The 56413-nt window shown below is 64.4% G+C and carries 57 protein-coding genes, 1 tRNA gene and 1 pseudogene (1 of these 59 running past the window's edge); 34 read left to right on the top strand and 25 right to left on the bottom strand.

The features are described from left to right. Nucleotides 1-242: 242 nt before the first annotated feature. Nucleotides 243-815: an energy transducer TonB gene (locus QP609_RS13220; RefSeq protein ID WP_197621704.1), complete on the bottom strand. Its 573-nt coding sequence runs from the start codon at nt 813-815 to the stop codon at nt 243-245. 119 nt (nt 816-934) lie between these two features. Further along, complete coding sequence (locus QP609_RS13215; protein ID WP_111207052.1) at nt 935-1573, bottom strand: energy transducer TonB; 639 nt, start codon at nt 1571-1573, stop codon at nt 935-937. A 113-nt stretch (nt 1574-1686) separates the two neighbouring features. On the opposite strand from QP609_RS13215, the gene serS reads away from it, so the two are divergent. Further along, a complete protein-coding gene (serS, locus tag QP609_RS13210; RefSeq protein ID WP_014647612.1) occupies nt 1687-2967 on the top strand; it encodes a serine--tRNA ligase in 1281 nt (426 codons plus the stop codon). A gap of 66 nt (nt 2968-3033) precedes the next feature. Here the strand turns inward: serS and QP609_RS13205 are convergent, their stop codons facing one another. Together QP609_RS13205 and QP609_RS13200 are read right to left on the bottom strand one after the other, a co-directional pair. Further along, nucleotides 3034-3396, bottom strand: coding sequence for a ligand-binding protein SH3 (locus QP609_RS13205; RefSeq protein ID WP_126411113.1), 363 nt, complete (start codon nt 3394-3396; stop codon nt 3034-3036). Nucleotides 3397-3532: 136 nt separating this feature from the next. Next, entirely contained in the window at nt 3533-4120 is a 588-nt protein-coding gene (locus QP609_RS13200) for an NAD(P)H-dependent oxidoreductase (RefSeq protein ID WP_126411112.1), read from the bottom strand. 127 nt (nt 4121-4247) lie between these two features. Here QP609_RS13200 and QP609_RS13195 point away from each other — a divergent pair, with 127 nt between their 5' ends. Then, complete coding sequence (locus tag QP609_RS13195; protein ID WP_005410175.1) at nt 4248-5240, top strand: LysR family transcriptional regulator; 993 nt, start codon at nt 4248-4250, stop codon at nt 5238-5240. 55 nt (nt 5241-5295) lie between these two features. Here QP609_RS13195 and QP609_RS13190 read toward each other — a convergent pair whose 3' ends face one another. Next, the gene (locus QP609_RS13190; RefSeq protein ID WP_053495991.1) at nt 5296-6369 is read right to left on the bottom strand and encodes a DUF4241 domain-containing protein; all 1074 of its coding nucleotides are present in this window, start codon (nt 6367-6369) and stop codon (nt 5296-5298) included. A gap of 124 nt (nt 6370-6493) precedes the next feature. Here QP609_RS13190 and QP609_RS13185 point away from each other — a divergent pair. Further along, nucleotides 6494-6583, top strand: a tRNA-Ser gene (locus QP609_RS13185). Between the two features lie 638 nt (nt 6584-7221). Here QP609_RS13185 and QP609_RS13180 read toward each other — a convergent pair. After that, on the bottom strand, nt 7222-9975 hold the full coding sequence (locus QP609_RS13180; RefSeq protein ID WP_197621179.1) for a UvrD-helicase domain-containing protein: 2754 nt from the start codon (nt 9973-9975) through the stop codon (nt 7222-7224). A 150-nt stretch (nt 9976-10125) separates the two neighbouring features. Next, a complete protein-coding gene (locus QP609_RS13175; protein ID WP_032957399.1) occupies nt 10126-11115 on the bottom strand; it encodes an MDR family oxidoreductase in 990 nt (329 codons plus the stop codon). A 103-nt stretch (nt 11116-11218) separates the two neighbouring features. Between QP609_RS13175 and QP609_RS13170 the strand changes: the two genes are divergently transcribed. The 6 genes from QP609_RS13170 (at nt 11219) to QP609_RS13145 (ending at nt 17099) form a co-directional block, all read left to right on the top strand. After that, a complete protein-coding gene (locus QP609_RS13170) occupies nt 11219-11566 on the top strand; it encodes a helix-turn-helix domain-containing protein (protein WP_014037677.1) in 348 nt (115 codons plus the stop codon). A 487-nt stretch (nt 11567-12053) separates the two neighbouring features. Then, the gene (locus QP609_RS13165; RefSeq protein ID WP_014647606.1) at nt 12054-12461 is read left to right on the top strand and encodes a hypothetical protein; all 408 of its coding nucleotides are present in this window, start codon (nt 12054-12056) and stop codon (nt 12459-12461) included. Nucleotides 12462-12537: 76 nt separating this feature from the next. Next, nucleotides 12538-13401: a hypothetical protein gene (locus tag QP609_RS13160; protein ID WP_041863587.1), complete on the top strand. Its 864-nt coding sequence runs from the start codon at nt 12538-12540 to the stop codon at nt 13399-13401. A gap of 24 nt (nt 13402-13425) precedes the next feature. Next, nucleotides 13426-14751 (top strand): XVIPCD domain-containing protein, encoded by a 1326-nt coding sequence (locus QP609_RS13155; protein ID WP_197621178.1) that lies wholly within the window; start codon nt 13426-13428, stop codon nt 14749-14751. Nucleotides 14752-14890: 139 nt separating this feature from the next. Continuing rightward, nucleotides 14891-15757: a hypothetical protein gene (locus QP609_RS13150; protein ID WP_197621177.1), complete on the top strand. Its 867-nt coding sequence runs from the start codon at nt 14891-14893 to the stop codon at nt 15755-15757. Between the two features lie 19 nt (nt 15758-15776). Next, nucleotides 15777-17099, top strand: a complete 1323-nt coding sequence (locus QP609_RS13145) for an XVIPCD domain-containing protein (RefSeq protein ID WP_169411817.1) — start codon at nt 15777-15779, stop codon at nt 17097-17099. 245 nt (nt 17100-17344) lie between these two features. Here QP609_RS13145 and QP609_RS13140 read toward each other — a convergent pair whose 3' ends face one another. The 7 genes from QP609_RS13140 to QP609_RS13110 form a co-directional block, all read right to left on the bottom strand. Beyond that, nucleotides 17345-17722, bottom strand: a complete 378-nt coding sequence (locus tag QP609_RS13140; RefSeq protein ID WP_014647601.1) for an EF-hand domain-containing protein — start codon at nt 17720-17722, stop codon at nt 17345-17347. Nucleotides 17723-17749: 27 nt separating this feature from the next. Then, entirely contained in the window at nt 17750-18148 is a 399-nt protein-coding gene (locus QP609_RS13135; RefSeq protein ID WP_197621176.1) for a hypothetical protein, read from the bottom strand. A gap of 90 nt (nt 18149-18238) precedes the next feature. Continuing rightward, nucleotides 18239-20203 (bottom strand): MacB family efflux pump subunit, encoded by a 1965-nt coding sequence (locus QP609_RS13130; protein WP_197621175.1) that lies wholly within the window; start codon nt 20201-20203, stop codon nt 18239-18241. After that, complete coding sequence (locus tag QP609_RS13125; protein ID WP_014647598.1) at nt 20200-21276, bottom strand: efflux RND transporter periplasmic adaptor subunit; 1077 nt, start codon at nt 21274-21276, stop codon at nt 20200-20202. Before QP609_RS13125 ends, QP609_RS13130 begins: the two co-directional genes overlap by 4 nt. A gap of 249 nt (nt 21277-21525) precedes the next feature. Next, nucleotides 21526-22002: a hypothetical protein gene (locus QP609_RS13120; RefSeq protein ID WP_014647597.1), complete on the bottom strand. Its 477-nt coding sequence runs from the start codon at nt 22000-22002 to the stop codon at nt 21526-21528. A gap of 276 nt (nt 22003-22278) precedes the next feature. Then, nucleotides 22279-23628 (bottom strand): HAMP domain-containing sensor histidine kinase, encoded by a 1350-nt coding sequence (locus QP609_RS13115; RefSeq protein WP_014647596.1) that lies wholly within the window; start codon nt 23626-23628, stop codon nt 22279-22281. Beyond that, complete coding sequence (locus QP609_RS13110) at nt 23628-24302, bottom strand: response regulator transcription factor (protein WP_014647595.1); 675 nt, start codon at nt 24300-24302, stop codon at nt 23628-23630. The genes QP609_RS13115 and QP609_RS13110 overlap by 1 nt, the downstream gene beginning before the upstream one ends. A gap of 210 nt (nt 24303-24512) precedes the next feature. On the opposite strand from QP609_RS13110, the gene QP609_RS13105 reads away from it, so the two are divergent. Beyond that, a complete protein-coding gene (locus tag QP609_RS13105) occupies nt 24513-24794 on the top strand; it encodes a hypothetical protein (RefSeq protein ID WP_032957412.1) in 282 nt (93 codons plus the stop codon). A gap of 54 nt (nt 24795-24848) precedes the next feature. Here QP609_RS13105 and QP609_RS13100 read toward each other — a convergent pair whose 3' ends face one another. Together QP609_RS13100 and QP609_RS13095 are read right to left on the bottom strand one after the other, a co-directional pair. Continuing rightward, a complete protein-coding gene (locus tag QP609_RS13100; protein ID WP_310762662.1) occupies nt 24849-26948 on the bottom strand; it encodes a TonB-dependent receptor in 2100 nt (699 codons plus the stop codon). 115 nt (nt 26949-27063) lie between these two features. Next, nucleotides 27064-27708, bottom strand: coding sequence for a TetR/AcrR family transcriptional regulator (locus tag QP609_RS13095; RefSeq protein WP_046431363.1), 645 nt, complete (start codon nt 27706-27708; stop codon nt 27064-27066). A gap of 82 nt (nt 27709-27790) precedes the next feature. On the opposite strand from QP609_RS13095, the gene QP609_RS13090 reads away from it, so the two are divergent. Next, nucleotides 27791-29314, top strand: a complete 1524-nt coding sequence (locus QP609_RS13090) for an FAD-dependent monooxygenase (protein WP_197621173.1) — start codon at nt 27791-27793, stop codon at nt 29312-29314. Nucleotides 29315-29321: 7 nt separating this feature from the next. Here the strand turns inward: QP609_RS13090 and QP609_RS13085 are convergent, their stop codons facing one another. From QP609_RS13085 to QP609_RS13055, 7 genes are all read right to left on the bottom strand, one after another. Beyond that, entirely contained in the window at nt 29322-31025 is a 1704-nt protein-coding gene (locus QP609_RS13085; protein WP_049442514.1) for a PAS domain-containing sensor histidine kinase, read from the bottom strand. A gap of 185 nt (nt 31026-31210) precedes the next feature. Beyond that, nucleotides 31211-31393 carry a hypothetical protein gene (locus tag QP609_RS13080; protein WP_046431358.1) on the bottom strand — a complete coding sequence of 61 codons (183 nt, stop codon included), beginning with the start codon at nt 31391-31393 and terminating at the stop codon, nt 31211-31213. Between the two features lie 10 nt (nt 31394-31403). Next, the gene (locus QP609_RS13075; RefSeq protein ID WP_014647589.1) at nt 31404-31652 is read right to left on the bottom strand and encodes a hypothetical protein; all 249 of its coding nucleotides are present in this window, start codon (nt 31650-31652) and stop codon (nt 31404-31406) included. A 114-nt stretch (nt 31653-31766) separates the two neighbouring features. Further along, nucleotides 31767-32012, bottom strand: coding sequence for a hypothetical protein (locus QP609_RS13070; RefSeq protein ID WP_032957423.1), 246 nt, complete (start codon nt 32010-32012; stop codon nt 31767-31769). Nucleotides 32013-32137: 125 nt separating this feature from the next. Further along, nucleotides 32138-32407 carry a hypothetical protein gene (locus tag QP609_RS13065; RefSeq protein ID WP_197621172.1) on the bottom strand — a complete coding sequence of 90 codons (270 nt, stop codon included), beginning with the start codon at nt 32405-32407 and terminating at the stop codon, nt 32138-32140. Nucleotides 32408-32510: 103 nt separating this feature from the next. Continuing rightward, nucleotides 32511-32987 (bottom strand): hypothetical protein, encoded by a 477-nt coding sequence (locus tag QP609_RS13060; protein WP_046431353.1) that lies wholly within the window; start codon nt 32985-32987, stop codon nt 32511-32513. 93 nt (nt 32988-33080) lie between these two features. Next, nucleotides 33081-34319: an NADH:flavin oxidoreductase/NADH oxidase family protein gene (locus QP609_RS13055; protein WP_197621171.1), complete on the bottom strand. Its 1239-nt coding sequence runs from the start codon at nt 34317-34319 to the stop codon at nt 33081-33083. Nucleotides 34320-34408: 89 nt separating this feature from the next. On the opposite strand from QP609_RS13055, the gene QP609_RS13050 reads away from it, so the two are divergent. Continuing rightward, the gene (locus tag QP609_RS13050; protein ID WP_046431348.1) at nt 34409-34888 is read left to right on the top strand and encodes a MerR family transcriptional regulator; all 480 of its coding nucleotides are present in this window, start codon (nt 34409-34411) and stop codon (nt 34886-34888) included. Between the two features lie 16 nt (nt 34889-34904). Here QP609_RS13050 and QP609_RS13045 read toward each other — a convergent pair whose 3' ends face one another. Next, a complete protein-coding gene (locus QP609_RS13045) occupies nt 34905-36116 on the bottom strand; it encodes an MFS transporter (RefSeq protein WP_014647583.1) in 1212 nt (403 codons plus the stop codon). A 127-nt stretch (nt 36117-36243) separates the two neighbouring features. Beyond that, entirely contained in the window at nt 36244-36663 is a 420-nt protein-coding gene (locus QP609_RS13040) for an HD domain-containing protein (RefSeq protein WP_032957003.1), read from the bottom strand. Between the two features lie 130 nt (nt 36664-36793). On the opposite strand from QP609_RS13040, the gene QP609_RS13035 reads away from it, so the two are divergent. The 22 genes and pseudogenes from QP609_RS13035 to QP609_RS12935 all read left to right on the top strand — a co-directional run. Further along, on the top strand, nt 36794-37051 hold the full coding sequence (locus QP609_RS13035; protein WP_014647581.1) for a hypothetical protein: 258 nt from the start codon (nt 36794-36796) through the stop codon (nt 37049-37051). Nucleotides 37052-37086: 35 nt separating this feature from the next. Next, a complete protein-coding gene (locus QP609_RS13030; RefSeq protein WP_014647580.1) occupies nt 37087-38766 on the top strand; it encodes a type IV secretory system conjugative DNA transfer family protein in 1680 nt (559 codons plus the stop codon). Between the two features lie 424 nt (nt 38767-39190). Continuing rightward, entirely contained in the window at nt 39191-39637 is a 447-nt protein-coding gene (locus QP609_RS13025; RefSeq protein WP_032957008.1) for a hypothetical protein, read from the top strand. 89 nt (nt 39638-39726) lie between these two features. Further along, nucleotides 39727-40782, top strand: coding sequence for a type IV secretion system protein (locus QP609_RS13020; RefSeq protein WP_049408147.1), 1056 nt, complete (start codon nt 39727-39729; stop codon nt 40780-40782). Further along, complete coding sequence (locus QP609_RS13015; RefSeq protein WP_014037652.1) at nt 40779-41558, top strand: TrbG/VirB9 family P-type conjugative transfer protein; 780 nt, start codon at nt 40779-40781, stop codon at nt 41556-41558. Before QP609_RS13020 ends, QP609_RS13015 begins: the two co-directional genes overlap by 4 nt. After that, entirely contained in the window at nt 41555-42826 is a 1272-nt protein-coding gene (locus tag QP609_RS13010) for a TrbI/VirB10 family protein (protein WP_049442499.1), read from the top strand. The genes QP609_RS13015 and QP609_RS13010 overlap by 4 nt, the downstream gene beginning before the upstream one ends. 14 nt (nt 42827-42840) lie before the next feature. Then, on the top strand, nt 42841-43884 hold the full coding sequence (virB11, locus tag QP609_RS13005; protein ID WP_197621169.1) for a P-type DNA transfer ATPase VirB11: 1044 nt from the start codon (nt 42841-42843) through the stop codon (nt 43882-43884). A 15-nt stretch (nt 43885-43899) separates the two neighbouring features. After that, a pseudogene (locus tag QP609_RS20910) lies at nt 43900-44364 on the top strand (lytic transglycosylase domain-containing protein); the annotation flags it as partial. Between the two features lie 637 nt (nt 44365-45001). Beyond that, entirely contained in the window at nt 45002-45352 is a 351-nt protein-coding gene (locus QP609_RS12995; protein WP_229653778.1) for a TrbC/VirB2 family protein, read from the top strand. Continuing rightward, entirely contained in the window at nt 45345-45653 is a 309-nt protein-coding gene (locus QP609_RS12990; RefSeq protein WP_019660289.1) for a VirB3 family type IV secretion system protein, read from the top strand. The genes QP609_RS12995 and QP609_RS12990 overlap by 8 nt, the downstream gene beginning before the upstream one ends. Nucleotides 45654-45734: 81 nt before the next feature. Beyond that, complete coding sequence (locus tag QP609_RS12985; RefSeq protein WP_069118278.1) at nt 45735-48182, top strand: VirB4 family type IV secretion/conjugal transfer ATPase; 2448 nt, start codon at nt 45735-45737, stop codon at nt 48180-48182. 52 nt (nt 48183-48234) lie between these two features. Continuing rightward, the gene (locus tag QP609_RS12980; RefSeq protein ID WP_053495377.1) at nt 48235-49050 is read left to right on the top strand and encodes a hypothetical protein; all 816 of its coding nucleotides are present in this window, start codon (nt 48235-48237) and stop codon (nt 49048-49050) included. An 83-nt stretch (nt 49051-49133) separates the two neighbouring features. Next, on the top strand, nt 49134-50285 hold the full coding sequence (locus QP609_RS12975; RefSeq protein WP_230548534.1) for a type IV secretion system protein: 1152 nt from the start codon (nt 49134-49136) through the stop codon (nt 50283-50285). 39 nt (nt 50286-50324) lie between these two features. After that, nucleotides 50325-50849 (top strand): DUF4189 domain-containing protein, encoded by a 525-nt coding sequence (locus tag QP609_RS12970; RefSeq protein ID WP_080342795.1) that lies wholly within the window; start codon nt 50325-50327, stop codon nt 50847-50849. Further along, on the top strand, nt 50803-51336 hold the full coding sequence (locus tag QP609_RS12965) for a hypothetical protein (RefSeq protein ID WP_289213792.1): 534 nt from the start codon (nt 50803-50805) through the stop codon (nt 51334-51336). Before QP609_RS12970 ends, QP609_RS12965 begins: the two co-directional genes overlap by 47 nt. Before the next feature lie 45 nt (nt 51337-51381). Continuing rightward, entirely contained in the window at nt 51382-51924 is a 543-nt protein-coding gene (locus tag QP609_RS20905; protein WP_310760807.1) for a DUF4189 domain-containing protein, read from the top strand. Nucleotides 51925-52035: 111 nt separating this feature from the next. Further along, nucleotides 52036-53115: a type IV secretion system protein gene (locus QP609_RS12955; RefSeq protein ID WP_289214017.1), complete on the top strand. Its 1080-nt coding sequence runs from the start codon at nt 52036-52038 to the stop codon at nt 53113-53115. A 9-nt stretch (nt 53116-53124) separates the two neighbouring features. After that, a complete protein-coding gene (locus QP609_RS12950; protein ID WP_310760805.1) occupies nt 53125-53658 on the top strand; it encodes a DUF4189 domain-containing protein in 534 nt (177 codons plus the stop codon). A 278-nt stretch (nt 53659-53936) separates the two neighbouring features. Next, nucleotides 53937-54095 carry a hypothetical protein gene (locus QP609_RS20900; protein WP_345783021.1) on the top strand — a complete coding sequence of 53 codons (159 nt, stop codon included), beginning with the start codon at nt 53937-53939 and terminating at the stop codon, nt 54093-54095. Beyond that, nucleotides 54092-55090 carry a hypothetical protein gene (locus QP609_RS20895; protein ID WP_310760800.1) on the top strand — a complete coding sequence of 333 codons (999 nt, stop codon included), beginning with the start codon at nt 54092-54094 and terminating at the stop codon, nt 55088-55090. The genes QP609_RS20900 and QP609_RS20895 overlap by 4 nt, the downstream gene beginning before the upstream one ends. A gap of 490 nt (nt 55091-55580) precedes the next feature. After that, nucleotides 55581-56117, top strand: a complete 537-nt coding sequence (locus QP609_RS12940; protein WP_014647568.1) for a hypothetical protein — start codon at nt 55581-55583, stop codon at nt 56115-56117. Nucleotides 56118-56174: 57 nt separating this feature from the next. Then, nucleotides 56175-56413 carry the start of an XVIPCD domain-containing protein gene (locus QP609_RS12935; protein WP_014647567.1) on the top strand. The gene runs 769 nt beyond the window's last position, so 239 of the gene's 1008 nt are visible here — the first part of the coding sequence; it begins with the start codon at nt 56175-56177; its stop codon lies off the right edge, out of view.

Here is a 56413-nt window from a genome sequence, read left to right as displayed (position 1 = left end):
GTAGGTGCCAACCCTGGTTGGCATGCTCACATCGCCCGGTAGGTGCCAACCTTGGTTGGCACGCTCACATCACCCGGTAGGTGCCAACCTTGGTTGGCACGCTCACATCACCCGGTAGGTGCCAACCCTGGTTGGCACGCTCACATCGCCCGGTAGGTGCCAACCTTGGTTGGCACGCCTCTCCAGATAAAAGGACGGAGGCCGAAGCCTCCGTCTAAACATCACGAACCCCTCGTCCGCGATCAACGCTGTTCGGTACGGAAATCCACCGGGACCCGCACCACACTGGCCACTGCACGGCCTTCATGCATCGCCGGCTGGAACTTCCAATTCTGCACGGCGCTCAGCACCGCGCGATCCAGGTCACGGCTGCGTTCGCCGCTGCGCGAAACAATCGCGGCATTGGTCACCTGGCCGCGGCTATCGACATTCAGGCTGGCGATCACGCTGCCCTGTACGCCATCACGCAGCGCCGCGGCGGGGTAGGTCGGCTTGATGTTGCCTGCCAGCGGGCGCGCCTCGCGATTGCGTACCGCAGGGGCGGCTTTGCGCTGGTTGCCGACCGGTGCGGCCTGGCGGGCCGCCGGCTCATGCGCGTCGGCCACCGGCGCCTGCTCGGGGGCGGGCAGCATGCGCTCGCCGACCGGTGCCGGCGCCACGTCTTCCTGATTCGAGTGACGCAGCCAGAGCAGCGCGGCGGCAAACATCGCCACGATCAGCGCGATCCACATCCAGGGCGACGTGGGCTTGTGCTGTTCGCTGGCGTCTTGCTGCAGCTGCGGCGAATGAAGGTCTTCGTGGGTGGTGGCGGTCATCGCAAACTCCTTCCGTCAATGGACGACGGGGAGAGTGTTGCGCGGGCCAGTGGCGGGAAGTGTCAGCGTTGCGTCAACGTCACCGGCAGGGTTCAGGTTGCCTGCCGGGAAACGTTCAGTTACTGGGTCTTGAAGTCGAACGGCACTTCAATGCTGCCCGGTACGGCCTGGCCGTTGCTCTGCGCCGGGGTGAAACGCCAGCGGCGCACGGCGTCGGTGGCGGCACGGTCGAGCTCGCGTGAGCCGCTGCGCTGGATGACCGTGGCATTGTTCGGGTAGCCGGTGGCATCCACGTCCACGCGCACCACCACGCTGCCGGTCTCGCCCGCGCGCAGGGCCGCGGCCGGGTAGGCCGGCGGCGGCGACTGGCCGGCAATCGGCATCGGCTGGCTGTTGCCGGTGGCGGCTGGCGCAGGGGCCGGCGTGGCCGGGGCCGGTTCAGCGATGGGCGCCGGCGGCGGCGGGGCGGTTTCGACCAGCTTCGGGGCGTCGTCCTCTACCGGGGCCGGCTTGGCATCGGGCATGTCGCTGGAGCCTGCGGCGGCGGCCAGCGGTTCCGGCAGCGGTTCCACCTGCGCGGTCTCCTGCGGGGTCTGCGCGGCCGGATCGGCACGGAAGAACTCCTTGTCGCGGCCGGTCAACCAGACCAGCACGAACAACAGCACGCCCACGCCGAAAGCGATGCCGGCGATCTTCAGGGCGTTGCGCGGGATATGCACAGTGAACGACTTGGCGGACGACGAGCGGGGTGCAGACATGGACCGGACCAGTACGGAATAGCCCGATTCTGCCACGCCAGGAATGAACCGGGCGGCAGAAATCCGTATAACAAGCGATAATCCCATCCCTGATACCCACCACGACACCTGCCATGCTTGATCCAGCCCTGCTCCGCCACCAGCCCGCCGACCTCGCCGAACGCCTGCGCACCAGCCGCGGCTTCGAGCTCGACGTGTCTGCCCTGGAGTCCCTGGAGGCGGATCGCAAGCGCATCCAGGTGCGGACCCAGGAGCTGCAGAGCCTGCGCAACAGCCGTTCCAAGGCCATCGGCCAGGCCAAGGCCAAGGGCGAGGACGTCTCGGCCATCATGGCCGAGGTCGCTGCCTTCGCCGACGAGCTGAAGGCCTCGGAAGTGGCGCTGGACGAGCTGCGCGAGAAGATCGAAGCGATCTCGATGGGCATTCCGAACCTGCCGGCCGACGACGTGCCGGCCGGTGCCGACGAGAACGACAACGTCGAGCAGGCGCGCTGGGGTACCCCGCGCCAGTTCGATTTCAAGGTGCTCGACCACGTCGAACTGGGCGCCCGCAACGGCTGGCTGGACGGCGAGACCGCGGCCAAGCTGTCCGGCTCGCGCTTCACCGTGCTGCGTGGCCCGATCGCGCGCCTGCACCGCGCCCTGGCCCAGTTCATGGTCGACCTGCACACCGGCGAGCACGGCTACGAGGAGACCAACGTGCCGCTGCTGGTCAACGCCGACTCGCTGCGCGGCACCAGCCAGCTGCCGAAGTTCGAGGACGACCTGTTCAAGACCGCCGTGGGCGACTCCACGCGTTACCTGATCCCGACCTCGGAAGTGCCGCTGACCAACATCGTGCGCGATGAGATCGTCGACGCCGAGCGCCTGCCGCTGCGCATGACCGCCCACTCGATGTGCTTCCGTGCCGAGGCCGGCAGCGGTGGCCGCGACGTGCGCGGCATGATCCGCCAGCATCAGTTCGAGAAGGTCGAGCTGGTCTCGATCAGCCGCCCGGAAGACAGCGACGCCGAACACCAGCGCATGACCCGCTGCGCCGAAGTGGTGCTGGAAAAGCTGGGCCTGCCGTACCGCAAGGTGCTGCTGTGCACCGGCGACATGGGCTTCTCGGCGGTGAAGACCTACGACCTGGAAGTCTGGCTGCCGTCGCAGGAAACTTACCGCGAGATTTCCTCGTGCTCGAACTGTGGTGACTTCCAGGCCCGCCGCATGCAGGCGCGCTGGCGCAACCCGGCCACCGGCAAGCCGGAGCTGGCGCACACGCTGAACGGCTCGGGTGTGGCCGTTGGCCGCGCGATGATCGCGGTGATGGAGAACTACCAGAATGCCGACGGCAGCATCACCGTGCCGGAGGCCCTGCGCCCGTACATGGGTGGCCTGGAAACCATTGGCTGATAGCCGGCGCTGCGCGCCGCCGCCCGAGCATGGGCTCGGGCGCTACAGATCTGTGTAGAGCCGAGCCTATGCTCGGCTCTCCTTTATGGCCCGCAGCTTCTCCAGCGGCACCCATCCCGGTTCGCCGTTCTCCGGCACGCACCATGCCCAGCCATTGAGCGTGCGCATCCCGCGCAGCGTCTGCCCGGGGTCCACATCCAGTTCGCGCGCGCAGTAATCCTGCGTGGCAAACGCGCCACCCTGCGCATCGCGGCCGATCACCGGCGCCGGCACGAATCCGGGCTGCTGCCCCTCGGCCTCGCAGAGGAACCAGTCGTCCCAGCCCTCCGGGCCTTCATAACGTTCGCCCACCACCAGCGCCTGGCCGCGGCGCAGGATGATCGGGTGCGGAAATTCGTTGCGGTGCGCAGCCGTCACGATGTAGTTCATGCCCCCAGCCTAGCGCGCCGCAAAAGAAAACGGCCCCGCACAGCGGGGCCGCCAGGGTGGGCCGGGAGGGGGAGGGGATCCCGGCCCGCGTTCAGCGCCCAGACGAGGAGAGAGGGGCGCCGAACGTTGGAACGCGTTACGCCGCGACGGCTTCGGCCGCTTCGTGCGACGGCAGCGCCGCCAGCGCACCGGCGATGGCGTCTTCACGGTGCTGCGGCGAGTAGGCGATGCCCTCGGCGCGCACGAACTCGACTTCGTTGATGCCCATGAAGGCGAACACCTGACGCAGGAACGGCTCCTGGAAGTCGGCCGGCGAGTCGGTATAGATGCCGCCACGGCTGCTGGCGATGATCACCCGCTTGCCACCGGCCAGGCCCACCGGGCCGTTCTCGGTGTACTTGAAGGTGCGGCCGGCCACGGCCACGCGGTCGATCCAGGCCTTCAACGTGGACGGGATGCTGAAGTTGTACATCGGCGCGCCGATCACCACGATGTCGGCCTCCAGGAACTGCTGCATCACCTGTTCAGCATCGGTCGCTTCAGCGGCGTCGGTCTTGGCCAGCGAGCTGCTGCGCAGGTGCGGTACCGGATTGGCATCAAGATCGCGATAATCGACCTTCAGGCCGTCGATCTGGCTGGCGAGGCGGGCGACCACGGCGGCCGACAGCTGGCGCGAGACGGAGTTGTCGCCAAGCACGCTGGCGTCGAGATGCAGAAGCTTCATGGCAGTCACCTATGTTCTGGGAGGAAGGGGCGGGGTGGCCCCGCCGACGGAGAGAACGATAGGTTGTTGCAAAGGCGGAATAAAGGTGATTGAATGCCACGTATTGTTCTAGATATGGAACTCGGGCATGCATGACCTGAATGACCTGTACTACTTCGCGATGGTGGTCGACCACGGCGGATTTGCCGCCGCCGAGCGGGCGCTGGGTATTCCCAAGTCGCGACTGAGCCGCCGCATCAGCCAGCTGGAAACCGACCTGGGCGTGCGCCTGCTGCAGCGCTCCACGCGCCGTTTCGCGGTCACCGATGTCGGCACCAGCGTGCACCGCCATGCGCAGACGATGCTGGCCGAGGCCCAGGCCGCCCGCGAAGTGGTGGACCGCCTCAGCGCCGAACCGCGCGGCGTGGTGCGCGCCAGCGTGCCGGTGTCACTGGCGCAGATGCAGCTGCCCAAGCTGCTGCCCAAGTTCCTTGAGCAGTATCCGAAGGTGCGGCTGCAGCTGAACATCAGCAACCGCCGCGTGGACATCATCAACGAAGGCTACGATGTGGCCCTGCGCGTGCGTTCGCGCCTGGACGACGACGGCAGCCTGGTGATGCGCAGCTTCGGCCAGGTGCAGGAACTGCTGGTGGCCAGCCCGAAGTACCTCGACCGCGCCGGCCGCCCCAAGGACCCGGAAGAGCTGACCCAGCACGTGACCCTCAGCATCAGCGAAGACGAAGCCCGCCAGCGCTGGGAACTGCATGGCCCGGAAGGCGAAGTGCGCCGGGTCGACCTGCAGCCGCGCGTGGCCGGCTTCGACTTCCCGCTGCTGCAGAGCATGGTGAAGGACGGTTTCGGCATCACCATGCTGCCGGAAACCGTGTGCGCCGACGCCGTGCGTAATGGCGAGCTGGAAGTGGTGCTGCCGGACTGGTCGCTGCCGCAGGGCGTGTGCCACGCCGTGTTCGCCTCGCGCCGCGGCCTGCTGCCGGCGGTGCGCGTGTTCATCGACTTCCTGGCCGAGCACCTGCCGCCGCAGCTGGAGGCCTCGCGCCTGGATTGCGGTGGCGCCTGTGAAAAGGCCAAGGAGCGGATCAAGGCCAGTGCACTGGGTGCGCTGGCGGTGGATGCCGGCTGAGAAGGCGGGTAGGTAGCGCCGGGCCATGCCCGGCGTTGCTGTATTCCGGCGCCGATCAGTTCCGGCCGAACAGCCGGTCCCAGAAACTACGGCGTCGCGGTGCGGCCGGTGGCGGTCCGGCTGCAACGACGGGCGCTTCCAGCACCGCCATCAGCTCCGCGCTGCGCGGCTTCTTCAGGAATCGCGCATAGTCCAGATAGCTGGTCACCTTGCTCATGTGCAGGCGTTCGGGCATTGCCGGCAATGCGCCGCCCTGCAACAGCACCCGCAATGCCTGCGGACGGTCCAGGCGGATCGCCTCGTACAGGGCGGTGCCGCCACAGCCCGGTTCGATCAGGTTGGCGCGCTGCGGCGCATCCTCCAACAGGGTTTGCAATGCCTCCGCGTCGTCTCGTTCTACTGCAGCCACCAGCCGCGCCAGCGCCTCGGCTTCCGCAGCTGGCAGGTTGTCGCGATAGGCCTGGTCGGCAATCTCGCGCTCGTCGCGCCCGTCGCCGCCCTGGATGCACAGGAAATCGGTGACCAGGGCGACCGGAATGCCGGACGTATCCAGCGCCCAGTAGCTGGGATAGACACCGTCGCCCCAGCCGCTGGTGAACACCACCAGGCCGTGCGGCGAGTCCTCGCCCCAGGGGCGATATTCGGCGCCTTCATCCAGGCCATCGTGGTCGATCAGTGCATCCGACCATTCATTCTCTTCGTCGCCATCGGCCCGTTCGATCAGGGCCAGCAGCGCCTGCTGGGTGTCGGTGTCCATGAAGCAACCGATGCCAGCGTCGACCGGGTAGCCGATGAAGCTGTCCTCATCCAGTCCGGTCAGGTCCTGCGTGGTCCAGCGCGCCATCTGCCAGTGCAGGGCGGTCGCGGTGAGAGCTTCGCGTGGCTTGAACCAGACCACGGCCAACGCCGGGCGGCCGCTGTGCACGATGATCTCGACCGGATGCCGGCCCAGCGGGGCGGTGTAGTCGGCCAGCGCAGGCGCCTCGGCCTGCACCAGCGGATCGCAGACCACCACGTGCCCGCTGCTGACCGGCAGGTGCCCGGCGAAGGTGCGGTGCAGGGCCACAGCGGCCAGCTGGGTGTCGTCCAGCAGGCAGGTGCGCAGGTTGGCCAGATCGAGATGGGCCATGGCGGCTCCGAGTGCGGTGAAGGCCCCCACCGTGCCGGATGCGGAGGGCAGGGGCAAGGTGGTCTTGGGCAAATGCCCTTCACGTGCGAGAATACGGCGCTGCCCGGGCGACCGGGACCCGATTGGAGAGATGGCCGAGCGGTTTAAGGCACCGGTCTTGAAAACCGGCGAAGGGTTAAACCTTCCGTGGGTTCGAATCCCACTCTCTCCGCCAGTTGTTTCAAAGAGCCCCTGGGAACAGGGGCTTTTTTGTTGCTACGGCCCTTGCTGGCCAGCCATCCGGTCGCGAGGGTCAGTTGAACGAATAAACCGGTGCATTCCTCTGACAACAGGGAACTGCTTCATTCAAGGGCGGTAATCATTTCAAGTGCACAAACGTTCGCGCCGGGAAATTTGAATGCACCCGGCACCCGCGCTAGGCTTCGGATGCCCAAGGAGGGCGACCAACGGAGTCATGGCATGAAGATTGGATTCAAGCTTTCTGTTGCTGTTGCGGCCTGTGCGTTGACCTTTGGAATCGGTAGCGCCACGGCGAAAGCCCCCGGCCCTTGTTCCGTCTGCGAGGTCCAATACATTGCATGCGAGGCGTCAGGTACAAACTTGAGTATCTGCACCCGGAACTATATGCAATGCCTGCGTCTGAACGGCTGCATTATCCCGTAGCAGGGCGCGGCGGGGACGTGTGGGGACCTTGCGATACCCTGCAACCTTGCCACCCTCCAGACAAAAGCCTCGGTCCTGCCGGGGCTTTTTCGCTTCCGGAAACGCCATGGCGCGCATCGTGCCGGGGGCGAAACCGAGACGGTGCCTATGTGCCCTGATGCAGGCAGGCATATGTGGAGGGAGCGGCATTCAGCCCCGACGCCCACCTGTTGGCTTGTTGTGGCACAACGGGTAACTCGAGCACGACCGGAACGCCCCATGTGGCCCATTCCGGTCCACGAATACGCCCACCTTGCACACCGGGCAGCGCTCTTCGTGGATGGCCGCGCCTGAAATCGCGGTTACTTCCACTGCCCCGTCCTTCACCAGCTCATCCAGGAATGGCGAGTGCTTGCCCTGCAGGGTGAACATCGCGACCGACCGTCGCGCACGCGTCAGCGCGACATAGAACAGGCGCCGTTCTTCGCTCAGCGGATAGGTATCGCCGTCCGGCATTGCCAGCGAAAGCACCGGGTCATCCGCGCGCAGGCTCGGGAAGCTGCGGTTGATCATGCCCGGCAGGATCACGTAGTCCGCCTCGCGCCCCTTCGATCGATGTGCGGTAAGGAACTCGACGTCCATCGTGCTGCCGAAGGCCGTCTTCCAATCCGAAGGCATCGCACCGCGATCCGCGCGATACCGCCCCAGAACAAAGACCGTCACGCGCCCGGTGCGGCCCTGCGGCACTGCACCTGACAACAGTTGCTGGTGCAGCTTCGCAAGGTACTGGCGAACGCCATCCTGCACCTCCTCGCGCCGGTTCATCTGGAACGCCTGCAGCACCGGGCCCATTGCCGGCGCAGCAGAGCGAACGTTTTTGGCGATCTGCGCGGGGTTGCGGCTGATGAAGCGGCTGGACACATCACACAGTGCCTGTGGGCAGCGGAACGTCTGCTCCAGTTTCAGCACCTGGCCATGGCCCATCCATTCGCGGAATCCAGTCATCACCGCAACGTCGGCGCCAGCGAAGCGATTGATCGATTGCCAGTCATCGCCCACCGCAAACAGATGGCGGCCCGGTTGGCTGACCAGGGCACGGCAGAGGCGCGCGCGGGCGCGCGATGCGTCCTGGAATTCGTCGGCCATCACCAGGTCGTAGGGCGATTCATAGTGGCCCTGTTCCAGCAGCCCGGCCGCCATGTTGAGCATGTCCTCGAAATCGATGCTGCGCTCGTCAGCCAGTGCGTTGTCCCAGGCCTGGAAAACCGGCCCGGCGATCTCCAGGAAGCGCCGGTAGCGTTCCTTGAACTGATCCTCGGGCATCTGCCGCAGGCGCGCCGCCATATCGTCCAGTGTCAGGCAGTTGCTCTTGGCATGGGCAATGAAGGTGCGCATCAGTCCGATCAGGTCAGCATCCGGCATCGGCTTGGCGCCTTGATCGGGCAGCTCGCGGTCGGGGTTCGGGTCAAGCTCGACATCAGACGCGCCAAGCCGCTCGGCAAGATGCTGCAGGGCCTGTCCACTGCGCAGGCCAAACGACGTCGTCTCGACCAGAGCGGTGCCGCGCGCCACATGCTGCTGGCGCTTCCAGTGCATCCCTTCGCTGTAGTTGGCAAAGTGCTTCGGCGGCTGGCCATCGGCATCCAGCGCAAAGTGCTCGTGATACAGCTGGGCGTCCGGATAGTAGAAGTCCGGGCGATACTGGCGATGGGTGTCTGTCGCGGTATCGAATTCGTAGCGCCGCTCGTAGTCGTACGCCACGCCGTTGTAGAACAGCCAATCGGCGATGACGCACTCCTCCAGGCTCTTCACCCGCTCACCCTTCAGGGTGCGGATGTAGGGCGTGCCATCGCGGTCGTAACCATCGGCCATCATGTCGGCACCGAACGGCGGCAGGTCGCGCCCGAACACCAGGCGGAACATGTCCCACTGGGTGCGGAAATGGGTCGAGCGGTCCTTCAGGTCGTCCACCAGTTCGGCCAGCTTGTTGAAGCCCAGCGTCGCGTCGACCGCCCATTCCGGGATATCCGGCTTGCGCCTTGTGGCTTTGGCGATGATGGACAGGCCCAGGGCGTGGAAAGTCCGGGCTTCCACCACGGTGTCGCCCATGCCGAGCCGGTCGAAGCATCGCTGCGCGCGCTCCTCCAGCTCCTGGGCGGCGTCCTTGTTGAAGGCGAGCATCACGATCCGTTCGGGTTCGACAAAGCCGCGGTCGATGGCATAAGCGGCCTTGGCGACCATTGTGGAGGTTTTCCCAGAGCCGGCCGCGGCCACGACCTGTACCCGGTTGTCGAAGCAGATGACGGCGTGGGCTTGTTCCTCGGTCAGGGGCTTGCTCTCGACCCGGTCCAGGAAGTCCTTGGCCAGCACCCGCTCGCGCTCTGCCATGGTCGCGTTGGCCTCGGCCCAGACGGCGGGCCAATCCAGCTGCCAGTCGTGCAGGGCGTCCAGCGCCATGCGGTGGCCGGGCGCGTGCAGGTCGTCGTGCACCTCCTCGTCGAGGAACAGCTGCTCCAGCTCGGCGGGCGGCAGGGGCAGGGCGGGGCGGTCGGCCAGCAACGCCTGCTGCTGTTCGTGGGTGATCCAGCGGCGTCCGGTGGTGCCTCGGTCGGTAAGCGCGTCTGCTTCGGCCAGCCACGCCTGGATCTGCTCCAGGATCGTGTCAAACAGGGCCTTGCGTCCCCGTGTGGTGCGCGCAAAGTGCACCTGCTGCAGCGCCGCCGCAAGCCGGGAGCCCTGGCTGTTGGGCAGCCCATCCACGGACAGTGCTTCACCGCGCTCGGTCGTCAGTTCGACCCTGGACCAGAGCACGCCGCGAACGACCCGCACGCTGTGTTCGTTCGCCACATGCTGGCGGTACTGCCTGCCGTCGATCAAAAGCGCGAGCTGTTCGCCATCCAGCTGCAACTGCCAGTCCGGCGAGCGGGTCACACGCTGGCCCCAGCCCGAGGGGCGCCATTCCATAGACATCCAGATACTGCCTTGCGTACGTCACCGGGCGTAAAGTGCCCTTGCCGCCCCATGATAAGGCCGCTTGGCATGGCACGCTGGGTTTCCGGTCACTCGCGCACGCGCGCCAGCGATGGCATTGCACCCTCGCCGGCGCGGCAGGCGTCAGGCGTTCACATCCACGACAATGCGGCCACGCACCTTGCCGGGGATGATCTGCTCATAGACATCCAGCACCTCGGCGAGGCCGATCTGCTGCACGGTGCTTTCCAGCTTCTGCGGGTCCAGGTCGGTCGCGAGCCGATCCCAGGCGCGCTGGCGAACCTCTTGTGGGGCATTCACCGAATCCACGCCCGCAAGGGTCACATTGCGCAGGATGAAGGGCAGCACCGAGCCGTGCAGTGCATCGCTCTGGGCCAGGCCACAGGCGGCCACGGCACCGCGGTACTTCGTTTCGGCGATGGCATTGACCAGCGTTGGGCCGCCGGCCACATCCACCACGCCGGCCCATCGCTCGGCACTCACCGGCCGCTCGCGCGGCTCCGAGAGCTGCGCACGATCGATGATCTCGGCCGCACCCAGGTTGTGCAGATACTCGGCGTGCTCCGGCCGCCCGGTGGCGGCCACCACGCGATAACCCAGCTTTGAAAGGATCGCCACCGCAATCGAGCCGACGCCGCCGTTGGCACCGGTAACCAGCACATCGCCCTGTGCAGGCGTCACCCCTGCATGCTCCAGGGCCAGCACGCACAGCATCGCGGTATAGCCAGCGGTGCCGATGGCCATGGCGTCGCGGGTGCTCAGGTTGCCGGGAATCCGGTTGAGCCATTCGCCGCGTACGCGGGCGCGCTGTGCCAGGCCGCCGTGGTGGCCCATGCTCAGGTCCCAGCCATTGAGCACAACGCGGTCGCCTGGCTTGAAGTCGGGCGTGCTGGATTCCAGCACCACGCCTGCCAGATCGATGCCGGGAATGAGCGGGAACGTCCGGATGACCGGACTCTTGCCGGTGAGGGCAAGCGCATCCTTGTAGTTGAGCGTGGAGTACTCGACCTGTACCAGGACGTCGCCGTCCACCAGGTCGGCTTCATTGAAATCGACCAGTTCCGTGGATACGCCGTCGTTCGTCTTGCGGGTCAGCAGTGCCTTGAAACTCATGGTTGGGGGCTCACGTTCAGTGGATGGCCCCATGCTAGGCTCGCACCGTTATCGCAACAAGAACGACGATTTTCCGTAGGTACTATGGTTTTCCGGAGTATGCATGCGTAGCAAGCGTTGGGACGGCAAGAGCGGTTGCGCGGTGGAAGTCACGCTGTCGGTGATCGGCGGCGTGTGGAAGCCGATCATTTTGTTTCACCTGATGACCGGCAAGCGGCGTTTCATGGAATTGACGCGACGGGTGCCCAATGCCACCCAGTCCATGCTCACCAGCCAGCTGCGTGAACTGGAAGCCGATGGCGTGGTGATCCGCCACGTGTACCCGGAAGTGCCGCCGAAAGTGGAATACGAGCTGTCCGAGTTCGGGCGCACGCTGGTACCGGTGCTGCTGGCCATGCGCGAGTGGGGTGAAACCTATCGTGGCTATCAGAGCACCCAAGGCGATAGCTGAAGGCTGAGCGGCCTTGCGCTTGCCGCATGCGGGTTTCGCGAACGCCCACAGCCAGCGGCGGGTCTTTGGCACCGGCAGCGCGCATGTCGTATACGGCTGGACAGGGCGTCCGGAAAGTACGCGTCGATAGGAGTCGCCTGCTGGCGAAGAACGCCAGTCAATGGACAACTCGACATCCACTGACGCAACCAACGTAGCGACGTGATCGATCAGGATTTCCCTGCTTTCCACCGCCGGTTCAGGGCGGTAACCATGGCCGCGCCAAAGCATTCGCCGTGGCCGGGATTGGCGTCCCGAACTTACGTAGTACAAGGCGTCGTAGTTGCAACGTATGTTGCGATCACGACAATGCACCTTCTGTCAGTTCATGGCGGATGGTGCGTGGGGGTCTTAGGGCCCGTCGGCTTTCGTACTACGTATCCGGCACGCCAACCCGCACCGTCCGCCACCTTGCATCTGCAGGTGGCCACATCGTGAGGTTGCCGTCATGCCCGAACGTCTTCCCGACCATCCCCGCCTGCACGCGCTGCTGGGTGCCGCTGTACTTGATCTTCCCGCTGCCTTGGCCGAAACGCTGGAGGACGCGCTCCGCGAATCAGCCGAGTTCGTCACCCCATCGGCATTCTTTGCACACCTGAAAGGCCACGGCAGGAACCTGCGCGCTGATGGCGAGGCCTGGAGTGAAATGTGCCTGAGCCCCGGCCGCGCCTTCGACATGGCCCTGGCGACCCGCAGCGTTTCGGGCATCACGGCGTTGACCGCGGTGCTGCATGCCGCGCATGTGGCACGGGAGAACGACGATCCTGCCTGCTGTCCCTCCGCCGCCGTGGTCGAAGGTCTGTTCAACGCCTGCCAGGCGCTGTCGCTGCAGGTGGAACGCTGCCTGGTGCCGTGAAGGGCTGCGACGCGGTTCCTGTTCCGTTGACGCCCGGTTCCCTATAGTGGCGCTGGAACCCTGCAATGGAATGCCCATGCACGTGATGTCCCCCGGCCGTTGCCTGACGCTTGCACTCGCCGTCGCAACGAGTGCCAGCGCGTGTGCACGGCCGCCGTCCACCGAACACGAAAGGAATCCCGCCATGTCCGGCGCACCCCAGACCGGCCGCACGATCAACGGCCACACCTATACCGATGCGCCCGTGGACGTGAAGCTCGGGCCGAACACTTTCCGCATTCCGGCCAACTACCTGGACAGCCAGATCGCACCGTGGCCCGGCGAGGGCGTGACGCTGGTCATCGAGTGGCCGGACATGAAGCCGACGCCGCCGGGTGCCCGGGCCAATCCGCGTACGAATGATTTCCGGAAGGAGATTGCTGTTCGTATCAACTACATCGATCGCATTCCAATTGAGACTTCGCTTTCAAGGCTTTCCTCAAATGAAGCCATCACGGAGGAGGGTTCTGTGGAAAGGGAGGATCCCAGGGACCGTCTCGATCAACGCGTTGCACAGCCGGAGACCTTGGGCCTGACGCCCTATGCAATCGATGAAGCGAAGATGGTGTTGTACGCGAAGAAGTACGAGGCCCGGTATGGGAAGCCGCCTGTCCGCAATCCGGCATTCGAGCGCGACTGGTATGTTGCACGGGACGGTGCTGGGGGACTGACAAGCTTCATCAAGTGCGATAGCGCAACGTTCCTGGGGGACGGAGTGCGCCTGACGCAGGACGAGGTCATTGATCTGGACGATCCTGTGGCTGCCGGATGCGTTCACTACTTTGTCGATATCTCTGACAGCCTATCCATCTCCCTGCATTACAAGAGAGCTTTCTTGAAAGACTGGAAACGCATGGAAGATGCTGTTCGCGATGTTCTTGCTGCAGCACGGACGCGCTAAACGACGAGGCTCAAGGAGAAAACAATGAGCGGCCTGACCCAGAAGGACATCAGAATCCTCATCGATTATGCAGATGCCGGTAATCGTGAGCTGTACTGGAACTACCTGTCGCAACTGCCGGGTTCGGACGGCTACGGTACGCTGGCGCTAGGTGTGGTACGTAATGACAGTTTGCCTGGACGCGTGGCCAATGCCTACGCGCAAAGCCATGCCAGATCTCAGAATGACGAAGGTTCGCGCTTTCCAAATGCCGAGCTGAGCGAGCGCCAGTGGGAAGCATTCGGGCGGACACTGCTGCGGGAAGATCTGGAGCTTCGACAGGCGTGGATGGGAAACGGACGTGCGGATCTCGCGCTGAATCTGCCTGGCGCTGACGTCATGCTGGCTCATGACCGCGCTTTCGAGCAGCACAGACTGGACCCCAATTGCTGGACTCCTCGAGTGCTCCTGCAAGCCGCCTCGGACAAGAGCGGCCCCGAGAAGCTGGAACAGATCTGGACCAACATGCTCAACAATGACTACGCCGGGGGCCCGCGCGTAGGCAACACCAGCGTCGATGCCATCAGCCAGATGGGATGGGCGAAGGGCGGGCAGTACCTGACCCGGTTGAGCGTGCTGGAAGCTACCCAGGCATTGGAAGGACGCTCGGCGGTCGATCCGAACGTCATCGGTGGCAACAGCTACTACGCGATGTACTTCGAAGCGGACAGGAAGTGGGCCAGTGTCAGCGCGGGTGGCGGCCATATGTCGATGCGGGAGATCACTGACCCCGCCCGTATCGCCGAACTCAACGACGCGCGCGAGGTTCGTCTGGAACGGCAGGAAAAGCGAACCCAGTTCCACCCGGACGACCCGTACCGGACCATCACCCGCAGTCCGCTTACCGCAGCCGTGGACGACGTGCCGGATCCCGCGCAGGCCCCGACCCGTCTGGCCGACATTGGTCCTGGCCACCGTGAGTACGCCTTGATGCAGCAGGTGCGCGAAGGCGTGGCCGCGATCGATGCCAGCGCGGGACGTACCGATGATGAGAACAGCGAGCGCCTGGTGGCGAGCGTGATGGCCTTGGCGCGTCACAACCAGCTTGAACGTGCCGACCATGTCCTGCTGAGCGCGCAGACCGCCGATCATCCGGCCGGCCGCAACGTGTTCGTGGTGCAGGGCGAGTTGAATGATCCGGCGCATCTGCGGGCCTCCATGCCCACGGACCGGGCGGTGCAGACGCCGGTCGAGCAGTCACTGCAGGCCCTGCAGGCAGTGGGTGCGGAACGTGAACAGGCACACGCGCAGCGCCAGCAGCAGGAGGTCGATGCGCGGGCGCGCGACACCCCGGCCATGCGGATGGCCTGACCGGCCCCCCGGGTGAGCCGGTCACGGGCTCGGGTCTAAAGTGGTTTTCGCCTAGGCCTTTAAGCCTTGGGGCGCGGACCCTTCGTTCGCCTCCGCAGTTTTACCTATAATCGATTGGGAACTCTGCAATGGAATGCCCATGCACGTGATGTCCCCCGGCCGTTGCCTGACGCTTGCACTTGCCGTCGCGGTGAGTGCCGGCGCGTGTGCGCGGCCGCCGTCCACCGAACACGAAAGGAATCCCGCCATGTCCGGCGCAACGCAGACCGGCCGCACGATCAACGGCCACACCTATACCGATGCGCCCGTGGACGTGAAGCTCGGGCCGAACACTTTCCGCATTCCGGCCAACTACCTGGACAGCCAGATCGCACCGTGGCCGGGCGAGGGCGTGACGCTGGTCATCGAGTGGCCGGACATGACGCCGACGGCGCCGGGCGCCCGGGCCAATCCGCGTACGAATGATTTCCGGAAGGAAATTGCTGTGGCGATCGACTACATCGATCGTGCGCCAATCGAAACATCATTGGAGCGATTGTCCTCCAACCAGGCATCCGCCGAGGAAGGATCGGTGGAGCGAGGGGATCCTCGGGATCGACTCGATCTGCGTATTGCGCGGCCCGACGTCATGGGACTGACGCCTTATGCCATCGATGAAACGCGGATGGGGATTTTCTCGAAGGAATACGAGGCACGCTATGGAAAACCGCCCACGCGTAATCCTGCCTATGAAGATGATTGGTACATCGCGCGCGCTCCAAACGGCAGTCTGACCACATTCATCAAATGCGAAAGCACGGCGTTTCGGGGGGATGGCGTTCGCCTGCAGGGCGATCAGGTCATCAGTGAGCAAGGGCAAGCCGCTGCGGGGTGCTTCCACTATTTCTCGGATGTGGAGAACAAGCTTTCCATCTCGCTGAACTACAAGCGGGCCTTCCTGGCGGACTGGAAGCGGATGGAAGATGCGGTGCGGGATCTTCTCGCGCGCTCCCGCGTCCGGCAGTGAGTGCATTCAGGAGCAGGCGATGGGCGGATTGACGCAAGAGAATCTCAGGATTCTGGCCAGCTATGCCAAGGCCGGAAACCGTGAGTTGTACTGGAACTATCTGTCGCAGCTGCCAGATGCGGATGGCTATGGCACGCTTGCGCTGGGTGTTGTTCGCAACGACAGCCTGCCAGGCCGCGTTGCAAACAGCTACGCACAGGATTACGCCCGAGATCAGGAAGGCAAGGGCTCCGGCTTTCCCGACGCGCAGCTGAGCGAGCGGCAATGGGAGATGTTTGGGCAGACGCTTCTGCGCCAGGACCTGGAGCGACGCCTGTTCTGGATGGAGCAGGGGCGTCCCGAATTTGCACTGAATCTCCCCGGCAAGGACGTGATGCTGGCACACGACCGGGCATTCGAACGGCATGAACTCGATCCCAACTGCTGGACGCCGCGCGTGTTGCTGCAGGCGGCTGAGCAGAAGAGCGGCCCCGAGAAGCTGGAACAGATCTGGACCAACATGCTCAACAATGACTACGCCGGAGGCCCGCGCGTAGGCAACACCAGCATCGATGCCATCAGCCAGATGGGATGGACGAAGGGTGGGCAATACCTGACCCGGTTGAGCGTGCTGGAAGCCACCCAGGCACTGGAAGGGCGCTCGGCGGTCGATCCGAACGTCATCGGTGGCAACAGCTACTACGCGATGTACTTCGAAGCGGACAGGAAATGGGCCAGTGTCAGCGCGGGTGGTGGCCACATGTCGATGCGTGAGATCACCGATCCGGCCCGCATCGCTGAACTCAACGACGCGCGGGACGTTCGTCTGGAACGGCAGGAAAAACGTACCCAGTTCCACCCGGACGACCCGTACCGGACCATCACCCGCAGCCCGCTGACCGCAGCCGTGGACGACGTGCCGGATCCCGCGCAGGTAGCGACCCGTCTGGCCGACATTGGACCCGGCCACCGTGAGTACGCATTGATGCAGCAGGTGCGCGAAGGCGTGGCCGCGATCGATGCCGGCGCCGGGCGTACCCACGACGAGAACAGCGAGCGCCTGGTGGCGAGCGTGATGGCCTTGGCGCGCCACAACCAGCTCGAACGCGCCGACCATGTGCTGCTGAGCGCGCGGACTGCCGATCACCCGGCCGGCCGCAACGTGTTCGTGGTGCAGGGCGAGTTGAATGATCCGGCGCATCTGCGGGCCTCCATGCCCACGGACCGGGCGGTGCAGACGCCGGTCGAGCAGTCACTGCAGGCCCTGCAGGCAGTCGGTGCGGATCGTGAACAGGCACACGCGCAGCGCCAGCAGGAGGTCGATGCGCAGGCGCGCGACATCCCGGCGATACGGATGGGCTAGGGTCCCGGCCTGTCGCAGCCTCGCCTCACGCGGTCTTTGCAACTCGGTGCGCGGGCATTGCTGAGTTCGCTTGGCGACCGACGCGTACCAGCCGGGTAGATGTCCGCCTGGGTGGATGCCATTTCACCGCTGCGGTAGCCGCCCACTTTGGTGGGCATTCTGGCCCTGGCGCGCGGTGACGCAGCCGTGCCCACCAGGGTGGGCACCCACCAAGGCGATGTGGATTGGCATCCAGTACCGGGGCGCTACCTCGCCGGGGCGTCTGCCGTCTGCGCGGCCACCATGGCCTGCTGCATCTCCTTCAGCGACAGATAGCCATCACCATCGGTGTCCAGGCCCGCAAAGTACTTCGCAATCTCCGGCACCAACGTGGCTTCATCCTTGCTGATCCTGCCATCCTTGTTCGTGTCCATGGCACTGAACGCGGCGTCGATCGAATCGGCCTGCTTGCTGAAGCGCCCCTGCTGGAATCTGGTGTATTCGGCCTTGTCGACGCGCCCATCCTTGTTGGTGTCCATCGCTGTGAACGTGGAATCGATGTAGGCCTGCTTCGGGTCAGCCGGCGCGGCCTGGGAGGCCAGCGGAGCGGCGCACAATGCGATCAACAGAGCGGTCTTCTTCATGGGTCGTATGTCCTTGAGATGTGCAGGTCAGCGGCAGGGATAGGTGTAGCCGTCGGCGCCGCGATAGGTATCGTTGCGGCGGTCATAATTGCCGTAGCGGCGAATGCAGTAGTCGGCGCGTTCGCGGGTCTCGCGTTCGCGCTTGGCGGCTGCGGCAATCACACCGGCCACGACGGCTGCGCCCACCACGCCCACCACCACACCGGTGGTCTTGGCATCGTGGCGGCGCTCACGTTCCCGGTCACGCTCACGCTCGCGTTCACGACGCTCCCATGCATCACGATCGCGGTCACGGTAGTCCTGGTCCCACTGCGGGTTGTAGCGGTTACCGCGTTGCGCATGCGCGTCGCCGGAGTAGGGCAACAGCAGCATCAGTTGTGCAGCCGCTGCCAGCAGCAGTGCGGTTCTTCGTGGTTTCAGAGACATCGTCCAGCTCCTGTGCGGACATTGTTGGTAGCTCCAGTAGAGCCCGCAGACATTGCGCGAACCTGCCGTCACTGCAGGTAACGTCACTGGCTATCGAACGAGTGCTTCGACCGGGTCCGGCTGCGCGGCGCGGCGTGCTGGCAGGAAGCCGAAGCCAATACCGATCAGGCTGGAACAGGCGAAGGCGGCCAGGATCGAATTGGCGGAGAACACAAGGCTGAAACCCACGTTGGCCAGCGCCAACCCTGCCCCCAATGCCAGGGCCACGCCGATGCCGAGCACGCCACCGAGCAGGCAGACCAGGACCGATTCGATCAGGAACTGTTGCAGGATGTCGCTGCGCCGCGCGCCCACCGCCATGCGCACGCCGATCTCGCGTGTTCGCTCGGTCACCGACACCAGCATGATGTTCATCACTCCGATTCCGCCCACTACCAGCGCGATGGCGGCGATGGAGCTGATCATCATGGTCAGGATGCCGGTGGTCTGTTCGATGGACTGGCGGATCTGCGCGTTGTTGCTCATGTAGAAATCGGTGCTGCCATGGCGGCGTGCCAGCAATCGTCCGATGGCGCGCTCGGCCGCCTCCATGCTGATGGCATCGGAGACACGCACGGTGATGCTGGAAACGTGGCTCTGCCCGAGCATGCGCGCCATGGTGGTGGTGTAGGGCAGCCACACCCGCAGCAGCGAGGCATCGCCGACCGCGCCGGCGTCCTTCTTCACCACGCCCACCACGCGCACCGGCACGTTGCCCAGCAGCAGGGTATGGCCGATGGGATTGTCCACCGCAGCGAAGAAGCGGGCGCGGGTGTTGGCATCGATCACCACTACCTGCTGGTAGCCGGCCACGGCGGCCGGGCCGAAGAAGGCACCTTCGCCCAGCTTCAGGCCATGCACGCGGAAGTACTGCTCGCTGACGCCATGCACCTGCACGCTGGCCGAGCGGTTGCCGCGCAGCGCGGTGCCGGTGGTGGCCACGCCGGGTGTAGCGCTGTCCACGAACGGCTGCCCGGCCAGGGCCACGCTGTCGCCGGGGGTGAGCGTTTCCACCCGCGCCGAGTGCAGGTCGCCGAAGCCGGACCCGGGATAGATCTCGATGGTGTTGGTACCCAGCGAGGAAATGTTGGACAGGATGGCCTGGCGCGCGCCGGTACCCAGCGCGACCACGGAGACGACCGACGCAATGCCGATGATGATGCCGAGCATGGTCAGGAAGGTGCGCATGCGGTGCGCGTTCATTGCGCGCAGGGCCATGCGGAACGCCTCCGTAAAGCGATCACGCACCGCCTGCCAGCCGCTGCCACCGCCGCGCTGCGGCGGGGCCGCCGCTGACCCATCCACGGCAGAGACCCCGCCCGTGGCGCGATCATCGACAACCCGGCCATCGCGGATCTCGATGATGCGATGAGCATGTTCGGCCATGGCCATGTCGTGGGTCACCAGCACCACGGTGTGGCCCTCGGCATGCAGCTCGCCCAGGATCTTCATCACCTCCCTGCCGGAGTGGGTGTCCAGTGCACCCGTCGGCTCATCGGCGAAGATCACCGCGCCGCCGTTCATCAGTGCGCGCGCAATCGAAACACGCTGCTGCTGGCCACCTGACAGCTCGCCAGGCAGATGCTGCATACGTTCGCTCAGGCCCAGCCGCGCCAACAGCTCGGCCGCGCGGGCGCGGCGGGTGGCCGCCGCCATGCCGGCATAGATCGCTGGCACTTCTACATTGCCCAATGCGGTCAGGTCGGTCAGCAGGTGATAGCGCTGGAAGATGAAGCCGAAGTGCTCGCGGCGTAGTTCGGCCAGTTCATCGGGCGACATCTGAGCGGTTTCGCGTCCGGCGATCTGGTATGCACCGGCGGAAGGGCGATCGAGGCAGCCGAGGATGTTCATCAACGTGGACTTGCCCGAGCCGGACTGGCCCACGATGGCCACCAGTTCGCCTGCGTGGATGTCCAGGTCCACGCCATCGAGCACGACCAGCGTCTGTTCGCCGGCCGCGAATTCGCGGCGGATGCCGCGTACGCGCAGCAAGGGGGCGGTGGCGGATGTGCTCATTTCGACGGCGCGTGTGCGGTAGCGGCTTCGTCCCGGGCCTGCGCCAGCACCACCTGTTCGCCCTCTTTCAGGCCGCTGCGTACCTCCACCTGGATCTGGTCGTCCAGCCCGATGGTGATGCGGCGCGCATGGGCGTGCCCGTCCGCGCCACGCACCTGTACGCTGTAGCTGCCATCGGCCGCGCGTGCACCGAGCGCAGCGGAGGGCAGCGTCAGTACGTTGTCGGCGCGACCCAGCACGATGCGCACCTGCGCGGTCATGTAGCTGCGCAGGCGGCCATCGGCGTTGGCGACGTCGAACTGCCCGTTGTAGTACATGGCGGTGCGGCTGCCACCGCCGGTCGCGGGTGAAGCAAGGGCGGAGGCGTCTTCCTGGGTGATCGATTCCGGAGCCGGGGCGATGTCGCGCAGCGTGCTCCTGTAGCGACGTCCCGCGTCGCCAAGAATGGTGAAGTACGCTTCCTGACCAACGGACGTGTGCACAACATCCGCCTCGGAGATTTCCGCGTAGACCGTCATCACGTCCTGGTTGCCCAGCATCACGATGGTCGGTGCGCTCTGTACCGCGTTCACGGTCTGCCCCTGGCGCGCCACCACGGCCAGCACGGTGCCGTCGGTGGGGGCGGTGATACGGGTGTACTCGAGGTTGGTCTGTGCGATATCCACGTCGGTCTGCCGCTGCACGATCTCACCTTCCAGCGCGGCGATCTGTTCCCGGGTGGCATCGACCTTGGCCTTGGCCGCATCGACGTCGGCGCGTGCCACCAACTGCGAGGTCACCAGCTGCTGCTGTCGATGCAATGTCAGCTCGAACTGGCGCAGGTCGGTGGCCAGCGCATCGCGGTTGGCGCGCGCGGTGCGCTGTGCTGCCTGCGCACTCAGCAATGCGTTGCGCTGGGTGCGCGAATCGATATCGGCAATCGGATCGCCGGCCTTCACCTTGTCGCCCAGCTTCACATGCAGGGCCTCGATGCGGCCGGAGACCTGCGCGCCCACGCTCACCAGCCGCGAGGGCTTCAGTGTTCCAGTGGCTTCAACGACCTGTTCAATGTTGCCCCGGGTTACCGGTGCCACCTGCAGCTTCGGTGGTGGTACGGGCCGGAGCCAGGCGAAGAGTGCCAACGTTGTGCAGAGGAGTGCGGCAGCAATGATCAGCACACGGCGGCGGCTGCGCGGTGTGGCGCTCATCGGCGCGGCATCCGGAAGAGACAGGGCATCGTGGATCCTCGAGACTGTTGGAATGCACGCCTGGGGTGACAGGTGTGGATGGTGGTCGAGTCTCGATGCGCTGGATTGCGCGAACCTTGCGATGGTGCAGGCGTGTCAGTGGGCAATGCCCTGCGTGAGCAGTGCCATCGCGATGAACTGGATCATGCTACCGAGCGCCAACAGCACGTGGCGGAGGCGTTGCGCCGGCGTGGGCAGGGTCGAAAGCTGGCACAACGCGCCGACCAGCAGCACGGTGCAGACCGCAACCGGCAGCGTTGCGGTGGCGGCGACGATCGCGATGATCATCAACGTGGCAGCAAGCATCACGGCGGCTGCGCGCGTATCCAGGGTCCGCAGCAGCGGGGGAGCTGGGCGTAGTGCAGCCCCTCGCCACACGGCCAGCATGTGCAGTGCGGCATGCACGGCGACGAACACCAGCACGGCAGTGGCCGTTGCATGCGCGTGCCGATACGCGGAAGCCACCAGCGCAAGGCCGGGGAGCAGCAGGAACAGCGCGGCGAACAGGCGGATCAGCACGCCGGCCCGCTCGCGTTCGGGAATCATCCGCAGCCAGTGCGGCCAGTGTTCCAACCCACGCGCGCGGCCTGCATGCGCGCGGCAGTTCCATGCTGCGGCGGTGAGGCTGGGCGTATTCCGAGGCGGCGGGGCAGGGGTGGAAGAGGGCGGTGGAGGAGCTCCCTGTGTCACATGCAGGCTTCCTGTCAGTTCCGGACGCAGCACCTGCTGTGCTGCTCACCTGGATGCTGGGCAGCGAACATTGCCGCAACCTTGCGCATCAACCGCAGTCCTGGCGCGCGGACAGCCAGTAGTCATCCGCGCATAGTCATCCACGTGGAAGCGATGCGCTCAGTACTCCGGCGCCAATGCGCTGGTGACGCCTGGATGCGAGGGGAACTCGACGCGGATCAGGGCGCCACCACCGGGCGCATCCAGAATCGTGACGTGGCCGCCGTGGCGGTCGATCACCTGCCGCACCAGGTTCAATCCCAATCCGGCGCCTGTCTGCCGGGGCCGCAGGCGTTGGAAGGGCTCGAACACGCGTTCGCGCTGGTCGACTGGAATGCCGGGTCCATCGTCTTCCACCTCAAGGCAGCTGCCCTGCACGCGCACGATGATATGGCGTCCACCGTGCTCGGCGGCATTCAGTACCAGGTTGGAGAGCACCCGTTCGATGGCACCGGACTCGCCCAGCACCGGGAAGTTCGGTTCCACTGCCACGGCGACCGTCTTGTCGGACTGGATCAGCAGTGGGGCCAGATCGGCGACGACCCGCTTGGCCACGCGGGCCAGGTTGAGGGAGTCCTTCGGTCCATCGGCTTCCATGCGGTGCAGGTCCAGGAGCTGCTCGGCAAGCGTTGCCAGCCGAGCGACTTCCACCGCCAGGCTGCGTGAGGTGGAATCGTCGGTGGCATCGATCTTCACCCGCAGGATGGCGATCGGTGTACGCAGCTCATGGGCGGCGGCGGCGATGAAGCGGCGCTGCCGTTCGTGCCCTTCGTCCAGTCGGTCCAGCGCTTCGTTCACCGCGGTCACCAGCGGTGCGATCTCCACCGGTACGGCGGTCTCTGTCAGACGGATGCCGCGACGGCTGGCAGAGATGTTGCGGGCTTCCTGCGCGATGCGCTCCACGCCAGCCAGGGCGCGGCGCACGATGATCGGGGTCAGGATGATGGTGGCCAGGCCCAGCAGCAGGAAGATCGGCAGGGTGATGATGTGTGCGGCCAGCGCCATCTGCCAGGTCAGCGAATCGGTTTCGCCATGGGCCATGATGGTCAGCTTGCCGGCCGGACCGCTGTGCTGGCGTATCACCACGGCCAGGCCGTCGTTGCGGCCGCGTCCGCGCAGGTCGCCATAGGGAATGCCGTCGAGGGCGCCGACCAGCGAGGCGTAGGCGGGCGGAACGTGGCCGAATGTCACATGTTGGCCCTGCTCATCCTCGGCGATGAACCACGCGCCGGGGACGATCTTCAGCAGCTCGTCCAGCGCCGGTGTGCGTTGCACATACAGCTCGCCCTTGCTGTCCCGACGAACGGCCTCTGCCGCAACCGGGGCGAAGGTCTGGATGGTGTAGTAGCCGCCGCTGTCGACACGCACCAGCACCATCAGCAATGCGAAGAAGGCCACCAGCAGTGCGAGCAGCTGGTAGATCAGGGTTTTGACGATCAGCGGGCGCTTCAGTGAGGGACGAAGCGCCATTACTTCGTTTCCCGCATCAGATAGCCGACACCGCGGATGGCATGGATTTCCACCCCCGCATCCGCGTCGGCCAGCTTGCGCCGCAGGCGTGAGACATGCGAGTCCAGCGTGTTGGAATGGATGCCGTCGTCGAAGCCGTACACCGCCATCTCGATGGATTCGCGAAGCACGGTGCGGCCCAGCCGGCGGGCGAGGGCCGCCAGCACGCGGATCTCGCGGCGCGGAAGCTCCAGTCGCTGTCCGCCCACGCTGGCTTCGCCCGAGGTGGGGTCGAACAGCAGCCGGCCGATGCTCACCGGCTCCACCTGCATGCCGCTCGGCCGGCGCCCGGCCGCGCGGATCCGCGCGAACAGTTCTTCCAGCGCGAAGGGCTTGGCCAGGTAGTCGTCGGCGCCCTCATCCAGGCCGGCGATGCGGTCCGGCAACTGTCCCAGTGCGCTGAGCACGATGATCGGCACCCCCGGATTGCGCCCGCGCAGCACGGGAATGAGCCCCAGCCCGTCACCATCGGGCAGGGTGCGGTCCAGCAGCACCAGGTCGTGTGATCCGGAAAGTGCTGCTTGGCGGGCCAGTGCCAGGGTGCTGGCCAGGTCCACGACGTAGCGCTCCCGCTGCAGGGCAGACTTCAGGGTGGCAGCCAGTTCGGCTTCGTCTTCGATCAGCAGGATGTGCATCGGCAGGCGTCAGGCGGGAAGGAGGCATAAGGCGGGCGGCAAGCGCCGGCACCGTATTACAGGAACATTGCGTGAACATGGCGTTCCTTCGGGGCCTGCCGGTGACGCCGCAACACCCGCTGCGGCGCGGGCCGCCCGGCGCAAGGTTCGCGCAATCCGCGCACTCCAGCCTTGGCGCCCGTTCGCTGATCCCCAACCCCTGGAGTGCCCATGAAGTTGTTCGTCCCGCTGTTGCTGGTTGCCGCCTTGAGTGGCTGCACCACTGCCAAAATGACCGTCACCCCCGATGGCCGCCGTGGTGTTTCCATCGACTGCAGCGGTTCCAGTTCCTGGAGTGGCTGCTACGAAAAGGCCGGGCAGATGTGCCCAGGCGGCTATGTGGTCTTCAGCAAGGATGGCGATGAAGGAAATGCCATCGCGGTGGGCAACAGGAACGGCTTCACCTCTACCCAGATGGCCACCCGCTCGATGCTGGTGTCCTGCTCGCACTGACCTGGGCAGGGGAGGTGGGTTGCCACCTCCCTTGGCACGCTCTGCTGCGCGGTGTCAGAAGCTGTAAGCCGCCTGCACATACACCCGCCGCGGCTCGCCCGGGAAATGCCCGTTGCGCTCGATGAAGCCGCTGGCCGCGTACACCTTGTCGAACAGGTTCTTGACGTTGGCCTGGAACTGCCACTGCTTCCACGTGGTCTTCCAGCTCATGTCGAATACCGTGTATGCCTTGACCGCCTGCCCATCCAGGCTGACACGCTCGCCCACATGGTCGGCGCCGAAGCCGATGGCCGAATTGATCGACGGCAGGTCGTAGCGCGTCCACACGCCGAGCTTGTTGCGTGGCGCATTGGCGAAGCGGTCGCCGGAGGCATTGGTGATGCCGTTCGGTCCGGCATCCTTCACCCGTGCGTCGTTGTAGGCGTAGGTCAGGTTCACCACCCAGCGCTCGGTCACGTCGGCCAGCAGGTCCAGTTCCATGCCCGTGCTGCGTACCAGGCCCAGTGCAGCGAGTTGGTTTACCCCGCCGATCACCTCGCCGGTGGCCTGCACGATGTTGCTGCGGTCGATGCGGTAGGCCGCCATGTTCAGGGTCACACGGTCGGCCAGCAGGGACTTCAGACCGACTTCCCATTGCCTGCTGCGCTCCGCGTCGAACGGTCCGCCGGCCGCCGGGTTCTGGTTGGTGGCACTCTGCGGCACGAAGCCGCTGGCGATGTTGGCATACAGGTTCACGCCGTCCCGGACGGTAAAGGTACTGCCCAGGCGCCAGCTGAGATCGTTGCCATCCACGCTGCCGCCACCCATGCGGTCCTGATCCTTGAAGCCATCCCAGCGCAGCCCGGCCAGCACATGCCAGCGCGTGCCCAGTGCCAGCTCATCCTGCAGGTAGCCGCCGTAGCGCTTGCTGCGGGTGGCGGTGCTGCGCCAGGGCAGAGCGGCCAGGTTGTAGTCATGCCAGGTGCTCGCGCCATAGACCGGGTTGAACAGGTCGATGCCGCGCACCGGGCCGGCGCCGCGTGCCAGGTCGGCGCTGTTGGCGGTCTGCGCGGTGAAGTCGGCGTCGAGCTGGTACACGTCGGCGCCGAACAGCACCTTGTGTTCGATACGACCCGTGTTGATCCGCCAGACGGCATTGCCGCTGGCGGTGAAGGCGGTGTTGTCACGGATCTGGTTGCGCAGCTGGCGCGTCATCCACTCGGCCACGCCGTCGCGATCACGATCAATCAGCCCCATCGGCTCGTGGTACATCTGGTGCTCGTTGTTGCTGAACCAGCGCGCAGCAAGGTCCACGTCCAGGTTGTCGCGCGGTGCGAAGCGATACTGCGCCAGTGCGACCTTGGCGCGCATGTCGAGGAAGTCACTGGCCTCGTTGTGGTTCCAGCGGCGATCGGTCAGGAAGCTGCCGGCATCGTTCACCGGCACGCCGCGCAGGCGGTTGCCGCCCAGGTTCTGGGTGATGTCGGTGAACTGCAGCACCAGTTCGCCGGTCTGGCCGACATCGAAGGCCAGCGAGGCATCGCCGATCACGCTTTCGCTGTCGGCATTCCAGCGCACGCCCTGCTCGCTGTCGGCATACAGGCCGGCGCGATAGCGAATGCTGCCGCTGGCATTCAAGGGGCCGGTGCCTTCGATCGATCCGGCGCGGAAGTCCTTGTCGCCTGCCTGCAGCTCGATGCGGCGTTCGGCGCGCGCCTTGGGCTTGCGCGTTACATAGTTGATGACACCGCCCGCATCACCACCGCCGTACAGCGCACCGGCCGGACCTTTCAGTACTTCCACGCGTTCGATATTGAACAGTTGCGGCACCGAGAAGCCCGCATAGGGATCACCACGCAGGCCGTCGTAGAGAACGTTCTCCTGGCGGAACCCGCGCAGGGTGACGCCGGCATAGCTGAAGAAGCTGATGCCGCTGATGCTGCGGTACAGATCGGTGACCTGGCGCGCGGCCTGGTCGTCGATCAGCTCGCGCGGCACGACCTGGATCGACTGCGGCACCAGTTCCAACGGGGTATCGGTGCGGGTGCCGACGGCCGCATCGTTGGCGCGGTACAGGGTCTGCGCGCGGCCGCGGACTTCGACCTTGTCCAGGTCCTTCGGGGTGTCAGCGGAGGCCTCGGAGGCCAGTGCAGGCGTAGCCAGGGAAAGGGGCAGCGTCAGGCAGAGGGCGTGCTTGAGCGGGGTTGGAAGCGGCATGAGGGGGTCGGGGCGGGCTGCAAATGAGAAAGAGTAGCATTTGCAACGCTTCGTGACCTATCCCCCGATTGCGCTATGGACGCAGGCCCGGGTCGGTATATGGGGTGCCGGCCAAGGCCACCAGCACGCCGGTGCCACCGCGCACGATCAGCTGCAGCATCGCTTGGCGCGGATCCTCGCCCCTCTGCTGGCTGGCCAGTCCACTCTCATAGGCGGCCACCATCGACGCCAGCAGCATGGCTGCGCCCAGGCGTGCCTCCGCGTCCTGCGCGGGCCGACCGGCCGCGTCGGCCATCAGCTGGGCCAGGTCGTCGGCCAGCTGTGCCTGCAGCCGTCGCGCGTGCGCCACCAGCACCGGACTGTCGGCCACGGTTGCCCAGAAGGCCGCTGCACCGGAGTTGATCCGTAACAGCGGATGGCCGCTGTCCAGCAGCTCCCGCACCAGCGATTGGAAGGCGGCCAGCGGGGCCATGCCACGGCGCGCCGCCATGCCTTCGCGAAGCAGGGTCCGGGCCTCCTCATCGCGGTCGAACACCAGGTCTTCCTTGCTGGCGAAATAATTGAAGACCGTCTTGCGCGAGACCCCCGCCGCATTGGCAATCTCGGACATGGACACGGCTTCGAAGCCGCGGCGGATGATCAGTTCGGTGGCGACGTCCGAAATGGTCTGTCGGGTCTCGGTCTTGCGCTGCTCGCGGCGGCCCCGGGGCGGGATCATGGGCGGTTCACTTGTGGAAACGTACACCGAGTGTAACATTGGCGTCGCCAGAGCGCCGGCCCGGCGCTCACAGGGAAATCCCATGTTGTACGACGTCGTCATCGCCGGGGCCGGCCCGGTCGGCCTGTTCCTGTCCTGCGAGCTGGCCCAGGCCGGCTGTTCGGTCCTGTTGCTGGAGCAGGCAGTGTCGCCCGAGACACCCTTGAAACGCCTGCCCTTTGGCTTGCGCGGCTTGAACGCGCCCACCCTGGAGGCCCTGGATCGACGTGGCCTGCTGGATGCGGTTGCCGCCAGTCAGGTGCTGAAGCCGGACAACGGCGCACCGCCGCCCGGCACCGCCCATTGGCTGGCGCAACCGCGGCCGCTGGGCGGCCACTTCGCCGGCATTCCTTTTGCGCTGGACAACGTGGACAGTGCGCGCTGGCGCCATCGCCTGCCGACGCCGGTGCCCACCCAGATGGCGGTCGAGCTGCAGTCGCTGGAGGCGGTGCTGGCCGAGCGTGCGGTGTCACTGGGTGTACAGATCGAGCGTGGCTGCACGGTGCAGGCGGTGTACGCACGCGAAGCACAGATGGAGGTCCAGACCGGTCGCGGGCTGATGCGGGGCCGCTGGCTGGTCGGTTGCGATGGCGCCCGCAGCACGGTACGCAAGCAGTCGGGGTTCGTGTTCGCAGGGACGGCGCCGGAGTTCACCGGGCACACGCTGCAGGTCGAACTGGCAGACCCGTCGGTGCTCGTCCCGGGGCGTCAGTTCACCGAACACGGCATGTGCAATTTCAATCCGCCGGGCATGCTGGCGCTGGCCGATTTCGACGGTGGCGCCGGCCATCGCACGCCGCTGGACCGGCACACCGCCCAGGCGCTGCTGCGGCGTGTGTCCGGGCGAGAGGCAACGATCACGGCGTTGCATCTGGCCACCACATGGACCGATGCCGCGCGCCAGGCCACGGCCTATCGCAGCGGCCGCGTGCTGTTGGCCGGTGATGCCGCGCACATGCATTCGCCGTTGGGCGGGCAGGGGCTGAACCTCGGCATCGGCGATGCGATGAACCTGGGGTGGAAGCTGGCCGCGGTGGTGCGAGGTGATGTGGCAGAGTCGCTGTTGGACAGCTATCAGGCTGAGCGCCATCCGATCGGCGCGCAGGTGCTCGACTGGTCACGTGCGCAGGTGGCGTTGATGCGGCCAGGCCCCGGGTCGCGCGCGCTGGCGGCGGTCATCGCCGACCTGGCCGCGACCCGCGACGGTGCCACCTATCTCGCCGAGCGGCTGTGGGGTGTAGCACCGCCACCGGTGCTCGACGGCAGCCATCCGCGGGTTGGCCGAAGCGCACCGGACGTCCAACTGGCTGATGACCGTCGGATGGGAGAGCTGCTGCGTGCAGGGCAGGGCGTGCTGCTGGGGCTCGATACCGGCGATTCGCTCGGTCCGATCATTGAGCGCTGGCAGCGGTCGGTCACCTGCGTGATGTCCACGGCGCGCGACACGCTGGGACTGGGCGCCGTGCTGGTCCGCCCCGACGGTATCGTCGCCTGGGCCTGCGATGCTGGCGGTGACACGTCGGGGCTGGAGCCTTCGCTGGAACGCTGGTTCGGTTCGCTGCGGTGACCGCCCGCTAGGGCGACGCCACCACGGCCTGCGCGCAGCGCCCGGCTTCGGTCATCACCGAGGCCAGCTGCTTCAATGAGTAAGGCTTGCGCAGCAGGGTGAAGCCATGGCCAGGGTCCCGGGCCAGCAGTTCGCTGTAGCCGCTGGTAAGGATCACTGGAAGCCCAGGCAGGCGGCTGCGGATGGTACGGGCCAGATCCAGGCCGTTCATGCCAGGCATCACTACGTCGCTGAACACTACATCGAAGCGGGAGGCATCCCGTTCGAGCTCCGCCAGGGCCTCGTCCGCATTGTGCGCAAGTACCACGTTGTAATCGAGCTCGCGCAGGGCGCCGACGGCAAATTCGGCCACATCGACGTTGTCTTCCACAACCAGCACGCAGACACCGTGACCATGCTGCAGCCCCGGTAGCGTCGCCGGCCGTTCCGTCATTTCTCTCGCCTGCGCCAGCGGCAGGTACAGGGTGAAGCGGGTACCGGCGCCCGCCTGGCTCTGCACGTCCACCTCGCCTTCTGACTGCTTGACGAAGCCGAACACCTGGCTGAGGCCGAGGCCGGTTCCGGCGCCGACGCTCTTGGTGGTGAAGAAGGGCTCGAAGATGCGGTCGACGACGGCGGGGTCGATGCCTGCTCCGGTGTCGGTCACGCTGATCGCGGCGAAGTCGCCCTTCATCGGCGCGGCGAAGCGCACCGAAGGCACCGCGGTTACCTGCTCCACCTCGATGGTCACCCTGCCGTGTCCCTCGATCGCATCGCGCGCGTTGACCGCGATGTTGATCAATGCAGTGTCCAGCTGGGTCCGGTCCAGCAGCACCGGCAACGGCGTGCCGGGCAACGTCAACGACACCTGGATGCGTGCACCCAGTACCGTGGTGATGATGTCCGAAAGCGCGTGCACGCTTTCGCAGAGATCGAAGACCTCCGGCGACAGGCTCTGGCGACGCGAGAACGCAAGCAGTTGCGCGGTCAGCTTGGTGGCGCGGTCCGAGGCTGTGGCAATGGCCTGGATGTAGCGGCGCCGGGTGTCGTCTGACGGCCACGTGTGCAGGAGCATGTCCACCGAACCGGTGATGACCTGCAGCAGGTTGTTGAAGTCGTGGGCCACACCGCCGGTGAGCTGGCCGATCGCCTCCAGCTTCTGCGACTGGCGCAGCTGCTCGCGGGCGCGCACCAGTTCCAGATGGGCCTCCCGCGCCTGCTCGGTGATCGCCGCGACCTGGCGGCTGTGCAGGTCGCGCTCGATCACCCGTTCGGTCTGCTCGCTGACCACGCACAGGATACCGGCGACACTGCCGCAGCCGACGCGCAGCGGTGAATAGGAAAACGTCCAGAAAGTTTCGCGCAGCGTGCCGTCGCGATCCATCATCAATGGCATGTTCTTGAAGCTGCGGCTGGTGCCGGCAAAGGCGTCGTCGACGGCATGCACCACGTCCGGCCATACGTCCGCCCAGACATCCTCCAGACGGTTGCCCATCGCGCCGTGCAGCTTTTCCCCCAGCATCGGCAGATAGGCATCATTGAAGAAGAACGCCTTGTCTTCCTTGCCCCAGGCAAGCCACAGGGGTTCCGGCGAATCCAGGATCATCGCCAGCAAGGTGCGAAGTTCGGCGGGTGCGCTTGCGGCAGTGGCCGAGCGGGCCCAGTCACTGTCCTGCAGCAGTCGGTAGGCGAGCTGATCAGGTGCAGAGACTGGCAGGGGAAAAGGATGCATGGCCGCCATTGGCGCAGGGAGGTGGCGCAGCATAGCCGAGCGCATGTCATGACGCCCTGCACACCGTGGGCATGAAGGGCCTCGCCACTTCGCCGTTGACGTGGCAGGGATGCACCCTTTGTTCAGCAGGTTGCCGCTATCGCGGCGCAGCGCGAAGGGAGGCGAAGCTGGCCTGATCGGCGGGTCTAGCCCTTACGACCTGCCTGCGCGGTGAGCACATCCCGGCCAGCCTCGGTCAGATCGATATCCCCGTCTTCCGCCTGTACCGCCCATCCGGCGGTCACCGCCCACGTTGCGGCATCGCCGCGCACCGGCTCTGCAGCGGCGATTGCCTGGAGTATTTTCCGCTGTTCCGCAGTCATTTCCACGTGGCGGCCCTCAGATACCCAGCAACGACGCCGGTTGCCAGTCCGACAGGCGGGCGTGGCTGACCGGTTGATGGCAGCCGCACCCGTCACAACGGAACAACGCCCCGCCCGGAAGTTGCACCAGGTTGTCTTCGCTGGCAGAGCTGGTCGACGAGCAATGCCGGCAGGTGACCGTGAGCGCAGTGATGCGCTGCACGCTGCCCGATAGATCGAACACGGCCTCGAACGCGCGAATGACAGGGTGGGCAGTGTCCGGCATCTGAGTCTCGACAGGGTGGGGAGACCTCATCGTCGCGCGCCGGCTGTGATGGAGCAGTCAGCCGGATGCATGGGCGCGATCAAGACAGGCGCGGCAACCGGGCGCGCACCTTCGTCAGGGATTGTTCTTCTTTCCGCTCAGGTCCAGCGGCTTGTCACTGCCCTTGCGCTCGCTCGACCACACTTCCATGCCCTTGTTGCAGCGGCTCTCGCGGGCAGCGACCTCGGGCGGCAGGTCCTTCAGGTGCGGCGACTCCTGGCAGGCTTGATGCATGTTGCTGTCGTCATAGGTGGCGCAGGCGCTGAGCGATGCGAGGGCGATGGCAATGAGGGTCACGCGGAGCGGGGGCTGCAGGTTCATGGGGGGGCCTCGGGTGATGCCGGGATGGCCATGGAATTCAAATCCGTGACACCGGGCATGCACAATCGGACCAACCGCACTTGTTATTCTATAACAGATGCGCGATAGTCCGGTCCCTGCCGGCGTCAGGCGATGCAGATCACCAGTATCGTGCACAGCACCAGCATCAGCACGAACACGCGCCGGCTCAGTGCCAGGCAGGCCAGATAGGCTGCGAGCGCCCACGCTGCCAGCAGCGCGCAGGCCATCACCCATAGCCCGATACCCATCATCGAACCCGTCGCCAACGCAGACAGTGCGATGGCCTTGAACAGCGCCACGCCCAACACGCTGCCCAGCATGCCGGCCTGCAAGGCGATGGCATCATGGCGGGCAGGTGCGCGATGGGGGGGCATTGCGGGTCCGGTACGGGCCGAGAGCGCGGCGTCGGCTGCACTGTGCCCAAATGCACATCCACGAAATGTGTTCATCGCGCGCGAAGACCGCGATGAAGCCCGTTCAGTCGAACTCACCCTCGGCCGATTCCAGACGCTGCCGGTACGCCGCGCGATGCTGGTACAGCCGCTGGCACTCGGCCGACCTGTGGATGCGGCTGCCGGGTTCATTGGCCACCGAGTCGCACATCCGCGCGATGTGATTGTTCTCCGCCAGTTCGGTGACGAAGAACACGGCAGTGATGCCGGTGCCAAGCAGCACGACATACAGCAGACGGCTGAGCCAGCGTGACAATTTCCGCTCGAAGTGCTGCTGGATGGTCAGGTCGAAGCGGATGATGCTGAGCACGATCCAGACGATGGCGACCAGGAAGCAGAGCGTGGGCAGCAGGTCGCGCCAGATGCCTGCTTCGTAGACCGACTCGCTGTAATGGACCGCAGCTCCGGCACCTGCGATGGCAATGGCCAGCGCCCAGTTGCGGCCCAGTGAGAGCAGGTCATCGAGCAGCTTTTCGTGGTTCCTGGTTGGTCCTGCTGCCACGAGGGTTCCTTCTGCGTGTTGCGACCGGCAAACGGGCTGCCGCCGATCGTGCAGATGGTGAAGCATCGATTCGGTGATGAGAAGCCTGCCCGCTCAGTATCCTCCTGCGCGTGCACCGATCCAGCGCCGGTAGCGGCGGGTCCGGCACTTTGCGGCCGCCTGTGCCAGCAGCAGTGCCCAGACGGGCGAAACACCCGGCGCCGTGGGCCGGAGCCTGCTCAGCCGCGCCAACTGGTACTTCACTGCGGCCATGTGTGCGCTGGCGGCCAACGGTTTGCTGCGCCAGTCGATGGTGCGCAGTGTCGGCACCGGGTCGCGGCCCTGCTGCCAGCGGTGGGGCAGATCCGGCTCGATCGCCAGCGCGGTGGCGATGCCGACCATGGCCACACCGCTGTCAAGTACCTGATCGGCCACGGCGCGACGGCGGATGCCACCGGTGACCATCAGCGGCATGGTTGCCACCGTGGCGATCTCACGCGCGAACTCAAGGAAGTAGGCCTCGCGGGCCAGGCTGCGCTGGTCGCGCGCGGCACCGGTCATGGCCGGTGCTTCGTAGCTGCCACCGGACAGTTCGACCAGGTCCACGCCGAGCGGCGCCAGCATTTCCACCACTGCGCGCGCATCCTCGGGCGAGAAGCCACCGCGCTGGAAATCGGCGGAATTGAGCTTCACGGCCACCGCGAACGTGGGCGACACGGTGGCGCGCACCCCCTGCACGATCTCCAGCAGCGGGCGCGCACGGTTGTGCAGGCTGCCGCCCCAGCGGTCGTCGCGGCGATTGGACAGCGGCGACAGGAACTGGCTGAGCAGGTAACCGTGCGCGGCATGGATCTGCACGCCACTGAACCCGGCGCGCTCGGCCAGCTCGGCGCTGCGGATGAAGCGGGCGATCACCTCTTCGATGTCCGCCTCGCTCATCGCCCGCGGCGGTGCGAACTGCCTGGACAGCGCGCCCATCTCCAGGGCGACGGCTGACGGCGCGAGTGCCGGTTGGCCGAGTGCGGCCGGCATCTGCCGCCCGGGATGGTTGATCTGCATCCACATCTGCGCGCCCCGTGAGCGTGCCGTTTCGGCCCAGGCGATGAAGCGGTCAAGGTGGCGGTCGTCTTCCAGCACCACGCCGCCGGGGCCGGTCATGGCGCGGCCATCGACCATCACGTTGCCGGTGATGATCAGTCCTGCGCCGCCATCGGCCCAACGCTGGTAGAGCTGCAGCAGTGCAGCGGACGGCGCGTGGTCGGCGTCGGCCATGTTTTCCTCCATCGCGGCCTTGGCAATGCGGTTGCGGATGATGGCACCGGAGGGTAGTGCCAGGGGCGAGAACAGCGACATCGGACAGCTCCAGGACAGGGGAATGGCGCTACGCTAACCTTCAAGTTTTATTGAAGGTCAACAGGCTCCCATGGCGAGGATTCAGGCAGATGAAGATCGGTGAGCTGGCCCGCCTCACGGGCCTCGCGGCGTCGCGCATTCGCTTCTATGAAGACGCGGGGCTGCTGGTGGCGCAGCGCCAGGCCAATGGCTACCGCGACTATCCGGAACAGGCGGTGCTGTTGCTGGAGTTGATCACGGGCGCGCAGCGTGCAGGCTTCAGCCTGGAAGAGATCCGCGCCCTGCTGCCACCGGACATGGGCCAGTGGCAGCATGAGGCGTTGATCGCGATGCTGCAGCAGAAGGTGGCTGACATCGAAGCGTTGCAGCTGCGGTTGGCAGAGAGCAGGGCGCACCTGCTGGCCCTGATCGAGGACATCCAGGCGCGGCCGGACGGCATCGACTGTGCAGCCAATTCGCGGCGGGTGCTGGACCGTGTGAAGCGCGGTGAGCTGGCGCGGCCGACCCTGGTGGCCGGCGATACAGCGTTGCTGCGACCGGATCGCCGTCGCCGCAGAGGCAGCAACTGACGATCCGGCGCAATGTTCAGTGGCTGCCGACGACGGCGGTGCTGCGCTTCTTGTCCAGCATCACCGCCACGCACCACAGCAGCAGGCCGCCGATCGCGGTAGCCGCGCCGACATAGCCGGTACTGGCCGGGCTGAAGCCGGCGCTGATTGCCATGCCGCCCAGCCACGGGCCGAGTGCGTTGGCAGTATTGAAAGCGGCGTGGTTGGAGGCCGCCGCCAGCGTCTGCGCCTCACCGGCCACGTCCATCAGGCGGGTCTGCAGCACCGCCGCCAGTGCGCCCATGGTGCCGACAGTGATGATCATCGGGCCGATGGTCCACACCGACTGTGCGGCCAGCGGATACAGCAGCAGCATCACGATCGACCACAGCAGCACCACGGCGGCGGCCTTGAAGTGGAACTTGTCCACCAGCCAGCCACCGGCGATGTTGCCGATGATCGCGCCGATGCCGAACACGCCCACCGCCAGCGGCATCCACGATTCGGCCACGCCGGTGACCTGCACCAGGGTCGGTGCCAGGTAGGTGAACACGCAGAACATGCCGGCGAAGCCGACCGCGCCGATCGCCAGCGCCAGCCACACCTGGGACGTGTTGAAGGCGCGCAGCTCGCGCATCGGCGAGGTACGTACTTCATCCGGGTCCGGCAGCAGGAAGCGCGCGATCATCGCCACGGTGGCGATGGCCAGCACGCTGACCAGGGCAAAGGCGGTGCGCCAGCTCAGCTGCTGACCCAGCCAGGTCGTCAGCGGGTTGCCGACCAGGATCGCGATCGACAGGCCCAGCAGCACGCGTGACATCGCCTGGCCGCGCTGGCCTGCGGGACTGATCGCCGCGGCCACCAGCATCGCCACGCCGAAGTAGGCGCCATGCGGCAGGCCGGCAACGAAGCGCGCCACCAGCATCGTGCCGTAGTTCGGTGCCAGCGCGCTGGCCAGGTTGCCGACCGCGTAGAAGCCCATCAGTGCCAGCAGCAGCTTGCGGCGCGGGAAGCTGGCGCCGACGAAGGCGAGGATCGGGGCGCCGACCACCACGCCGATGGCATAGGCGCTGATCAGATGCCCGACCTGGGTTTCGGAAATCGACAGGCCGCGGCTGATCTCCAGCATCAGGCCCATGCTGGCGAACTCGCTGGTGCCGATGGCGAAGCCACCCAGTGAAAGGGCGAGGATGATCAGGGTGCGCTGGCGGGGCGTCAGCCGCGCAGCCAGGGAAGAGTTGGGGCTCATGCGGGGGCGCGATGGGGGGCGGGAGCCGCCCATTGTACTGCTGCACTGCAGCAGGAGCAGCAGCACTCAGGGTAAATCAGCGTTTGATCGGTGACACGCCGGCCTGCCGAGCCTCGTCGCGCCCGGCTCAGATGCCCAGCGCCGCCCGGGCATGAGCGTACTTTCCGTGCAGGCGCGCGGCCGTCGCCGCATCGAGCATCGCCAGCCGCTGCGGATCGGCGTTGTCATCCAGATCGGCGCGCTTCACTTTCAGTGCCAGCGGGTGGGCGGCAATGCGCGCGTAGTAGCTGTCCGCGTCGGGTGCTGCATCGCGGTTGAGCAGTTGCACCGCCTCGCGCAGCGGTGCGGGAAATACCTCGATCCGCGCGGCAAACGCCGGGCAGTCCTCGGCCACGTCATGCAGCCAGGCCACCACTTCGGCGTCATCGTCGCCGCGCACCGCAGCCGCCACCCGCGCCACATGGCCGATGTAAGGCTGGCCGGCCTTGTCGATCTGCCCCGCGTGGGCCTCGGTGGCCAGCGTGCGGGCAAGTGCTACCCAGTCCATTGCGGTCTCCTTGGATATCCGCGCACAGTTTCGCGCAGAAGCCGCAGCGGTTGTGGATGCGCCCATGACGCTGCCACCGGCATGATGGCGGGGCAGGGGGCGCAGTGTTGCCCCGACTAGGAGGAGTGCGATGCAGGAATTCAGGCATGTGCTGGAAACCCGTGGCCGCTACCAGCTGGTAGCGGTGTCCCACGAGCCGGTGTACGCTCCCGGCGATGTGGTCGGCCATGCGGTCGTCGCCGACGATGGGGATCGTCTGACCGACCTGATATCACTGGCCGAAGCGCGCCAACGCTTGCTGCAACTGGTGCGTGAAGAGGGCGAGGAGCCCGGGCTGGAAAACGAGAACCACCTGCGGAAGAAGGCGTCGCGCTGGCGCCACCGCTAGGCCGTCGCGCCGCGTGCGCATCATGGAGGATTCGGGTGTTGCCCAGTAAGAAGTATCTGCTCATCGCCATCATCACGCTGGCGACCCTGTTGCTTGGTTTCGTGTTCTCCGGCTACTTGACCTTGCTGTTCCTGGGGCTGGACACCCAGCTGTTCACCTGGAACACCTACTACCAGTACGTCCACGCCATCGGCCAACCGCAGGTCGCGCCTTTCGTGGGCAAGATCAAATGGGCGGGCTACGTAGGCTTCGGCCTGCCCCTGCTGGTGCTGCTGGTGGCCGGCCTGGTGCTGCTGCTGAAGAAGGACAAGCGCTCGCTGCACGGCGACGCGCGCTTCGCCACCGGTGCCGACCTGGCCAAGCACGGCATGTTCAAGAAGACCGGCCAGAGCATCGTGGTCGGCAGCCATGGCGGCAAGCTGGTGCGCCTGGATGGCCAGCAGTTCGTGATCCTGGCCGCGCCCACCCGCTCGGGCAAGGGCGTGGGCGTGGTCATCCCGAACCTGCTGGAGTACGGCGAATCGCTGGTGGTGCTGGACATCAAGCAGGAGAACTTCGACCTGACCAGCGGCTGGCGCGCCAGCCAGGGCCAGGAGATCTACCTGTTCAACCCCTTCGCCGAGGACCGGCGTACGCACCGCTGGAACCCGCTCAGCTACGTCTCCGACGATCCGGCCTTCCGGGTGTCGGACCTGATGAGCATCGCCGCGATGCTGTACCCAGACGGGGCCGAGGACCAGAAGTTCTGGGTCAGCCAGGCACGCAATGCGTTCATGGCCTTTACCCTGTACCTGTTCGAGAACTGGGACGACGAGCGCAGCAGCGGTTTCCCGGGCGGCGCCGGCACGCCCACGCTCGGTGCGGTGTACCGTCTGTCCTCCGGCGACGGCACCGACCTGAAGAAGTACCTCAAGACCCTGTCGGAGCGACCGTTCCTCAGTGCCAATGCCCGTTCGGCGTTCGCCAACATGCTGTCGCAAGCCGATGAGACCTTCGCCTCGATCCTGGGCACCTTCAAGGAGCCGCTCAATCCCTGGATCAACCCGGTGCTGGACAAGGCCACCAGCAGCAACGACTTCCTGCTGACCGACGTCCGCAAGAAGAAGATGACCATCTACATCGGCATCCAGCCCAACAAGCTGGCCGAGAGCCGGCTGATCATCAACCTGTTCTTCAGCCAGCTGATCAACCTCAACACCAAGGAACTGCCCAAGTCCAACCCGGACCTGAAGTACCAGTGCCTGCTGCTGATGGACGAATTCACCTCGATCGGCAAAGTGGAGATCATCGCCTCGGCGGTCTCCTACATGGCCGGCTACAACATCCGTCTGCTGCCGATCATCCAGAGCATGTCCCAACTCGACGCCACCTACGGCCGGGAAGTCTCTCGCACGATCATCACCAACCACGCGCTGCAGATCCTGTACGCGCCGCGCGAACAGCAGGATGCCAACGACTACTCGGACATGCTGGGCTACACCACGGTGCGCAGGAAGAACGTCACCCATGCCCGCGAGAAGACCCACAACTTCACCGAGGAACGGCGCGCGCTGATGCTGCCGCAGGAGCTGAAGGCGATGGGGCCGGACATGGAGGTGTTCCTGTACGAGGGGATACCTCACCCGGTGAAGTGCGACAAGATCCGGTACTACAAGGATCGCTACTTCACCTCGAGGCTGCTGCCGAAGGTGGACGTTCCGATGCTGAACGTCTAATTCACGTCGCTGAATTTGTGATCACCGTTCGTAGTTAAGAATGTGAATTCGTGATTTCGGTCAAGAATTTGGCATTTGTTCATGGATTTTCAGACTTGTCTGACATGGAATTGACGCGTGGTTGTGCGACCCTGTGCATGTCGTTCAGAAATGTGTGATGGATGGCAGATGTTGTAGAGCAGGGTGGCCAGGAGTTTGTGCCATGAAACAAGGATGGTTTCGACGTTGGTGAGGTATGCGGGTGTGTCGTCGGCAGTGTCTGGCGGCCCCGCGACTTGGTTGGCAGCCGTTGGCTGCAGGGGAGCCGGAGCAGGTGTGCTGCCAGTCAGTGCGTCGCTCCGATTCCGGCGTGCGCGACGCAGCGCCGGACGACCAGGGGGCCAATGCTCGGGACTGCTTTTTCGTACGTCAAAGTGAAGCCCGTATGAATCAGGCGTTTATCGCGAAAATGTCCATCGCCGCAGTGGCGGCGTTGATGGTGGCCGGTTGCGCCACCAAGTCCGCTCCCGATTTCGGAGGCCGCTGGAAGCCGGTCAACCGCTTTGCTGCGGCACCCACCGAGATCCCGCTGTACTCCAGCTACGTCTACCAGGCCTCGCCGATGGATGGCACGCTCAAAGCCATGCTCGAGCGCTGGGCCAAGGATTCCGGACGCACGCTGGATTACCGCCTGAGCTCGGACTTCACCCTGTACGGCGCGGTCTCCAGCATCGACACCACCAACGCTCAGCAGGCCGTGATCGATCTGACGGCGGCCTATGCAGCGCAGGGCATCTCCGTCTCCATCGTTGGCAACCAGATCGTTGTGCAGAGCGCTGGCTCGACGCCGACCGCGTCGGCACAGGGCGCTGATTCCAACAGCGGCACCTGAGTCCACCTCGAAATCATCGAACGTGCTGCTCCCCGCGCCTGTCGCAGGGGTGCCACGCCCATTGATGTTTCAGCAGTACGGAAGAATCCATGTTCCGCAAGAAGGATCCCGGCAATAGTCCCAAGGTCGAGCAGTCGGTCGCCAAGGCGGTCAGCTACGAGATCACCGTGGCCGACATGGCGCGCCGCAGCGAGCGGCGTGCGTGGTGGGTCGCCACAGGCTCGTTGCTGATGTCGCTCGCACTGGCGGGCGGCTACTACTACATGCTGCCGCTGAAGGAAAAGGTGCCGTTCCTGGTCATGGCCGATGCCTACACGGGTACGGCGACCGTCGCGCGGTTGAGTGGCACGTTCCAGGGCGAGACGATCACCACCAACGAAGCGATCAATCGCAGCAACGTCGCCCAGTACGTGCTCGCGCGCGAATCGTATGACTCGGCGGTGATGGGCCTGCGTGACTGGGAACTGGTGTTCGTGATGTCCACCGATCCGGTGGCGCAGTCCATGCGTGTCCGCTATGCCGGCAACAATCCGCAGAACCCGTTCGTGATGTACGGTCGCGAGCGCGCCATCCGGGTCAAGATCCTCAGCATCACGCCACTGGGGGCCGAGCCGAACGGCAGCTTCCGCGGCGCTTCGGTGCGCATCCAGCGCAGCCTGCTGGACAAGCGCACCGGCGTCTCTACCTACCTGGACAACCAGCTGGTGACGATGCGCTTCAGCTACAACCAGAACCTGGCGCTGTCCGAACAGGATCGCATCCTGAACCCACTGGCGTTCCAGGTCACCGAGTACCGCGTCGACAACGACTACTCGCGTGGCGTGCCGGTGCCGGATGACGGCGCCATGCAGGCGCAGGCGCAGCAGGCCGCACAGGCGGCGCAGCAGGCACAGGGTGTCTACGATCCCAACAATCCGGCCGCGGCCACCATGATCGATCCGGCCACCGGCCAGCCGGTCGCGGCTCCGGTCAACGGCCAGGTGCCGGGCCAGGCAATGCCGGGACAGCCTGTACAGGGTCAACCCATGCCGGGTCAGCCGGTGCAAGGGCAAGCAATGCCGGGGCAGGCCATGCCCGGACAGCCGGCCATGAGGCCGGCGCAGAACAATTCCACCGGAACTGCTGATGGAGCAAGCAACCGATGAGTAGTCGAAATATCAGGGGAAGCGCGCTGGCGCTGCTGTCGATGTTGTCGTTGCTGTTCTCAGCAGCGGCGATGGCGCAGGCGGTTGACCACTACGAGTACGAGAAGGACCGTATCTATCCGGTTCGCACCGGCCTGGGCCTGACCACCCAGATCGAGTTGAGCCCGAACGAGAAGATCCTCGACTACAGCACCGGCTTCAGCAGCGGCTGGGAACTGACCCGTCGCGAGAACGTGTTCTACCTCAAGCCGAAGAACGTCGACGTCGACACCAACATGATGGTGCGCACCGAGACCCATTCCTACATCTTCGAGCTGAAGGTGGTGGCCACCGACTGGCGCCAGCTGGAACAGGCCCGTCGTGCCGGTGTGCAGTACAAGATCGCCTTCGTCTATCCGAACGACACCGTGTTCGGCGTCGCCCAGGAAGCGGTCGAGGAAGAGGCCAAGCCGTTGCTGAGCTCGGAACTGGCCAAGGACCGCCAGTACAACTTCAACTACTCCTATTCGACCAGCAAGGCGAAGAAGATGGGGTGGCTGATCCCGGTCAACGCCTATGACGATGGTCGTTTCACCTACCTGAAACTGCCGAATTCGCCGGAGTACAAGACCGGCATCTTCCCGGCGGTGTTTGGTCGTGAAACAGAATACGGTGAAGACTTCGTGGTCAACACCACGGTTGAAGGCAATACGCTGATCGTGCACGGGACACACCCGTACCTGGTCATCCGCCACGGCGACTTCGTCGTCGGCCTGCGAAGGAACGTGAAGAAATGAGCCAGCAGAACACTCCCGGAAACGACCCGAACAACGGACGCGACGAGAGCCAGAGCCCGTACGGCGCACAGGGTGCTTCGGACGCGCAGTCGAACCCGTACTTCGGCACGACCCAGGCCGAGCCTGCGCCGGATCTGGATGCGGCCGCGCCGCAGCTGCGCTCGGCCGAAGAGCAGCGGCTGAACCGAAAGGCGCTGCTGTTCCTGGGCGGCATCGTGGTGCTGCTGGTGGCCATGGGTTTCCTGCTGTTCCGCAAGGGCCAGGATGACAAGGACGCTGTGCAGAAGGTGCCGGACGTTGCGCGCGTGTCTACGCCGACTCTGCCGGACGCCGTGCAGACGAGTCCGGTGCCCTCCCAGGCCATGCAACCGGTTGATCCGATTCCGATGACGCCGCCGCTACCGCCGCCGCCGCTGGATTCCACCCCGCTGTTCGTTCCCCAGTCCGATTCGGCGCGCGAGATGGACCGTGGCCCGACTTTGCTGGACCGCCGCATCGGCTCCGGGAGCGGGGTGGGTGGTGGTGATGGACAGGATGGCAACGGGAGCAATGGCGGCCGCGGCATGGATGAGTACACCCGTGCCATGCTGGCCCAGCTGCCCAATAATCAGGCGGCGCCGGCAAAGGTTCGCCGCGGCCCGGACGTCGAGGATGTCTCCAGCGCCACCTACATCCAGAGCCCCGACGCGCTGCTGGTGCGTGGCACCTACCTGCGTTGCGTGTTGGAAACCCGAATCATCACCGATCTCGCCGGCTATACCTCGTGCCTGCTGACCGAGCCGGTGTACTCGATCAACGGTCGCAACCTGCTGCTGCCGAAGGGCTCCAAGATCTATGGCGCCTACGGCGGCGGTCCGATGGGCAAGCGCGTGGAAGTGATCTGGGATCGCATCACCACTCCGAATGGCATCGACGTTGCGATGTCCAGCCCGGGCGTGGATCAGCTGGGCGGTGCCGGTCATCCGGGCCAGTACAGCGCGCACTGGGGCAGCCGTATCGCCTCGGCGCTGATGATCAGCCTGATTTCCGACGCCTTCAAGTACGCGGCCGCCGAACACGGTCCGGAGACGACCACCATCGCCAATAACGGCATGACGGTGCAGTCGCCTTATGAGAGTGCTACCGCACGCACGATGGAGCGCCTGGCCAACGAAGCACTCAGCAGCAACCGTCGTCCGCCGACCGTCACCATCAACCAGGGCACGATCGTGAACGTCTACGTTGCCAAGGACGTCGACTTCACCAACGTGCTGCACCCCCGCCGGTAACCCAACGAACGATCATGGACGCCGAAGTGTCACCCCTCGCCCTCGTCTCCAGCGATTTCCTGCGCTATCAGTACGAAGTGCTGGGCATCGCCGAGTACATGACATCCCCGGAAGTGACGGAAATCTGCATCAACCGTCCCGGTGAGCTGTACCTGGAAACGCGGGCCGGGTGGCAGCGGGTGGACGTGCCGAGCCTGACCTTCGAGCGGGCCCGGCAGTTCTGCACGGCGGTGGTGAACGAGAGCAACACCGGCCAGCGCATCACCGATGCCGATCCGGTCGTGTCGCTCACGTTCCCCACTGGCCAGCGTGCGCAGTTCGTGATTCCGCCGGCATGTGATGCAGGCAAGGTGTCGATCACCATCCGTCTGCCGTCCAAGCACACCAAGTCGCTCAGCCAGTATCACGAAGACGGCTTCTTCAATCAGATCCTGGAAAGCGATGGCAGCATCAGCGAGCAGGATCGCGAGCTGCTGGAGCTGCGCCATTCGCGCGAGTACGCCGAGTTCTTCCGGCGTGCGGTGATGTACCGCAAGAACATCGTGGTATCCGGTGCGACCGGTAGCGGCAAGACCACCTTCATGAAGGCCTTGGTCAACCATATCCCGGACAACGAGCGCCTGGTCACCATCGAGGACGCGCGCGAGCTGTTCCTGACCCAGCCCAACGTCGTGCACCTGTTGTATTCCAAAGGCGGGCAGAGCACCAGCAATGTGACGGCCAAGAGCTGCATGGAGGCCTGCCTGCGCATGAAGCCCGAACGCATCATCCTCGCCGAGCTGCGCGGTGACGAGGCGTTCTACTTCATTCGCAACTGCGCGTCCGGTCATCCGGGTTCGATCACCAGCTGCCATGCGGGCAGCCCGGAGCAGACCTGGGACCAGTTGGCGCTGATGGTGAAGGCCTCGACCGAAGGTTCGGGCCTGGAATTCAACGTGATCAAGCGACTGTTGATGATGACCATCGACATCGTCGTGCATATCAAGGCGCATGCCGGCTCGCGCTACATCACCGGCATCGACTTCAATCCTGGGCGTGCCCAGGGGCAGGGGGGCTGAAGGATGCTGCCAGGACTGGAAATGATGGCGTGCCCGGAGATGGCCGTGTCGATGGATGTGATGCAGCACGTCATCAACGTCGAATCGTCGCGCAATCCCTACGCGATCGGCGTGGTTGGCGGTGCACTGGTGCGCCAGCCCAAGGCCTTGGATGAAGCACTGGCGACGGTGCGCATGCTGGAAGAGAAGGGCTACAACTTCTCGATCGGGCTGGCCCAGGTCAATCGCTACAACCTGGGCAAGTACGGCCTGGATTCCTACGAGAAGGCCTTCCAGCAGTGCCCGAACCTGCAGGCCGGTTCGCGCATCCTCGCCGAGTGCTACAAGCGCTCCGGTGGTGACTGGGGCAAGTCGTTCAGCTGCTACTACTCGGGCAACTTCGAGACCGGCTTCCGTCATGGCTACGTGCAGAAGATCTACGACTCGATCCGCCGCGGGCAGCAGGTCGCCAGTAATGGTGTCGCACCGATCGACGTGGTCAGTCGGGGGGAGCGCCGCGCGGTGAAGGTCGAGCATCACCCGCAGCTGGCTTCGCCGGCGCAGGCGCGCATCGTTGCTCAATCCAATGGCCCCGTGTACGTGCCGTCGGAAGATCCCGCACGCGCCTATGTCGTGTACCCGTCCACCGGGGCGATGGCGCGGGGCAGCCTCCTGAACATCGCCGACCAGGCACTGTCCAAGGTGGTACTGGGTTCGGTGGATCGGATGATGCAGCCGCAGGCGCAGCCGGCCCAGGCGGGCGCCTATCCGCAGCAGCAGGCCGGCGGCATGCCGCAGCAGCTGCCACAGCAGGGCCCCGCACAGGCGATGGCCATGCCGCAGCAATTGCCGGGCGCGGCTGGCGCCGGCAATGAGGGGCCAGTGATGCTGCGGCCCTGGAGCGAGCGTAACCAGCCTGTGGCCGGTACCGACAATTCGTACAACGCGCCGGTGCAGGCCGCACCGGTGCAGCAGATTCCCGCAGGGGATGCGGCCTTCGTGTTCTGACGAAGTCGTGGTGCGGCCAGTCCCCCGGCTGGCCGATTCAGTTGTGTTAGTCCATCAACAAGGAAATCAATCCATGAAGCGATCCAATCTCGACCTCGTCCAGGCCCAGCGCACGCTGAAGACCCTGCTGATGGCCACGATCTTCGTTGGCGCACTGTTCGCCCCGCAGGTGTTCGCAACCGGCACCGACTTCGGCGGCACCGACAAGAAGGTCTGCGGTTTCTTCTCCAACATCAACGGCCTGCTGAACATGGCCTCGATCGCCGTCGTGACCATTGCGGTGATCTTCGCCGGCTACCAGATCGCCTTCGCGCACAAGCGCATCGGTGACGTCGCGCCGATCCTGATCGGTGGCGTGCTGATCGGTGCCGCCGGCCAGATTGCGCGCATGCTGCTGGGCGAGGGTAGCGACGGCAAGTGCGGTGGTGGCACCAGCACTTCCTACCTGATCAACCACGTGATCCAGTACTACAGTGCATAAGAACGTCGTGTTCCGCGGCTGCACGCGCCCAGCGATGTTCCTGGGCGTCCCCTACCTGCCATTTTTCATGGTGGCAGGTGGGTTGCTGCTGCTCAGCATGTACACGAACTTCTGGTTCCTGCTCACCATTCCGGTGGCGGTCTTCATCATGCGGCAGATGGCCAAGCGTGACGAAATGATCTTCCGCCTGTTGGGCCTGCGCCTGATGTTCAAGCTGAAAGTCCGCAACGTGCAGGAACACGATGGCATGTGGGTATTCAACCCCAACCATTACCGCGACAAGCCGGCCCGAATGGATTGAGGTCCGGATCCGGCCTGGCGGGCGTCTGCGCCCGCCGGGTCTTTTGTAACTCCTTGGCACTACCTCTTTGGAAGCAGTCGTATGTTCAGCCCTGACACCTCCATCAGTGAGTTCATTCCGTTGTCGTCGCATGTCGCTCCGAACGTGGTCAAGACCACGGGCGGCGATTACCTGCTGACCTGGCATCTGGAAGGGCTGCCGTTCGTCGGCCGCGAGGAGTGGGAGCTCGAACATCGCCACAACACGTTCAACCGCCTGCTGCAGACGCTGCGCGCGCCGGATTTCGTCAACGTCGCCTTCTGGGTGCACGACATCCGTCGTCGCCGCACCCTGAAGGGCAAGAGCAACTACAAGCAGCGCTTCAACCAGGATGTGTCCGATCAGTACATGGGCATGTTGTCCTCACAGCGCATCATGCAGAACGAGCTGTACCTGACCATGATCTACCGCCCCGTGGTGGCGGGTAAGCGCTTCGTAGAGAAGTCGGCGAACGTGGACAAGCTGCGCGCCGAGCAGGAGCAGGCGGTCGAAAAGCTGATGGAGCTGGCCGGCAACGTCGAGGCCGTCATCCGGGACTATGCGCCATACCGCTTGGGAATGTACGAGGCCAAGAACGGCGTGGTGTTCTCGGAAACGCTGGAGCTGTTCGGTTACCTGATCAATCGCATCGACGAGCCGGTGCCGGTGCTGTCGGCACCGATCAAGGACTACCTGCCTGTCAGCCGCCATATGTTCTCGGCCAAGACCGGCGATTTCGCGATCAATACCCCCAATGGTGCCAACCACTTCGGCGCCATTCTGAACATCAAGGAGTATGCCGAGGGCACTTACCCGGGCATCCTCAACGGCCTGAAGTACCTCGACTACGAGTACGTCATCACCCATTCGTTCAGCCCGATGGGGCGGCAGGACGCGCTGAAGGTGCTCGATCGCACCAAGGGCATGATGATCTCCTCCGGCGACAAGGCGGTCAGCCAGATCGTCGAGCTCGACCAGGCCATGGATCAGCTGTCGTCCGGCAACTTCGTGCTGGGTGAATACCACTTCATCATGGCGGTCTACGGTGACACTCAGGCCAAGCTGTCGCAGAACGTCGCATCGACCCGCGCCGAGCTGTCCAACGCCGGCTTCGTGTCGACCAAGGAAGACCTTGCGGTCACCTCGTCCTTCTATTCGCAGCTGCCGGGCAACTGGCGCTATCGTACCCGCCTGGCCAATGTCAGCTCGCTGAACTTCCTGGGCCTGTCGCCGCTGCACAACTTCGCCACCGGCAAGCAGCACAACAACCCGTGGGGCGACTGCGTCACCACGCTGCAGACCACCAACGGCCAGCCGTACTACTTCAATTTCCACGCGACCCATCCGTCGGAAAACTCGCTGGGCGAGAAGGCGATCGCCAATACCATGGTGATTGGTAAGTCCGGTACCGGTAAGACCGCGCTGATCAACTTCCTGCTCAGCCAGGTTCAGAAGTACGAGCCGTCACCGACCATCTTCTTCTTCGACAAGGATCGTGGTGCGGAGATCTTCGTGCGCGCCTGCGGTGGCAACTATCTGGCCCTGGAGAACGGCGCGCCGACCGGTTTCAACCCGTTCCAGTGCGAGAACAACGAAGCCAACGTGCAGTTCCTGGCCGACCTGATCAAGGTGCTGGCCGGCAAGCGTGAGTACAGCGCCCGCGAGGAAGAAGACATCTATCGCGCGGTGGAAAGCATGCTCGATACGCCGATGCATCTGCGCAGCATGACCAATTTCCAGAAGAGCCTGCCCAACATGGGTGACGATGGCCTCTACGCGCGCATGCGGCGCTGGACCTCGGGCAATTCGCTGGGCTGGGTCTTCGACAATCCGGTCGACACCGTTGATCTGAGCAAGGCCAACATCATCGGCTTCGACTACACCGACATCATCGACAATCCCGAAGTGCGCGTGCCGGTCATCAATTACCTGCTGCACCGCCTGGAGTCGCTGATCGATGGTCGTCCGCTGATCTACGTGATGGACGAATTCTGGAAGATCCTGGATGGCGAAGGTGGCCTGAAGGAGTTCGCGAAGAACAAGCAGAAGACCATTCGTAAGCAGAATGGCCTGGGCATCTTCGCGACGCAGAGCCCGGAGGACGCGCTGAAGAGCGACATCTCGGCAGCGCTGATCGAGCAGACTGCCACGTTGATCCTGCTGCCGAACCCGAACGCCAGCAAGAGCGACTACATGGACGGCCTGAAACTGACCGAGGCCGAGTTCAAGGTGGTCACTGCCCTGGACGAGCGCTCGCGCTGCTTCCTGGTCAAGCAGGGTCACGCGTCCAGTGTGTGCCAGCTCAACCTGCGCGGCATGGATGACATTCTGTCGGTGATCTCGGCGTCCACTGACAACATCGACATCATGCATCGGGTATTGCAGACAGCTGCGGTACGCGCACGGGTGACGGTGGATGAGCTGACGCCGGAACAGTGGCTTGAAGATTTCTACAAGAATCGAAAGGGCTCGGGCAAGGCGGCTGTCGCAGCGCGCGACACTGTTACCTGATCCGCGAGACGGCCTGCCCGAAGACTACGAGTTCCGATCAATGGAGACTGATATGAACAATACCAAGCAAGCTTCCTCGCCCCGCCGCCGCGCGCCCCGTCTTGCAGCGATGACCGTGGCAGCCGTGATGGCGCTCGGCACCGGCAATGTCAGCGCCTGGATTCCCGTGCAGGAGACCGGTACCAGCCTCATCCAGCACCTGCTCAATCAGATCAACACCTACAAGACCGAGGCGACCGTCTACGCGGCCAAAGCGCAGGACGCGGCCGAGTACGTCGAGCAGAACACCCGCTGGATCCGCACGCTGGAGCAGTATCGCCAGGCGCTGATCCAGGTGCAGGCGGCGGTGAACAGCTTCGGCATGCCCGACAGCGCGCCGCTGGTGCCGGTGGCACCGAACTATCTGGTTGCCGAAACCTGCGGCAAGGCGCTGGACTTCAGCCTGGAGTCCGCCTTCAAGGTGTTCGTGTTCAATCCGCAGGCGGATGTGAAGGAGCAGCAGATGCAGATCTGCGTCAACATCCGGATGATGCAGAACCGCAAGTACAACGACGCGATCGATTTCCTGACCCAGACCGTTCCGCGCATCAACAACTCCTTGACCCGCATCCTCAAGATCCGCCTGACCAACAACGATCAGGGCACCGTGCAGGGTGCCGACAGCGAATCGCTCCGCACCGCCAATGACATTGCCGCACTTGCCCAGAGCTGGGAAGCACGGATGAAATCCTATGATGCCTATATCGAGGTCATGGAGGCCAACCAGAAGGTGGTGGCGCAGGCCGCATTGAAGGGGGACCCGACCAAGCAGCTGATCAGCGACATGGTCAAGACCACCGCACTGAAGGCCGCGCTCAGCGTCAAGTGATCGCAGGCCGCTAATACGTAGACATGCGCTGCAAAGCAATGCGGCATTTCATGCAGTAACGGAATTACCAAGGGATTGTGGAAATGACGATCAGGTGGCTGGCCAACTTTGATTTCTCAGGCGGATTGCAGGATCTGCTGGGCTACGCTGTGCGTGTCCAGTCGATCGGCGATTTCGTCTTCTTCAAGCTGATCATGGATTACCTGCGCGACAGGATCAGTGACTACGGCATCGACCTGATGGGGCGCATGATGTCCTGGGTCGGTGGCATTGCCCTGGTGCTGATGACGCTGTGGGTACTGATCCAGGGCTTCCGGATCGTCACCGGCCGCAGTCGCGACTCCATGATGGTGCTGGTGACCAATATGGCGCGCGCGGCGTTGATTGTGAGTGTTGCCACCAGCATGGCGATGTTCGGCAGCAACCTGCAGAAATTCCTCAACGAGGACGTCAAAGGCCTGATCACCCACGTGGTGACCGGCAAGGACCAGCAGCCGGAAGACCAGATCGACAAGAGCCTGGCGTGGATGCAGGTGGCGCTGTCGAGCATTGATGGCATCAAGATCCTGAATGATCCAGGGTTGCAGGCGGACAAGACCCGGGCGCTGTGGTTCATCGGCCTGGGCACGGGCGGCCCGGCGGTCACCGCTGGTGCGATGTTGCTGCTCTACGAGGTCGCGCTGGCGCTGTTCATCGGCCTGGGTCCTTTGTTCATTCTGTGTCTGCTGTTCGACCAGACCAAGCAGCTGTTCCAGCGATGGCTGTTCTACGGCATCGGCACGATGTTCTCGATGGCGGTACTGGCAGCGATGGTATCGATCGCGCTGGACATGGTGATCCGTGTCTCGACCGCGTTCTGGTCCACCGCCCTGGTCAACAAGTTCCTACTCGAAGGCGCCTCCAGCGACGGCATGACCAGCCAGGCGATGCAGCAGGGCGGCATGGGATTGATCCTGACGACCTTGATTCTGACTGCGCCCCCAATGGCGGCCATGTTCTTCCAGGGGACATTGGGTGGTTTCGCGCCATACTCCCAGATCGGTGGATCGGCAGCGGGCCAGCCGGGTCCACAGGGCCAGCCGCCGGGTTCGTATACGCCGGCAGCACCTGCCAAGACTGAGGCTCAGAGCAGTACCGTTGAAACGAATCAGATGGTAAGGAGTTCGTCGTCGCAAGGCTCATCTCCTAATCCAGGGCTCGCGCCGGATCACCTTGGTGCGGCGAGGAATAAGTGATTTTTAGTATTAGTTTTAGTCTCAAATTAAGAGGTACTGATGCCTATTTCATACAAAATTTCACTGATGGTGCCTGTCCTGGTCTGTGTAGCCTTTGCACTCTCAGGAGAAGTGAGCGCGGAGGGCAGATGTCCGCCTGGCCAGTATCCAATAGGGGACAGCCGCGCTCCAGGCTGCGCTCCAATCCCTGCTGGTGGCGGCGGAGCTGCGGAAGGGCCGCGTGCCACCGGCCGTTGGATAAAGACATGGGGAGCGATTGCAACTTCTTCTACCGGCGCCTCGGGAACAGTCACTGGTGAGGTTAAGAAATCAGACGCCGCGAAGAATGCAGTTTCTGAATGTGCTAGCTCAGGGGCGCGTGATTGCCGAGTTTCGTTTACCTACAAGAATCAGTGCGCTGCGGCGGCTGTTCCTAGCTCTGGAACCCCTGGGACTAGCTTTGGCAGTGCAGCTACGGAAGAGCTTGCCAAAGGCGTAGCTACTAAATTGTGCGATTCCCGCGGCGGACGTGGCTGTGATGTTGTTTACTCAGCCTGCACAGAGCCAAAATTCGAAGCGTTTTGACGCATCGATAGTTGACATCCCGATGGTGGCGCTGGCTGCAGCGCCCATAATGGCGAACTTCTTCCTGACTGGCAGCGATGATCTCAATCGCGCTGTACATGGCGTCTCGGCAGCGCTCTGGTCGACTGCGTCAGTCAACAAATTCCTGCTCGACGGCGCCTCCAGCGACGGCATGACCAGCCAGGCGATGCAGCAGGGCGGCATGGGATTGATGCTGACGACCTTGATTCTGACTGCGCCCCCCATGGCATCGATGTTCTTCCAGGGCGCGCTGGGTAGCTTCATGGCATATTCGCAGATAGGTGGCAGCCCGGTTGCTGCTGCGCCGGGACCTAATGGACAGCCGCCGGGTAGTTACAAGCCTACTGATCCCACGAGTACCGAGAGGCGCGCAGAGAGCAGTCAGTTGACGATGCCGAAGGTGGCGCGAAGTCATGATGCGCCGAGCCACACTCCCGGAGTGCTTGGAAATGCGCCCACTCGTTGACTGAAAGCGGAAGCGTTTCCGCAGAAATTGGAGAGTCGTCATATCATGCGCATGTATCCGTTCATTGTGTTGGCATCGTTTGGTGTTCTTGGCGCCTTTCTTCCAAATCTTGGTCGTGCAGAGGGCGGAAGTTGCCCTCCGGGCTTCTACCCAATTGGGGGGCAGGGCGCGAGCGGCTGCGCTCCAATTCCTGGCGGCGCTGCTGGATCAGGTGACCAGATACCCTTGCCGCCTCGGCCCACAGGCGAATGGATCAGCACTTGGGGAGCGATAGCGACCTCTCTTGCTACTTCCGAGGTGGGAATGGTCTCAGATATGCGATCTGCAGAGCTTGCTGCTTCTGAAGCCATGCGGCGGTGCGCTGGTGGTGGAGCACGGGATTGCAAGGTTACGGTATCCTACTCAAACCAATGCGTGGCATGGTTAGTTCCATCTGCTGATTTACCTGGAGCCCAATCTGCGGTTGGCCGTGCTCCAAAAAAGAGGATTGCGATTGCAGAAGCGCAGAGAAAGTGCGTGGATCCGAGTGGTAAAAAGTGCACCGTTTTTTACGCTGATTGCTCCGAGCCAGTTTTTCGAAAATTTTGAAAGTTGAGTTGACTCAATTGAAGTCTGTTCAACGGCGCCACGTTCGTGATCAGGCTCAATGCATGTGCGTTGGCTGGATGCTTATCTCAAAACGCCATGTGGGTCTGATCGATCGGGGACTTCGTGTTCTTCCGGTCGATCCTGTCGTATCCGCGCAAGAGGATTGACGAGTTCGGCATCGAATTGCTCGGCGACATGATGGCGTGGGTCGATAGCATCGCCCTGATACTGATGACCCTGTGGGTGCTGATTCAGGGCTTCCGGATCGTCACCGGCCGCAGCCGCGACTCCATGATGGTGCTGGTGACCGACATGGCGCGCGCGGCGTTGATTGTGAGCGTTGCCAGCAGCATGGCGATGTTCGGCAGCAACCTGCAGAAATTCCTCAACGAGGACGTCAAAGGCCTGATCACCCACGTGGTGACCGGCAAGGACCAGCAGCCGGAAGACCAGATCGACAAGAGCCTGGCGTGGATGCAGGTGGCACTGTCGAGCATTGATGGCATCAAGATTCTGAATGATCCAGGGTTGCAGGCGGACAAGACGCGGGCGCTTTGGTTCATCGGCATGGGCACGGGCGGTCCGGCCGTCACCGCTGGTGCGATGTTGCTGCTCTACGAGGTCGCGCTGGCGCTGTTCATCGGCCTGGGTCCCTTGTTCATTCTGTGTCTGCTGTTCGACCAGACCAAGCAGCTGTTCCAGCGATGGCTGTTCTACGGCATCGGCACGATGTTCTCGATGGCGGTACTGGCAGCGATGGTATCGATCGCGCTGGACATGGTGATCCGTGTCTCGACCGCGTTCTGGTCCACCGCCCTGGTCAACAAGTTCCTGCTCGAAGGCGCCTCCAGCGACGGCATGACCAGCCAGGCGATGCAGCAGGGCGGCATGGGATTGATCCTGACGACCTTGATTCTGACTGCGCCCCCAATGGCAGCGATGTTCTTCCAGGGCACGCTGGGTAGCTTCATGGCATATTCGCAGATAGGTGGCAGCCCGGTTGCTGCTGCGCCGGGACCTAATGGACAGCCGCCGGGTAGTTACTACACGCCGGATAAGCCTTCGACGAGCGGTGGCAGTCAATCGGGCGGTTCGACTTCAGCTGGGAGTAATGTCGTAGTCACGGGCAGTAACTCCACAGTCGGGTCAGGAAATTCTGATACTGGCCGTAAAGGCTTAGCTTCACATTAGGAGCCGGAAATGAAGTCAATTCGTGTCTATTCAGTTGCAGTACTCCTTCTGGGTATGGGAGTCATTGCCAGCCTGCCACAGACGGCCAGTGCGGAAGGAAGATGTCCTCCCGGTCAGTATCCAATTGGTGGTCAGGGAGTGGGTGGCTGCGCCCCCATTCCGGGAGGTAACACTGGAACGGTATCGGCGGCGCCAGTTGCAACGGGGCGCTGGATCAAAACTTGGGGCGCCATCGCTTTGGCCAAGGGCGGGGACGTAGGAGTAGCTCTTGGTAAACGAAAGAAGCGAGACGCAGCTTCTGAATCGCTTGCCAATTGTGGACAGCGTGGGGCAACGGATTGCAAGGTTGTGTTGGCGTTCAATAATCAATGCGCTGCATTCGTATCACCCAGTGACGCAAGGTTTGGTGGCTCTACGTTTGCGCGTGCGGCTTCTGTCGATGCTGCGAGCAAGATGGCTGTGGATGCTTGCGTGAGACAGGGAAGTAACGGTTGCAAGGTCATTTATTCCGGGTGCACCGAGCCAGAGTTTGAGAAATTCTGATTTAGGTTTCGGCTGCTGCTATGGTCGGAAACGACAAGTAGCCGGGATTTGCAGATCGAAGAGCGCCTGTCGTCGATACACGGGGCTACGTCAAACGTCGACTGCATGAATCATCTGAGTGATTCCCGACTTCAGCAGGACAAGGCTCGGGTCATTCGATTAATCGCCCCCGGCACGGGAGGCCCAGCAGTGACTGTGAGTTCAATGTCGCTGCTGTTCAACGAACCAAGCAGCTGTTCCCACGATGGCTGTTCTACGGCATTGGAACCATGTTCTCCATGGCGGTGCTGGCGGCGATGGTCTCGATCGCGCTGGACATGGTGATCCGCGTGTCTGCCTCGTTCTGGATGACGGCGCTTGTGAACAAGTCCCCGCTCATGGGCGCGTCCAGTGACGGTATGACCAGTCAGGCCATGCAGCAGGGCGGCATGGATTGATCCTGACGACCTTGATTCTGACAGCGCCCCCAATGGCGGCCATGTTCTTCCAGGGCATGCTGGGTGGCTTCGTGGCATATTCGCAGATAGGTGGCAGCCCTGCGGCGGCGCCTGGTCCGAATGGGCAGCCGCCGGGCAGCTATACACCTGCGCAGACGACAAATGCGGCAGAGCAGAACGCGTACCTGAAGCAGTTGCGCCGCAGGAAGCCGGCGAAGCCCGGTGACCCAGTTGCGGGTCCGGAGCCGGTGTACGAAATCCAGGTCAATTCCGTCTACGAGAACGCGACCAAACCGAATCGACTGGTCAGAAAGTACTGGGTGAACTGTTCACAGAACAGCGTGGCCATCAGGACGAGTCTGATCCAGTGGCGCGATCGGCCAATGGAGAACGTCCCACCGGAAAAATTCGAACCGCGAGCCGAGGCGATTGCTCCCTGGCAGGTGCAACTGGTGCGGTTTGCCTGTCTAGTTGGGCCTGATCCCAAGGCCAAGGTACCAGCGGAAATGATGAAGCGTGGCTTCCTTTCCATCGGTGACGTCGGGCAATCGCCTGTGGATTTCATCTGGGCCAGCCTGTGGAAGGACAGCAAACGTCCAGCATTCACCTATCTGCCGAGCGACGCTGAAATGGATCGTACTGTGCGTGGCCTGGAAGCGGCTGTGGCGCGCGGCCAGAGTGAAACCAGCAAAGCTCTGGATGAGTCGCGGCGCGCAGCCAACCGGGTGGGTCGTAACAATCTCATGGACCTGTGGATCGGCAAGACAGAGCAGGAATTCGTGCGGACGTGGGGCCCACCGGATCGTGTGGAGAACGGGGCCGATGGTTCGCGCACGTTGTACCTGCATCGTGGCGAGCGTGTGCAGGGATTGAATGCTTATGGGCATGTCGTCAGTGACGTAAACAATCGATGCGATATCACGGTGCTGACGACGGACGGCTACGTCCGCGACTACGCCACACAGGGGGCCGCATGCGCCCAGCAGTTGCGCTGAGCGCGATTGCTGGCCACGACGCGAGGAAGCATGGCTTGTGCTGGGTCCCGCACCCGTCGACTTAAGCGGCGTAGGCTTTCCGTGCAACATCGCCCCGGCCGGACCAGACCGTATGTGGGAATGCGAGCCATACCTGCGGTGCCATCCACCGCGTGTCTGATTGTCGGATAAGCCACCATTCACGTTAACCGCGCTGTTTCTGTGATCAAGTGCGCTTTTCATCCCAAGCACCCTTCGACGAGCGCTGCCTCCTCGAAGTAAGCTGCGTGCGCGTCAAAATCCCGACGCGCCGGTGCCATCGAACACAGGAGCTTTTCCGTCCATGAGGACTGTGTCCCCCCGCGGTGCGGGTGACGCTTGCCACCATCGCGGTTGCCGTGGGCTCGGGGCTATCATCCGCCATGGCGACCGCAGGGCACGTGCGAGGCATCGCCCCGTTTCCGGCCTCCGCTCGGGAACTGGCAAGACGGGATTGAAGGAGTTGCAGGGGATGGAGAAGGGGAGTGGCACGCACATGGACAATGCCCTGGCGTTCGTTCCGTCCGGCGCGAACCTGCTGGAAGCCGTACGCGGCGATCTGACCGGTAATGGTTTCCAGGACCAGCTCCTGGTGATCGACCAACCTCCTCCGGAGGGCTTGCTGCCCGGCGAGCACGGACCGAACCGGGTCCTGTTGTTGCTGCTGGGCGATGCCACGGGCCGCTGGCAGCTGGCGGCACGCAACGACAAGCTGGTGCCGTGCTCAACGCGCGGTGGCATTGCCGGTGATCCCTTCGCCTACGTGACGATTGAAGACGGCGCGTTCAGCGTGATCACCAACGGCGGGAGCCGCGAACGCTGGAGCAGCATCTACACCTTCCGGTATGCACCTGCCGAGCAGGCGTGCTGGGTGCATGGCGTGCAGCGCAAGGTGGTGGACACCGAAACCGAAGCAACCCACACGCGCGATTTCTCCGCGGCCGAGCTTGGCCGGGTGCGGTTCGAGGATTTCGATCCGTCCGTCGTCGCCGACGTCAGCTTGCCTTGAGTGCCATGCCTGTGAGGAGGCGGGAGTATCCAACGATGATCGAGCAGGAGTTTCACCGTGTCGCAGGATAGGGAGTCGTTGCTGTTGCGGCAGGCCACGGAGGCCGGCATGACTTCGTCCCGGGAACTGGCCAACTTCATGGCGCAGGCCGGGCATGAATCCCGTGGCTTGAGCCGTCTCAACGAGAGTTTCAACTTCACCCGGGGCATCTCGCAGATCCCGGTGGAAGCAGCGTGGCGCAATGGCAATGGCGCGCTTGAGAACGCCCGCCAGGAGGCGCTGCGTGGGCGGCCGGA

Origin of the sequence: Stenotrophomonas sp. 8(2023) (genome assembly GCF_030345295.1) — a bacterium.
Classification (GTDB): Bacteria; Pseudomonadota; Gammaproteobacteria; order Xanthomonadales; family Xanthomonadaceae; genus Stenotrophomonas; species Stenotrophomonas muris.
Note: the sequence above shows the minus strand (reverse complement) of the source record. Positions and strands in the feature narration are given on the sequence as shown.

What these genes read in the sequence shown, in the direction of transcription:
- QP609_RS13155 (WP_197621178.1), top strand. Translation starts at nt 13,426, where the DNA reads ATGAGCGGCCTGACCCAGAAGGACATCAGAATCCTCATCGATTATGCA.
- QP609_RS13150 (WP_197621177.1), top strand. Translation starts at nt 14,891, where the DNA reads ATGCACGTGATGTCCCCCGGCCGTTGCCTGACGCTTGCACTTGCCGTC.
- QP609_RS13090 (WP_197621173.1), top strand. Translation starts at nt 27,791, where the DNA reads ATGTTGTACGACGTCGTCATCGCCGGGGCCGGCCCGGTCGGCCTGTTC.
- QP609_RS12995 (WP_229653778.1), top strand. Translation starts at nt 45,002, where the DNA reads ATGGCCACGATCTTCGTTGGCGCACTGTTCGCCCCGCAGGTGTTCGCA.
- QP609_RS13140 (WP_014647601.1), bottom strand. Translation starts at nt 17,722, where the DNA reads ATGAAGAAGACCGCTCTGTTGATCGCATTGTGCGCCGCTCCGCTGGCC.
- serS (WP_014647612.1), top strand. Translation starts at nt 1,687, where the DNA reads ATGCTTGATCCAGCCCTGCTCCGCCACCAGCCCGCCGACCTCGCCGAA.
- QP609_RS13075 (WP_014647589.1), bottom strand. Translation starts at nt 31,652, where the DNA reads ATGCCGGACACTGCCCACCCTGTCATTCGCGCGTTCGAGGCCGTGTTC.
- QP609_RS13055 (WP_197621171.1), bottom strand. Translation starts at nt 34,319, where the DNA reads ATGTCGCTGTTCTCGCCCCTGGCACTACCCTCCGGTGCCATCATCCGC.
- QP609_RS13135 (WP_197621176.1), bottom strand. Translation starts at nt 18,148, where the DNA reads ATGTCTCTGAAACCACGAAGAACCGCACTGCTGCTGGCAGCGGCTGCA.
- QP609_RS13040 (WP_032957003.1), bottom strand. Translation starts at nt 36,663, where the DNA reads ATGGACTGGGTAGCACTTGCCCGCACGCTGGCCACCGAGGCCCACGCG.
- QP609_RS13175 (WP_032957399.1), bottom strand. Translation starts at nt 11,115, where the DNA reads ATGAGTTTCAAGGCACTGCTGACCCGCAAGACGAACGACGGCGTATCC.
- QP609_RS13215 (WP_111207052.1), bottom strand. Translation starts at nt 1,573, where the DNA reads ATGTCTGCACCCCGCTCGTCGTCCGCCAAGTCGTTCACTGTGCATATC.
- QP609_RS13145 (WP_169411817.1), top strand. Translation starts at nt 15,777, where the DNA reads ATGGGCGGATTGACGCAAGAGAATCTCAGGATTCTGGCCAGCTATGCC.
- QP609_RS12970 (WP_080342795.1), top strand. Translation starts at nt 50,325, where the DNA reads ATGCCTATTTCATACAAAATTTCACTGATGGTGCCTGTCCTGGTCTGT.
- QP609_RS20900 (WP_345783021.1), top strand. Translation starts at nt 53,937, where the DNA reads ATGGCGGTGCTGGCGGCGATGGTCTCGATCGCGCTGGACATGGTGATC.
- QP609_RS13205 (WP_126411113.1), bottom strand. Translation starts at nt 3,396, where the DNA reads ATGAACTACATCGTGACGGCTGCGCACCGCAACGAATTTCCGCACCCG.
- QP609_RS13065 (WP_197621172.1), bottom strand. Translation starts at nt 32,407, where the DNA reads ATGCCCCCCCATCGCGCACCTGCCCGCCATGATGCCATCGCCTTGCAG.
- QP609_RS13095 (WP_046431363.1), bottom strand. Translation starts at nt 27,708, where the DNA reads ATGATCCCGCCCCGGGGCCGCCGCGAGCAGCGCAAGACCGAGACCCGA.
- QP609_RS13165 (WP_014647606.1), top strand. Translation starts at nt 12,054, where the DNA reads ATGCCCGAACGTCTTCCCGACCATCCCCGCCTGCACGCGCTGCTGGGT.
- QP609_RS13200 (WP_126411112.1), bottom strand. Translation starts at nt 4,120, where the DNA reads ATGAAGCTTCTGCATCTCGACGCCAGCGTGCTTGGCGACAACTCCGTC.
- QP609_RS13020 (WP_049408147.1), top strand. Translation starts at nt 39,727, where the DNA reads ATGTTCCGCAAGAAGGATCCCGGCAATAGTCCCAAGGTCGAGCAGTCG.
- QP609_RS13160 (WP_041863587.1), top strand. Translation starts at nt 12,538, where the DNA reads ATGCACGTGATGTCCCCCGGCCGTTGCCTGACGCTTGCACTCGCCGTC.
- QP609_RS13130 (WP_197621175.1), bottom strand. Translation starts at nt 20,203, where the DNA reads ATGAGCACATCCGCCACCGCCCCCTTGCTGCGCGTACGCGGCATCCGC.
- QP609_RS13015 (WP_014037652.1), top strand. Translation starts at nt 40,779, where the DNA reads ATGAGTAGTCGAAATATCAGGGGAAGCGCGCTGGCGCTGCTGTCGATG.
- QP609_RS13115 (WP_014647596.1), bottom strand. Translation starts at nt 23,628, where the DNA reads ATGGCGCTTCGTCCCTCACTGAAGCGCCCGCTGATCGTCAAAACCCTG.
- QP609_RS13220 (WP_197621704.1), bottom strand. Translation starts at nt 815, where the DNA reads ATGACCGCCACCACCCACGAAGACCTTCATTCGCCGCAGCTGCAGCAA.
- QP609_RS13045 (WP_014647583.1), bottom strand. Translation starts at nt 36,116, where the DNA reads ATGAGCCCCAACTCTTCCCTGGCTGCGCGGCTGACGCCCCGCCAGCGC.
- QP609_RS12985 (WP_069118278.1), top strand. Translation starts at nt 45,735, where the DNA reads ATGTTCAGCCCTGACACCTCCATCAGTGAGTTCATTCCGTTGTCGTCG.
- QP609_RS13105 (WP_032957412.1), top strand. Translation starts at nt 24,513, where the DNA reads ATGAAGTTGTTCGTCCCGCTGTTGCTGGTTGCCGCCTTGAGTGGCTGC.
- QP609_RS20905 (WP_310760807.1), top strand. Translation starts at nt 51,382, where the DNA reads ATGCGCATGTATCCGTTCATTGTGTTGGCATCGTTTGGTGTTCTTGGC.
- QP609_RS12980 (WP_053495377.1), top strand. Translation starts at nt 48,235, where the DNA reads ATGAACAATACCAAGCAAGCTTCCTCGCCCCGCCGCCGCGCGCCCCGT.
- QP609_RS13170 (WP_014037677.1), top strand. Translation starts at nt 11,219, where the DNA reads ATGCGTAGCAAGCGTTGGGACGGCAAGAGCGGTTGCGCGGTGGAAGTC.
- QP609_RS13195 (WP_005410175.1), top strand. Translation starts at nt 4,248, where the DNA reads ATGCATGACCTGAATGACCTGTACTACTTCGCGATGGTGGTCGACCAC.
- QP609_RS12975 (WP_230548534.1), top strand. Translation starts at nt 49,134, where the DNA reads ATGACGATCAGGTGGCTGGCCAACTTTGATTTCTCAGGCGGATTGCAG.
- QP609_RS13110 (WP_014647595.1), bottom strand. Translation starts at nt 24,302, where the DNA reads ATGCACATCCTGCTGATCGAAGACGAAGCCGAACTGGCTGCCACCCTG.
- virB11 (WP_197621169.1), top strand. Translation starts at nt 42,841, where the DNA reads ATGGACGCCGAAGTGTCACCCCTCGCCCTCGTCTCCAGCGATTTCCTG.
- QP609_RS13190 (WP_053495991.1), bottom strand. Translation starts at nt 6,369, where the DNA reads ATGGCCCATCTCGATCTGGCCAACCTGCGCACCTGCCTGCTGGACGAC.
- QP609_RS12950 (WP_310760805.1), top strand. Translation starts at nt 53,125, where the DNA reads ATGAAGTCAATTCGTGTCTATTCAGTTGCAGTACTCCTTCTGGGTATG.
- QP609_RS13070 (WP_032957423.1), bottom strand. Translation starts at nt 32,012, where the DNA reads ATGAACCTGCAGCCCCCGCTCCGCGTGACCCTCATTGCCATCGCCCTC.
- QP609_RS13035 (WP_014647581.1), top strand. Translation starts at nt 36,794, where the DNA reads ATGCAGGAATTCAGGCATGTGCTGGAAACCCGTGGCCGCTACCAGCTG.
- QP609_RS13180 (WP_197621179.1), bottom strand. Translation starts at nt 9,975, where the DNA reads ATGGAATGGCGCCCCTCGGGCTGGGGCCAGCGTGTGACCCGCTCGCCG.
- QP609_RS13050 (WP_046431348.1), top strand. Translation starts at nt 34,409, where the DNA reads ATGAAGATCGGTGAGCTGGCCCGCCTCACGGGCCTCGCGGCGTCGCGC.
- QP609_RS13085 (WP_049442514.1), bottom strand. Translation starts at nt 31,025, where the DNA reads ATGCATCCTTTTCCCCTGCCAGTCTCTGCACCTGATCAGCTCGCCTAC.
- QP609_RS12940 (WP_014647568.1), top strand. Translation starts at nt 55,581, where the DNA reads ATGGAGAAGGGGAGTGGCACGCACATGGACAATGCCCTGGCGTTCGTT.
- QP609_RS13025 (WP_032957008.1), top strand. Translation starts at nt 39,191, where the DNA reads ATGAATCAGGCGTTTATCGCGAAAATGTCCATCGCCGCAGTGGCGGCG.
- QP609_RS13010 (WP_049442499.1), top strand. Translation starts at nt 41,555, where the DNA reads ATGAGCCAGCAGAACACTCCCGGAAACGACCCGAACAACGGACGCGAC.
- QP609_RS12965 (WP_289213792.1), top strand. Translation starts at nt 50,803, where the DNA reads ATGTTGTTTACTCAGCCTGCACAGAGCCAAAATTCGAAGCGTTTTGAC.